Below are 56,529 nucleotides of genomic sequence, written 5' to 3' on the forward strand. Positions count from 1 at the left end.
GCACCCGCACCTGGGCCGGGCTGCCGCGGCACGGCGCAGCCGCGTACTGAGGCCGTCAGTCCCGCGGCAGCAGCGGGACCGGGGCACGGTCCAGGACGACGCCGAAGTGGTCCTGGTACGTCGTGAGGAGGGCCGGGGTGTCGTGGAGGACCTGCTTCGTGCGGCCTGCGGGGGTGGTGGTGATGAGGGTGCGGCCGGTGAGGGTGGTGCGGCCGTCCGGGGTGAGGCGGGTGCAGACCGGGCCGCGGGTGAAGTTGGACAGGGGGGAGGTGCAGTGCCACCAGGCGGCGGAGCGGAAGTGTGACAGGGGGCGGGGTCGGAGCTCCAGCCGGAACTGGACCTCGTCGTTCTGGAAGACGTCCAGGTCGCCCTCGGGGGCGTCGGCGAGGCGGAACACGCCGCCCGGGTCCTTCTGGTCGCCGCGGTCGTCGAAGGCCAGCGGGAAGTGGCTGTGGTCGCCGAAGCCGACGTCCGCCAGCCAGGCCGTGCCCTCGCAGGACTCCACGCGCAGTGCGAGGTGCCCGGCCGGAATCGTCGTACCGCCGCCGGCCGGGGTGACCTCGGCCGCGAGCAGGTCCACCCGGTAGCCCAGGGAGCGCAGCAACAGCGCGAAGGCGCCGTTGAGTTCGAAGCAGAAGCCGCCGCGCCGGGCGGTCACCAGCTTGTCGAACAGGGCCCCGGCGTCGAGGGACACGTCCTCGCCGAGGTGGATGGACAGGTTCTCGAACGGCACCGCCTGCAGGTGCCGCAGGTGCAGCTCGCGCAGGGCCTCGGCGGTGGGCCGCAGGGGCCGCTCGGCGCCGATCCGGGCCAGGTAGGCGGCCACGTGCTCGGGAGGCAGAAGTTCCGTCGTCTCGTCCATCCGCCCAGTCTTGCCGGTCCGGGCCAGGAACGGGCACCCCCGGTACGGGAAGATCGGGCACACCGCCCTGCCCGGCCGCACACCGCTCGCCGGGCGCCCGCCCGCATGCCGTCGCAGAATGAAGGAGGTCCGGGGGCCGGGTGGGGGTGAGGGGGAGTCCGTCACGCCCAGGAGGCAGGACATGTCCCGCAGCTACAGGAGAACCGGCGTGCTCGGCGCCTACATGGCCGCCGTGGCGGCCGTCGCCCTCGGCGTCCCCGCCCCCGCGTCCGCGGCCGCGGCGCCGGATGACTTCACCCTCTACGCGAAAGAGGCCCCGGCCGACGGCGACGGGCCCACCGGCTCGGGCAGCCCGACCGAATCCGGCAGCCCGACCGCCGAGCAGGAGGAGTACGAGCCCGGCGACGCCTTCACCTTCGCCTCCGACCTGTACCTCAGCAAGACGGGGTCCGTCGTCGGCCGCGACGGCGTGACCTGCACGGTCGTACGGACCGGGACCTCGTCCGACGACATGCTGTGCCTGGGCAACCTCGTCCTGAACGGCAACCCCGGCGACGGCCAGATCGCGGCCCAGGGCCTCGCGTCCTTCAGCACCTCGTCGGACCAGCCGCCGGCCCCCTTCGACATCGCCATCACCGGCGGCACCGGCGACTACGCCGACGCCCGCGGCTACATCCGCATCACCGACGAGGGCGACGGCTTCGAGCGCATGGAGTTCCACTTCAGCCCGTGACCACCGGGCAGGCTGTCAGGCGCCGTAGAGCGTCGGCCGCTCGGCCAAGGCGATACCTGCCCGCCCCGCATCAGGGGCGCTCCGGGCGCGGGCACTCGGGGTGCCAGAAGCCGATGGTCGGCGGGCCCTCTTGATGGGCGATCCACCCCCGCACCGCGAGCGCGTCGGGTGGGATCCAGCCTTCGCAGGAAGCGCAGCCGGGGCGGTTGTCGACGCACGTCACGTAGTCGTACCTGTCGTCGAGTGCAATGCGCTCAGGTTCCCGCGTAGCCATCGCCCACCGTCCCTCACGAAACCGTCTTCGTCATCGACAGCCAATGGTGGGCGGGTGCGGTGCGCGGTTCTAGGTGCTTTCCTGTTCGCGCAAGAACTCGTCTCGTATTCCTTCGAGCATGGCCCGCATGTCGTCACCGGAGAGTGCCGCGGAGGCGAAGCCATCGAACTTGCGGACGTACAAGGAAACATCCCTGGGGTCAGTCACGACGATTTCGGCGTGAACCGTTTCGACAGTGACGGTTCTGTCGTCACGGATGACGAATGCGTGATTGGCCACGTCCTGCTGCTGCCTCGACAAGGGGACGACGCGAAGGTCGATGTTGGGCAGCCGTGAAAGGGAGACGAGTCTGTCCACCTGTTCCGCCATCCGGGAGGTCGATACGATGCGCCACCGGAGTACGGGCTCGGTGATGACGAACCGAAGTTCCTTGGTCGAGTCGTAGAGGACCTGTTGGCGTTCTATCCGGGCAATGATGGTCTGCGTCAGCACATCCTCGCCGAGTTCGTGCCGAGAGAGAACCGCTCGAATGTATTCAGGCGTCTGCAGCAGGCCGGGGATCAAAGCCGGCTGGAAGAGTCGCAGCAGCGTCATGTGAGCCTCCAGTGCTCTCGTCTGCTGCTGCTGCGCCTTGTGCACTCCCATGCGGCGGACGAGACGCCAGGCGGTGGCCTCGGTTGCCGCTGCTCTGACGACTGCCAGGTACTCTTCCTTGACTTCGTCTGAGACGCCGATGGCTGTGAGGATGCGCTCCACATCTCCGACGGATGGAGCTGCCTTCGCCGTTTCGATCTTGCTCAGCTTGCTTGCGGACATGAGTGCACTGCGGGCGACGGTTTTGGCTTCTTTTCCGGATGCCTGCCGAAGCGCCCGCAGTGCGTATCCCAGCTGCCCCTTGTTCACTCCCCGTACTTCGCCCACCAATCGGAGAATGGTTCGGCATACCTCATGGCGGTGTCCCGGTACGCTCTGAATTCCCCCGCCCGCTCTTCGGGGAGAACGTCAACCCCAAGAAATTCCCCGTCGTGCGAATAGCTCATGACGGCCGGTGACGCCCCGTCCATCTGCCAGAAATCCGGAACCCCTTCCAAGGGGTTCGGCTGTTCGGTGGTGTCGAGAATGAAGAATTCCTCGCCGCCTGTGGCGTTCTTCCGGTAGCCCCAACCCAGCTCGAACCTCAGGTACGGAGTGAGGGGGCGGCAGAGGACGTGCACGCGATAGATGCGCTTGCCCTGGCTGGTGTGAGAGCGGAGTTCCGACACCCAGTCTTCGTTGTAGCCGGCCGGCTGAGGGGCCCCGGAGAGGAACGTCTCGTACGCCTCCACACTTCCCGACTTGCTGTAATCGTCCAGTGTCTCCAAGCGGAACGCTTCCCGCTGGAAGGTGTCGAACAGTTCCCCGAGGGTCTTAGGCACCACGAAGACCCTTCCGGATGAGATCGAAGATCAGTTGCTCCGGGATCTCGACCAGGGTTTCGTGGGCGGGAATGTCGAGTCCGTGATCCGCGGGGGTCTCGCCTTGGACCAGCAGCGTGCCCCGGTCGGTGGCGTAGATCGTGGGGCAGTCCTTGATGTCGCACGTGCTCACAAGCTTGGTGACCTTCACGGGGGTTCCCTCCCGGCCGGCTCCGTCGTGTCGTGGTTGATGCTCGCGACGAACTCGTGCGGTACGCAAGGGGTTCGAGTTTCCAAGACGGGAAGGCGGGCCGGAACGGCAGGAGCCCCCGGCGCCGGGCGCCGGGGGCTCCTGCAGGGGTGGGGGTTACACCAGACCCGGCCCCCGCACCGGGATGTGCGTGAACGTCGGCTCCGGGGCCGGGTTCTGGAAGAAGTCGTTGCCCTTGCTCCGCTCGCGGGGACTCTCGTAGCATCCGCGCATGATCAGACATCCGAGGGTTCTGGGGAACATCCGCGTATCGATCCTGAAGGACGACAGCAGTAGCCCCGAGTCGCAGCGGGCTGCTGTCGAGCACTGGACGATCGGGCCCACCATTGGCGGCCGCATGGTCGGTTGGGCAGAAGACCTGGACGTGACCGGAGCGATGCACCCGTTCAAGCGGCCCGGCCTCGGTCCCTGGTTTACCGAGAAGGCCGACGAGTGGGACGTGTTGGCTGTGGGGAAGATTGACCGGCTCAGCCGAAAGGCTGGCCATTTTGCGGAAGTCTTTGAGTGGTGCCAGAAACGTGGGAAGACCATCGTGTCCGTTACCGAAGGCATCGACATGAGCACCCCGATGGGAAAGATGTTCGCTCAAATCATCGCCGCCTTTGCCGAGGGAGAGTTGGATACGATTCGCGCCCGCGCTCTCTCGGGTTCAGCAGCCCGCAAGGCCAAGGGGGTTTGGATTGGCGGTGTGGAGCCGTATGGATATCGATTTGAGCGACAGGAGGGCGGAGGGAAGAAGCTCGTCCAAGACCCAACTCATGCCGACCTTTTTCTTGAAATTGTGGATCGCTTGAAGGGTGATTGGTCCTCTTACAAGATTGCGCTCGACCTCAACAAGCGTGGCGTTCCTACGTGGCGTGATCATCTCCGTCTCTTGAAGGGTGAAGAGCCAAGGGCGATCGCGTGGACGGCCAACGCTATTCGCTCCATCGTGATGAATCCAACAGTCGCAGGTATCTACACGCACAAGGGCGAAATCGTCGTAGACGATAATGGCGAGAGCGTCCGCATCGCCGAGAACCCTTTGATGGATTTCGCCGAGTGGTCTGAGTTCGCGGCTTCCCTTAAGCGCGACCGACCGGTTCGACGGGCTACTCCCTCGCGATCGATGCTCGGCGGTGTAGCTACTTGCCAGAGCTGCGGATCCCGAATGTCTTCCAATAAAAAGGTGAAGGCGAATGGTGCTGTGCATCATTACTACGGTTGCAACAATGTCAACACTGGAACTTGTCCGAGCCCCAATCGCATCCGGCGAGATGACCTCGACACTGCTGTGGGCTCGTTCATAAATGTGACCCTCGGGCCTTTGCCTGTAATGGAGAGGGTTGGGAATTCGATTAGTCAGGCCAAGGCAGAGCTTGCCGAGGCCGAGGCGATTCTTGACCGGCTGGAATCGGACTACCTTGCCGGGCGCCTGAAGTCGGAAGTCCAAATTGAACGGTACTGGGGGCAGCACGGGTTCCAGTCGGCCAAGGTCGAGCGACTGAGGGAAGAAATCAAGACCGCTGAAGATTCTCCGGCCTGGAAAACGACGGGGCGCACCTACTCGGAGGAGTGGGCCACGAAGGACGATGAGCAGAAGCGGGTATTCCTGCAACGGCACAGAATCACAGTGACCGTTGGAAGTACGGAGGACGGCTCTCGCCGTGTGCTCGTACGGGTGCCGGAAGTGACCGAGATCGCCGAGGAAACCGGCCTCCACGTCCCCGAGGGCTACGTATGGACTGCTCCCGAGGCTGAGTTCATTCTTCCGGCCCGGAAGGCCTACAAGCGAAGCTAGCAAGCGCTAGCCCCCCGGCCCCTGTTGCGTGTAAACGCTCCGGGGGCCTCTTCGTGCCCACTACTTGAGTCCGCCACCCTGGCGGGGATACAACTCGACTACCAACCAACCGTATGAGAGGGCACGTCGGCACCGTATGGCTAATCGCTCCGATGCCGCTAAGGCACGACACGGAACCTGGGTATTCGCCCTTGCCACGGCCGAGGCTCCCGGGGCCGACGTACTGAGAGCCCACAGGCTCACGCGCAAAGACGCGTGGCCCAACTTCACGCGCTTCCTTATCGCTGTGGGTACGCGCTGGGGAACCTGGGGAGAGGACGTGCGTCCGTCTCTCGACCGCATCCAGGAGGCGACCGGTGTCGACCGGTCGAAGGCGAGCCGATGGCTGCGCGCTGCCGTGAACCTCGGGTACCTCGCCGTGGCCCGCGAAGGATCCCGAGGAGTCGCCACGACCTACCGGATCGCCATCCCTGGCGAGACGACGGCGAAGGCCTCTCAGGGCCCTTCCGGCCCCTCCCGGGTGCCCAGGCCGGCGGAGGGCCCAGAAGTGCATCCTGCGGGCGCCCCGAGGCCGCCTAGTGAGCCCTTGCCGGATGAGGCTCGCCCGCTGAGTTGGGATGACATGTCCTGGGAGGCTCAGGCGGTGTTCCTATCGGCTCCGGCTGAACGACAGCAGCAATGGAAGCCGGAGTACGGATCCTTCGACGCGGCCGTTAAGGCGGCCGTGGCTAATAACCCATATCTCCCCGTGTAGCCCTCTGTCTTACAAGAGTGCGCCGATGAGATAGAGGGGCAGTGCCGCTGTATCAGAACAGCGGGATGCTGTCTCACAACCACACCTTCGCTGTCTTACATCCCCGGGCGTTCTGAGACGTAACTAGTAACTAAGAACTTACAGACCCCTACGGGGTCTGTTAGCTACTCGCAAGCTCGCAGCCATGCCCTGGCCGGTCGACAGACCGGGACAGTCAGTCTCCCTGACGGGGCCTGACTCAGCCAAGGCTTGAGTGAAGCTGCGGAGCAAGCGGAGCGAGATAGAACTCCTTCGGCTTGTGAGCATTCGGAGTCTTTCAACGGCCAAGGCGGAACGTGCTTACATTCCAGGCACCCCGGAAGGGTGCCCCCTGTCTTTACGGCTGCCCAGTCAAGGACAGCACACGCGGCCTCACGCAGGCCGCAGGGCGGGAAATCAAGAGCAAATACCTCGCCCGCGCTGTGCGTGTGCGCTAGCGGCCCCTTATGCAACCGGACCGCCACCCCTCTCCGAGGGGGAAGGGGGGTCTGAAACTTTCCGGGTGCCCTTCTCCGCACCCGCCGCCTTCCCTCTGCTGATGCGGCCGCGAATTAGCGGGAATTGGTGGGAGTGCGTGACGGCGCATGACTGTGCGTGTCCGGTTCCGCTGTTGTGGTGAAACCTGCGCTGTGACGGGTCTATATCCAGTGAAGAAACCCGCAAGGGAACTCCTTCAATGGTTCAGGGCCAGAGTTCGGTGCGGCTCCCGGAATTACTCCGCCGGGGGTCGCGCCCTTCTCGCTCCCCTTGGAGATGGAAATCATGATTGCGCACTTGAAGTGCTGGCACTGCGCCGAGGGGTTCACCCGTGAACTCGCGCCAGGAAGGCCCCCGCGGTACTGCCGCCCCTCCTGCCGTGAGGCGGCCCAGCGCGCACGCAAGAGGACTTACTACGAGCAGCGCGCCGAACAGCGAAGGAATGAAATGAACACTCAGACTGGCTGCGCCGCTTACGAGAGCGAGCGCCCGAAGGCATCCGACTTCAACCACTCGATGTCTGTGATCCATGAGGCCGAGCCCCTGCCGCCGGCCCTTGTCGAGCGAGCGGCTGAGTGTAGGGCCAAGGCTGAGGCCTGCACGGCCCCCCAGGCCCGTTCGGAGTGGATGTCTCACGCCGATGAGCTTTACGCATTCCTGGTCAAGCTCCTGTAACCCGCAACGCTGTTTGGCGTCGGCTGCCCGGTTCAACCGAGGCGGCTTTCTTTATGCCCAGTAACCACCAGGCCCTGACTAGGAGAAAAATTTGAAGCACGAACTCCGCAAGATGTTCGAGACTGCCGAGGCGGAGGGACGCGGCCTGAATGCTCGGGAGGTCGCGGCGGTTATTAATTCGGTTCCGGTGGAAGAGCGGATAGCGCGCACTGAGATTCTGGCCGCAGTTAACGGCCCCGACGGGGCGGACAGTGTTGAAACCCGCGACTCGATAGCCGAGACGCTGAAGTACATGGAGATGCGGGCCGCGGACGCCCGGGAGGACCGGGCGGGGCTCGACCGAGAAACTGAAGCGCGAGCGGCACTTGACAAGAATCCCGCTCTCCGAGCCATGGTCACGCCTGGGGGCAGTAAGGCTTTCCTTGGCGAGTCGGACGAGTGGCGGTCCATCCTGCCTTCCGGTAATGAGTTCCGCACTCTGGTGGCGGTGGGTAATCCTGCCAGCGGAGGTTACGCGGTTCCCGCTTCGGTTGCCGATCGCTGTGTTCAGTATCTTCGAGCGGCGAGCGTTTTCCTTCGCGTTGCGGGCGTCAACGTGCACCGCTTTGAAGGGGGATCTTTCTCTCTGCCTAATCTCACGGGTTCGACCACTCCGGGTGTTGTCGCCGAAGGCGCTGTCATCCCCGAAGGTGCTCCGAATTTCTCCAGTCTGACGTTTTCGCCGGTGAAGTACGCAGACCTTTACCGGGCGTCGAATGAGATCCTGGCGGATGCGGCCTTCGAGATGCGGGATCTGATTGCCGGTGTGATGATGCGGAACATCGCGAGCCAGGTGGACCGGGATGCCTTCCAGGGTGCAGGCGGCGCGGCGTCGCTTACTGGTCTGACGAAGGCCGGCATGGGTACGGCTGTGAATCTCGGGGCTGGTGCCACGCAGGTTTCCTGGGATCACATCATCGACAGCTATTCGGATATTGAAGCAGCGGGCGCTGTTCCTGCTGTGATTTGGGCGAGTCCTGATCAGGCGAAGAGCCTGCGGAAGGCCCGCGAGAACGGAACGAGTGGCGGCTATCTCGCCGGTCAGGTGACTGACCCGGTCGCGTCGCGTGGGCTCGGTCTCCCGATTCATGTTTCTGCGAATCTCCCTGCTCGCACCGTGATTGTGGCCGATCCGACTCGTATTCATATCGGCCTGCGGTCCGATGTGCGTGTTGCCGTTTCCGAGGACTACGCATTCGACCGCGATGTCACGGCATTTCGTGCGACCTACCGAGTAGCAGGGCTGGCCGTAGATTCTCCGGCCGCTGTCCATGTCATCAAGGCAGCTGCTAGCTAGGCGGCTAGTACAAGAATCCCCCCATAACCTTTCGGTTGTGGGGGAATTCTTGCATTCCTACTACAGGGGCGCGGCTAGGCGTTATAGAGCGTCGGGCGCTCAGCCACTTGTTCCGGGGTCAGCCCTTCGACGGTGAGGTTCCCCGTCCAGAGCTGGTCGCGGTTGGCGTACGTGGCATCGAACCGGACGCGCTTGCCGCCAGGCTCCAACTTCCAACCCTGCGAAGGGAATTGTGTGATGAGGTCGCTGCCGCACACGAACGCCCGGGTGGCCTGGGTAAGCACCCATTGGGCCAGCTCGGTTTCGCTGGCCGTGGGCCGCCCGCAGGTGCGGGCCATCTGCCACAGCCGCGGCCACTCAATACCGGGGGTGAGCGGGCCGACGATGCCCACGTCCCCGATCCGCCGCTCGTCCAGGTGGTGCACGGCGTAGCCGAAGACCACGCCGAACATCGCGAACACCGTGACTCTGCTTCGTCCGGCCAGACCGTCGTCAGATGCCATGGGCGGTACCTTTGCTCACGGTAGGACCCGGGCACATGCGACGTGTCCGGGTCCTCCTTCGTTCGAGGGGATCAGCAGCACGGCCCGTCACTGCAACACGTCGGCGCGTTGCAGTCGGCCGCGGTGCCCCACAGCCGGTCATCGACGTCGAACCCGTGAGCGGCCAGGCGGCCGGCCACGTCGACCATCAGACCGCGCGTGCGGACCTTCGAGTTGGGGGCGTGGTGGACGTAGTAGCCGAACTGGTCCTGGCACCACTGCGCGTACTCCTGGCTGTGCAGCATGAACGTGTGCCAGCCCGGGTCGACGGTGTCGCTGGGCGCCATGTCGGTGGCGCGGGTCGTCCCGACCACCCACAGGAACGCCAAGGCCTGGTCCATGACGCGGTTGGCCACGACCCTTTCCAGGCCGTATTCGTCCGCGCAGAACGCGGCCAGCCGCTCGAACAGCTCGGGACTGACGAGATCCTTCCCGTGCCGTACGGCGACGGGCCTTTCAACCATGGTCGTCATCGCGTGCTTCCTTCCGTACGTGCTGGGGGCTCAGGCCGCGGGCGGGGGCGGGAACTGGTCTCCGCCCGAGTCTCCGTCACCGGACTTCTCCCGAGGGTCGCCGTGCATGGGCACCTTCCTTCCGTGAACGGTGTTGCCTGCCCGCCCCTTCGGGGGCGGGTGGTCCCTTCGCCCGGACTTGAACCGGGGTCTGCCGCGCGGGGAGATGGCTGCCGCGAAGTCGGCGCGCGGCGCTCTTCCTGACTGAGCTACGAAGGGTCGCGGAACAGCTCTTCGAGAGCGGGCGCGATGGCTTGGAACATGTCGTGCTCAGGGTCGGTGACCTCCCAGGTGTGTCCGCCCTGGTGGTCGATGTACTGGCAGCAGCCGTCCCCGGCCTCGGACGCGGCTGGGCAGTCGCGCACCCACCTGAGAGACAGCTCGGGGCGGTCGTTTGCCCACCGGAGCCAGAGCGACACCCGCTGAGGCTTGCCGGGGTCGTAGACGCAGGCGTGATGCTCCCCGTCGTGCTGTTCCAGCGTGCACCGGTAGCGGCTGCTTCGCTGGAAGCTGTCCCCGATCATGAACCGCAGCAGGGCCCGGAAGGCGTCTTCGTCTCGTTCGATCGAGGCTCCGCAGACGTAGCGGCCCAGAGTCTGTTGGCGGCTCACGCCCGCCTCACCTTCGCCGGGTTGGCGTGCCACTCGCGTCCGCCGCTCTCGGGCCCCAGGAACGCGACCGGGACCGTCCTGCGGTCCCCCGGCGGGTCCGCGGGGTTTTCCCAAGCAGGGTCGATGTCTCGGAGGATGCCCAGGCGCCCGTACTCGTCCTGGCAGCGCGCCCCGATGTCCGCCCGGGTGACCATCAGGGACGCTCCGGGCGCGGGCACTCGGGGTGCCAGAAGCCGACGGAGGGCGGCCCCTCGCGGCGCGCGATCCACCCCCGCACGGCGAGCACGTCGGGCGAGATCCACCCCTCACAGGCAGCGCAGTTGGGCCGGTTATTGACGTTCGTTACGTAGTCGTACCTGTCGTCAGGCGCAATGCGCTGGGCTTCCCGCGTTGCCATCGCTCACCATCCCTCACGGACTGTCAACGGAATCGACAGCCATGATTCCGCGAGGGACGGGACGAACCGGCATTTATTGGCGTTGTCGGGTAAAGAGCGTCGACCAATCGGAGAGCGCTTGTCGGAGGTCGTCCCCGAACAGGGCGTACGCCTCGTATCGTGCAAAGTCCTCTCGGTACGCTTCCACGTCCCTGTGGTCGCGCAAGATGAGGGCGCCAGTGCCGGTTTCTACCGTGGCTAGCCGCCGGTCATAGACCGTGAAGGTATTCAGCGGACGCTCAGGAATATGCCCATCCAGCGGGATGACGCCTAGCTTTACGTTCGGAATGCGCGAGATCGAAGCCAGCCAGTCTAGCTGCATTGCCATTCCGAGAGGCGGAAGGAGTGGCCACCTGACCGCTTGTTCCGTGAGGAGGAACGTGAAGGACTTTGATGAGTCTCGCAGGATGCTTTGACGTTCGAGCTTCTTCGCCACAATTTTGGACTGATCTCCGGAGACGTCGGCGATACTGGCGCGGACGTACTCGGGAGTGGCCAACAAGCCTGTAATCATGGAGAGCAGGAAATAACGGAACTCCGTAGATGCTGCTTCGAGTCGAGCCAACTCGTTCTGCTTTTTGTCGAGCCCGCGTCGACGCGAGGACCAATGGTCTTGCCACTCCGTGTTTGCCGTACGGGTCAGTGCCAGCAGCGCATCTGCTGTAGGGCCACCCGCTTCGAGCGCAGCTAGGATCAACTCCACATCAACGATTGCGGGCGTAAGCTTCCCGCTCTCGATGTTGCTAATTTTTGTTTGAGACATGTTGCAGCGGCGGGCGAGCCAGGTTTGTGTCTTCCCGGCTCGCTTCCGCAACGTACGCATAGCTTCGGCTAGGTCTGATCTGGACTGGCCTAGCCGTTCAGGCTCAAGCGTCAAGGCCCTTCACGTACTCCTCGAAAGGCACCGATTCGCTGACTGCGATCCGCTGGTACTCGACGAACGGGGACACGTCGCCTTCGAAGATCTCACGGCTGATCTGCCGACCGTCCGCGTAGTAGTTCATCAGCACGACGTCGGCGCGGTCGAACAACCAGAAATCCTGAACCCCTCGCAAGGGGTTGTCTCGGCTGGTCACATCGAGAATACGGATCTCCTCGCCGGCCAGGGCGTGTGGTGCGTAGTACTGGGAGAACTCGAATCGCAAGTAGTCGGAGAGCGGGCGGGTCACGATGTGTACGCGGCCCTGTGAGCGCCCCTCGGCCACCTGCCGTGCGAGGCGGTCGGTGTAATCGTTCGAGACGCTTGCCGGATCGACACGGGCCCCGGCTTTGAATGCCGTGAACTCCTCCGCTTCTTGCGGCATGAGGTACTGGGGCAGCGTCTCAAGCCTCCAGGCTTCCTGCCGGAAGTCTTGGAATTTCGCCTGCCAGGCTTCACCATCCAAGAGCACGAACGGCCTCCCGCAGCACGCTTTCCGGGATCTCCACAAGCCCTTCCCCCTCCGGCGGTTGGAAGACGTCGGTAACGTCGCCCTGGACGACGAACGAGCCGCTGGCGGTGCGGTAGACGTTCGGGCAGTCGTCCTTGCCGCAGGTGCCGTTGCCGTTCCCGTTGCCGGTGAGTCGGGTCAGTTCCTCGCGCGCCATGCTGAAACCCCCTTGTCCTGGCCCCGGTTGGGGCCTCGGGAGACGACGGTACGAGTGCCCGTGCGGTCCGTCTATGCGGCATCGCCAATATTTGCGTTGTCGGGTAGACGATCTACGGCGGCCCCGCCGTGGCCCCGGAGCGGGCTCCTGCGTGCCGGGTGGGGGGCTGCGACGGAGAGAGCCCCCGACGCTGGGCGTCAGGGGCTCTCTGGGCTGTGGAGTGCTGGGGCTAGGCCATCCCGGGGCCGCGGACCGGGATGCTGGTGAACGTCGGCTGCTCGGGTTCACGCGAAGTGAAGAAGTCGTTGCCCTTGTCGTCCACGACGATGAACGCCGGGAAGTCCTCGACCTCGATCTTCCAGACGGCCTCCATGCCGAGCTCCTCGTACTCGACGACCTCGACCTTCTTGATGCAGTCCTGCGCGAGCCGGGCCGCCGGGCCGCCGATCGAGCCCAGGTAGAAGCCGCCGTGGCTGCCGCAGGCATCGGTGACCTGCTGCGAGCGGTTGCCCTTGGCCAGCATGACCTTCGAGCCGCCCGCCGCCTGGAACTGCTCGACGTACGAGTCCATGCGGCCGGCCGTGGTCGGGCCGAAGGAGCCGGACGCGTAGCCTTCGGGGGTCTTCGCCGGGCCGGCGTAGTAGACCGGGTGGTCCTTCAGGTACTGCGGCATGTCCTCGCCCGCGTCCAGCCGCTCCTTGATCTTGGCGTGCGCGATGTCGCGCGCCACGACCAGCGGGCCGGTCAGCGACAGGCGGGTCTTGACCGGGTGCCTGGTCAGCTCGGCGAGGATGTCGTCCATCGGCTGGTTCAGGTCGATCTTCACGACGTCCGAGGACGCGTCCAGATGCTCGTCGGTCGTCTCCGGCAGGAAGCGCGCCGGGTCCTTCTCCAGCTGCTCCAGGAAGACGCCCTCGGCGGTGATCTTCGCGACGGCCTGGCGGTCGGCCGAGCAGGAGACGGCGATGGCGACCGGCAGCGACGCACCGTGCCGCGGCAGCCGGACCACGCGCACGTCGTGGCAGAAGTACTTGCCGCCGAACTGCGCACCGATGCCGATCTTCTGCGTCAGCTCGAAGACCTTCTCCTCCAGCTCCGTGTCGCGGAAGCCGTGGCCCAGCGCCGAACCCTCGGTCGGCAGCTCGTCCAGGTAGTGCGCCGAGGCGTACTTCGCGGTCTTCAGCGCGTGCTCGGCGGAGGTGCCGCCGACGACGATCGCCAGGTGGTACGGCGGGCAGGCCGCGGTGCCCAGCGAGCGGATCTTCTCCTCCAGGAACTTCATCATCGAGCCCTCGTTGAGGACCGCCTTCGTCTCCTGGTAGAGGAAGGACTTGTTGGCCGAGCCGCCGCCCTTGGCCATGAAGAGGAACTTGTACGCGCCGCCGTCGGTCGCGTACAGCTCGATCTGCGCGGGCAGGTTCGAGCCGGTGTTCTTCTCCTCCCACATGGTCAGCGGTGCCATCTGCGAGTAGCGCAGGTTCAGCTTCGTGTACGCGTCGTAGATGCCGCGGGAGAGCGCCGCCTCGTCGCCGCCCTCGGTGAGGACGTTCTGGCCGCGCTTGCCCATGACGATCGCGGTGCCGGTGTCCTGGCACATCGGGAGCACGCCGGCCGCCGCGATGTTCGCGTTCTTCAGGAGGTCCAGGGCGACGAACTTGTCGTTCGAGGAGGCCTCGGGGTCGTCGATGATGCGGCGCAGCTGAGCGAGGTGGGCCGGGCGCAGGTAGTGCTGGATGTCGTGGATGGCCTCGGCGGCCAGCGCGCGCAGCGCCTCCGGCTCGACCTTGAGGAACGTACGGCCGTCGGCCTCGAACGTCGAGACGCCCTCGGAGGTCACCAGCCGGTACGGGGTGGTGTCCTCGCCCAGGGGCAGCAGGTCGGTGTACGCGAACTCCGGCATTTGGGTAGCCATTCCTCACTCGGCAGACAGCGCTGGCGACCATTTGGCAGCGCGGTACACCAGCGTAGGACCTCGCCCCGCGGTCCTGTCTGTGAGGTAAGGCTCAGTCGCCCCGAAACAGCACTATCGCGATCTATCGCGTCTCGCTATGCTGGCGTGCGTGGACCTCGACAAGCGACCCGCCCAGCCCGGCCAGGACACTGCCGGACCCGCACCGTCTGCCGCCGCGATCCGGGCCTCCGACGCCGACCGCGACCGCACCGCCCGCATCCTCGGGGACGCCCTCGCCGAGGGCCGGCTCACCGCGGACGAGCACGCCGAGCGCATCGACGCGCTGTTCACCGTCAAGACCGTGGGAGAGCTGGACCGGCTGGTACGGGACCTGCCCGCCGGGGTCCGGACGGCCCCGCACGCCGGCTCCGCCCTGCCCGACGGCGCCCGCCCGTACGCCGGCGAGCCCGACCACGTGGTCGCCGTGTGCAGCGGCACCACCCGCCGGGGCCGCTGGCGGCCCGCACCCCACACCCGGGCCGTGGCCGTCATGGGCGACGTCACCCTCGACCTCACCGAGGCCACGTTCGAACAGCAGCTCACCGAGATCAACGTGACCTGTCTGCTCGGCAATGTGGAAATCCTCGTCCCGGAAAACATCACGCTCCGCGGATTCGGCAACGGCTTCCTCGCCAATTTCGAAGTCCACGCGGACGGGTCCGAACACACCGATCCGCAGGCTCCCGTCGTGATCGTCCGCGGGTTTTCCGTGCTCGGCAATATCGAGGCCCGCAAGAAGTCCGGGAAGCGGCTGGTCGACCTGGCGGCCCGCATGCGGAAGCAGGGTTGAGCCCGCCACCACGGGGGAATGGGGGGCGCCGGACCAGTCGGCAACAGGACGTCCGGGGGCGGAATTCGGTCTAACTTTCCCGAAGCGGAACACAGTGCATAGGCCTGCGAGGAGCGGGTAGAGACAGTCGCATCGTCTCTCGCTCGCGAATACGTCGTCAGGAGTAGACCGTGCAGCAACCGCCGCATCAGTCCCTGCAGGCCGCCGTCCAGTGCGTTCCGAGTATCCCGAACCCACGGCAGCCGGTCAGGGAAGAGGACGGCCCGTGGCATGCGGAGGCGGTGTGCCGCCGGGACGAGGCGGGGCTGTTCTTCGCCCCCTCCAAGGAGCCGACGGCCGCCCGGCTGTCGCGCGAGGAGGCCGCCAAGCGCGTGTGCGCCCGCTGTCCGGTGATGGTCGCCTGCCGCGAGCACGCCCTGCTCCAGCCCGAGCCGTACGGCGTGTGGGGCGGCCTCACGGCCGCCGAGCGCCGGGTCGTGCTCGCCCGGCGCCGCCGCCGCGCCGCCGAGCTGCGGTCCGGGCAGACCGCGGGTCCGGTCGCGGCCGCCGGCTGAGCCGCGGCCCCCGGGCTCGTACCCGGTCGGGGTCCGTACGACGCGAAGGGCGCTCCCGCCGCACAACGGGAGCGCCCTTCGCGTACTGCGGACCGGCCGCCCGGAGACGGGCAGCCGGTCCCGGGAACGGCGGCCTACTGCGCGCGGTCGAAGTCGATGGCGCTGTAGGCGCGCAGCTTCGACAGGCGGTGGGTCGAGTCGATCTTACGGATCGTGCCCGACTTCGAGCGCATGACCAGCGAGGACGTGGTCGCGGTCTCGGAGCGGTAGTGCACGCCGCGCAGCAGCTCGCCGTCGGTGATGCCGGTCGCGACGAAGAAGACGTTCTCGCCGGAGACCAGGTCGTTGGTGTGCAGGACGCGGTCCAGGTCGTGGCCGGCGTCCAGCGCCTTCTGGCGCTCCGCCTCGTCCTTGGGCCACAGCTTGCCCTGGATCGTGCCGCCCAGGCACTTTATGGCGCACGCCGAGATGATGCCCTCGGGGGTGCCGCCGATGCCGAGCAGGAGGTCGACGCCGGTGCCCTCGCGGGCGGCCATGATCGAGCCGGCCACGTCGCCGTCCGAGATGAACTTGATCCGGGCGCCCGTCTCGCGGATCTCCTTGACGATGCCCTCGTGGCGGGGCCGGTCCAGGATGACCACGGTGACGTCCTCGGCGGCCATGCCCTTCGCCTTGGCCACGCGGCGGATGTTCACCGAGACCGGGGCGTTGATGTCGACGAAGTCGGCGGCCTCGGGGCCGGTGACCAGCTTGTCCATGTAGAACACCGCGGACGGGTCGAACATGGTGCCGCGGTCGGCGGCGGCCAGCACGGCGATCGCGTTCGGCATGCCCTTGGCGTTCAGGGTGGTGCCGTCGATCGGGTCGACCGCGATGTCCACCTCGGCGCCGGTGCCGTCGCCGACCCGCTCGCCGTTGAACAGCATCGGGGCCTCGTCCTTCTCGCCCTCGCCGATGACGACGACGCCGTTCATCGAGACGGTGGAGACGAGGGTGCGCATCGCGCGCACGGCCGCGCCGTCGGCGCCGATCTTGTCACCGCGCCCGACCCAGCGGCCGGCGGCCATGGCGGCGGCCTCCGTGACGCGGACGAGCTCCAGGGCGAGGTTGCGGTCGGGGGCCTCGGGAGACACCTCGAGCTGAGGCGGCAGGCTGTGCTCGGTCATCGGAGCGCACCTTTCTGTACGACGACGGCACGACACGGCCGTAAAAAGGAGGGTGCCGGAACTCTATCGGTAGGTCGACATATTGAGCAGGGCGGGTCACGTATGAGCGGCGCACGGACGCCCGTACGGTGGCGCACGACACATTGGACGCCCTTTTCGCGCGCCGGGCGACCCTGCCGGTGATCGCCGTGGCCGATAGGGGACGATGGGTCCCGTGGCAGGTATGAAAGGCAAGCAGACGGTCCGGGACATGGTGCGGTCACTGGCGGTGATCGGCGTCCTCGTCGCGCTCATTTACGTGTTCATCCCGCACGACGAGAAGGCGGACCCCACCAGGGTCGTCGACTACCGCGTCGAGCTCATCACGGCGCGCCGGGCGGCCCCGTACCCGGTGGCGGCACCGGTGGGCCTGCCGAAGGAGTGGCGCGCCACGTCGGTCACGTACGAGCGCCGCAACGCGAACTCCTGGCACCTGGGCTACCTCAACCCGGCCGACCAGTACGTCGCCGTCGAGCAGTCCACCGACGCCAGCGTGGACACGTGGGTCCGCAAGGTGACCCGCGACGCCGCGGAGACGCAGGCGACGCAGCAGGCCGGCGAGCTGACCTGGACCCGCTGGGAGGGTACGAAGTACCGCGCGCTGGTCCGCAAGGAGCAGGGCGTGACCACGGTGGTCACGGGCACCGGCTCCTACGCGGAGCTGGGCGAGATGGCGGCGGCGCTGGAGATGAAGCGCGGCTGAGGCCGCCGGGCCCGGCCGCGGCGGCCGGGCGTACGGACATGCGAAAGAGGCCGGTCCCGGGAATCCGGGGCCGGCCTCCTGTCGCTTGCGGGGCCTGCGGCCGGGCGGCTCTGCCGCCCGGCGGTCCTGCGGTCGGGTGATCAGACCGTGGTGACGACGGCGTCGTAGTCCAGGCGCGGGGAGCGGGGGAACGGGGCGTCCTCGCCGGGCTTGCCGATGTTGACGACCATCAGCGGGGTGTGGTCGTCGTCCAGGAACTCCTTCTGCACGCCGGCGAAGTCCAGGCCGGTCATCGGGCCGGCGGCCAGGCCGGCGGCGCGGATGCCGACGATGAAGTACGCGGCCTGGAGGGAGGCGTTCACCAGCGCGGAGCCCTCGCGGACCGAGCGCTCGCCGAAGAACACGTCCTTGGCCTGCGGGAAGTGCGGGAACAGCTCCGGGAGCTCCTCGTGGAACTCGTTGTCCGCGGAGAGGATCGCGACCAGCGGGGCGGCGGCGGTCTTGGCCTGGTTGCCCTCGGCCATGTGGGAGACGAGGCGCTCACGGGCCTCGGCGGAGCGGACCAGGGTGATGCGCAGCGGGGTCTGGTTGAAGGCGGTGGGGCCGAACTTCACCAGGTCGTAGATCGCCTGAACCTGCTCGTCGGTCACCGGCTCGTCCGAGAAGGTGTTGGCGGTGCGGGCCTCGCGGAAGAGGAGGTCCTGAGCGGCGGTGTCGAGAACGAGGGACATGGCGGGGCCTTTCATCGGTGCCGATCGAGTTGACCGTGCTGGTCGAAGCGACGTCTACGACCTTAGGACGAGATAGATGAAATTTCAACTAATCTGGTCCGGAGGTGCTGCGCATCACAGTCGTTGACTGCTCAACGATCCCCTCAACCTGCGCAGTCAGGCACCTATTCCCTCCGGGGGCGGCGGCCCCCTCCGCGGGCGGGCCCCGGGCGGCTACTCCTCGTCCGCAGCCGCCCCCTCGCCGGCCGCGTCACGGCCGGCGAGCGCCGAGTCGAGGCGGGCGCGGGCACCCTCCAGCCAGTGGCGGCAGACCTTGGCCAGCTCCTCGCCGCGTTCCCACAGGGCGAGGGACTCCTCCAGGCTCGTGCCGCCCGCCTCCAGACGGCGCACGACCTCGATCAGCTCGTCCCGTGCCTGCTCGTAGCCCAGCGCCGAAGCGTCCGTCCCGGCCATCAGATCCACCCTCGGTGTGTAGTCCAGCGAAAACATTGCGCGTATGTGAAACCTGCCTCGGCACGTGTCCGGGCGGGGGGCCGCCGACGTCCGGCCCGGGTCAGGACCCGGCCCCGGCGGGGTCGGACGGTCCGGCGGGCTCGGCCGGATCCGCCGGCTCCGGCACCTCCGTCACCGCGACCGTGAACTCGCCCGCCGCGACGCGGGCCCGCAGGGCGTCCCCGGGGGCGACCTCCGACGGCGCGCGGACCACGTGGCCGTCCGGGCGCTGGAGGACCGCGTAGCCGCGTTCCAGGGTGGCGGCGGGGGAGAGGGCCACCACGCGGGCCCGGGTGTGGGACAGCTCCGAGTCGGCCCGGTCCAGCAGGTGGCCCAGAGTCCGCCGGCTGCGCGCCAGGAGCGCCTCCACCTGCTCCTCCCGGTCCTCGACCATCCGCTGCGGGTGCACGAAGACCGGCCGGCCCAGCGCGTGCGCCAGCCCGCGCTCCTCCCGGTCCAGCAGCCCGCGCACCGACCGCAGCGCCCGGTCGCGCAGCAGCCGGACCCGGTCCAGCTCCTCGCCGACGTCCGGGACCACCTTCTTGGCCGCGTCCGTCGGGGTGGACGCCCGCAGGTCGGCGACCAGGTCCAGCAGCGGGGTGTCCGGCTCGTGCCCGATCGCCGACACCACCGGGGTCCGGGCCGCGGCGACCGCCCGTACGACCTCCTCGTCCGAGAACGGCAGCAGGTCCTCCACGCTGCCGCCGCCGCGGGCCACGACGATCACGTCCACCTCGTCGAGGGCGTCCAGCTCCTGCACCGCGCGGATCACCTGCGGAACCGCGTGCACGCCCTGGACGGCCACGTTCCGCACCTCGAAGCGGACCGCCGGCCAGCGGCGCCGGGCGTTCTCCAGCACGTCGCGCTCGGCCGCGGAGGCGCGGCCGCAGACCAGGCCGACGAGCTGCGGCAGGAACGGCAGCGGCTTCTTGCGGTCCAGCGCGAACAGGCCCTCCGCGGCCAGGCTCCGCTTCAGCTTCTCCAGCCGGGCCAGCAGCTCGCCGATGCCGACGGGCCGTATCTCCGTCGCCCGCAGCGACAGCTGGCCGCGGGGGGCGTACCACTCGGGTTTGGCCAGGACGACCACCCGCGCGCCCTCCGACACGGCGTCGGCGACCTCGTCGAACACCTGGCGGTAGCAGGTCACGCTCAGCGAGATGTCGTGCGAGGGGTCGCGCAGCGTCAGGAACACCACACCGGCGCCGGGACGGCGGTTCAGCTGGGTGATCTGCCCCTCCACCCACACCTGGCCGAGGCGGTCGATCCAGCCGCCGATGAGGCGGGACACCTGGCCCACCGGCAGCGGCGCCTCGGCCGACGTATTCAGACCCATGCGAGCCAGGCTAACGGGCGGGGCTGACAGCGACTCAGCAGCCGGCCGCGCTCAAAGACCGGGGCTCCGCCCCGGACCCCGCGCCTCAAACGCCGGCGAGGCTGGAATCGCCCGGCAGCATCCGGCGTCAGGCAGGGGCCCGGCGGCGGCGCTGCAGCGCCAGGACCAGCAGGCCCAGGAGCAGCCACACCGCCCCCACCACCCGCGCCGAAGGCGCCGCCCCCGCGATGATCGCGAGCGAAACCCCCGCCCCGAGCACCGGCACCGCCACGTGCCGCCAGAACACCGGCCGCCCCGCCCGCCGCCGCACGACGAACCACCCCACCACCGCCGTATGCAGCAGCACGAACGCCGTCAGCGCCCCGATGTCCACCACGGACACCAGCCGCTCCAGCCCGTCCGCCCGCCGTGCCGCCCACACCGCCGCCACCAGCGTCACCGCGGCCGCCACCAGCAGCGCCCCCCGCGGCGTGCCGCCCGACGTCCGCGCCAGGACCCGCGGCAACCGCCCCTCCCGCGCCATCGCGAACAGCAGCCGGCCGGCCGCCGCCTGCCCCGCCAGCGCCGCGAACGCCGCCCCCACCGCCTTGGACACCGCGATCAGGTCGTGCAGCCAGCCGCCCACCGACGCGTCCACCGCGTCGTAGAAGGAGGACCCCTGCCGGGCCGGATCCGCCGCCAGCTCCGCCGCCGGGACCGGCATCAGCAGCGCCGCCAGATACGTCTGCACGACGAACAGCAGCCCCGTCAGCCCCAGGCAGAACAGCACCGCCCGGGCCACCCGCGCACTCCCCCCGGTCACCTCCTCCGCGAACGAGGCGATCGCGTCGAACCCCAGGTACGACAGCACCGCCACCGACACCGCCCCGACCACCGCCGCCGGGGAGAACCCCGCCGACCCGTCCCCGGTCAGCGGCGACAGCCAGCCGCGCTGCGCACCGTCCTGCACCAGCACCGTCACCGCCGCCCCCACGAACACCAGCAGCACCGCCAGCTCCAGCGCCAGCACCGCGAAGCCGACCCGGGCGGCCGCCCGTACCCCCCACAGGTTGAGCGCCGTGGTCACCACCACCGCAAGTGCCGTCCACACCCACCGCGACACCTCCGGCACCAGCGCGTTCAGCGCGATCCCGGAGAACAGGTACGCCACCGCCGGGATCAGCAGGTAGTCGAGCATCGCCATCCACCCGGCGATCATCCCGGCCCCCTCGCCCAGCCCCTTGCGGGCGTACGCGAACACCGAGCCGGCCTGCGGGGCCACCTGCACCATCTGCGCGTAGCTGAAGGCCGTCAGCGCCATCGCCGCCGTGGCGCACAGGTAGACGAGGGCGACCGCGCCGTGCGACCGCGCGTCGAGCGTGCCGAAGATCCCGACCGGGGCCATCGGCGCGATGAACAGGAGCCCGTACACGACCAGGTCGCGGAAGCCGAGGTTCCGCGACAGCCGGCCGGACTTTGGCCCGGTCGTGGCCGTATCGGCCGCCATGCCGCCCCCTCCGGTCGCGGGTACGTCTTTTCGACCCCAGTCTGCGGGCCGGACGGGATCTCCGGCGGTCCGGAGACGGCCGTACGATGGACGCCATGACTGCTCCCGCTTCCCGCCGTGTCCTCCTCGCCGCCCCCCGCGGCTACTGCGCGGGTGTGGACCGCGCCGTGATCGCCGTAGAGAAGGCCCTAGAGCAGTACGGTGCACCGGTCTACGTCCGGCACGAGATCGTGCACAACAAGTACGTCGTCCAGACGCTGGAGAAGAAGGGCGCGATCTTCGTCGAGCAGACGACGGAGGTCCCCCCGGGCTCCATCGTGATGTTCTCCGCGCACGGCGTGGCCCCCGTCGTCCACGAGGAGGCCGCCCGCGGCCGGCTCGCGACCATCGACGCGACCTGCCCCCTGGTCACCAAGGTGCACAAGGAGGCCATCCGCTACGCCAACGAGGACTTCGACATCCTCCTCATCGGCCACGAGGGCCACGAGGAGGTCATCGGCACCTCCGGCGAGGCCCCCGACCACATCACGATCGTCGACGGCCCGCACGACGTGGACAAGGTCACCGTCCGCGACGAGTCGAAGGTCGTCTGGCTCTCCCAGACCACGCTCTCCGTCGACGAGACGATGGAGACGGTCGACGCGCTGAAGACCAAGTTCCCGCTGCTGGTCTCGCCGCCGAGCGACGACATCTGCTACGCCACCTCCAACCGCCAGGCCGCCGTCAAGGCCATGGGCGCCGACGCCGACCTGGTCATCGTCGTCGGCTCCAAGAACTCCTCGAACTCCATCCGCCTGGTCGAGGTCGCCCTCGACGCCGGCGCACGCGCCGCGTACCTCGTGGACTTCGCCAGCGAGATCGACGAGGCGTGGCTGGAGGGTGTCACCACGGTCGGCCTGACCTCGGGCGCCTCGGTGCCGGAGGTGCTGGTCGAAGAGGTGCTGGAGTGGCTGGCCGCCCGCGGCTACGCCGACGTGGAGATCGTCAAGACCGCCGAGGAGTCCATCACCTTCTCGCTGCCCAAGGAGCTCCGCCGCGACCTGCGCGCCGAGGCGGCCGCCCTGGTCGAGGGGAAGTAGCGCCCCACCCCCCTCCGGGGACCCCGCTCCCGGACCGGCGGCTTTACGGTTTCGAAGGGCCGAGAGCCGGTCGTTTTCGTACGGTGTGTCCATGCAGATCTTCGGCGTGGACATCGGCGGCTCCGGCATCAAGGGCGCGCCCGTGGACCTGGACCGCGGCGACCTGGCGCAGGAGCGCCACAAGGTGCTGACCCCGCATCCGGCCACCCCCGACGGGGTGGCCGGCTGCGTGGCAGAGGTCGTCCGGCACTTCGACTGGCAGGGCCCGGTGGGCGTCACGTTCCCCGGGGTGGTCACGGACGGCACGACGCGCAGCGCGGCGAACGTGGACGACGGCTGGATCGGCCTGGACGCGCGGGCGCTGCTCACGGACCGGCTGGGCGGCCTGCCGGTGACCGTGCTGAACGACGCCGACGCGGCCGGCGTCGCGGAGATGGCGTACGGGGCGGGGCGCGGCCGAGGCGGCACCGTCATCGTGCTGACGCTGGGCACGGGCATCGGCAGCGCCGTCTTCACCGACGGCCGGCTGGTGCCGAACACCGAGCTGGGCCATCTGGAGCTGCGCGGCCACGACGCGGAGACCAAGGCCTCGGTGAAGGCGAAGGAGGACGGCGACCTCAGCTGGGAGCACTGGGCCAAGCGGGTGCAGCGCTACCTGGCGCACGTGGAGATGCTGTTCTCGCCGGACCTGTTCATCCTCGGCGGCGGCGTCAGCCGCAAGGCCGACCGCTTCGTCCCCCTCCTCCACGGCATCCGCGCCGAGATCGTCCCCGCCCGGCTCCAGAACAACGCCGGGATCGTGGGCGCGGCGATGGCGGCGCGGGGGGAGTGACGGAACCGGCCGCGCCGCGGGCCCGGGTTTCCGCTCCGGGCCCGGGTTTCCGCTCCGGTCCCGGTCCCGGCTCCGGGCCCGGCTCGGCCCGGCTGCTACGCCGGGCGGCGGGCCGGAGCGCGGCGGGGCATGCGGCGGCGGCCGATGAGCACGGCCTTGCGGACGATGACGATCAGGGACGCGATCAGCGTCCCTCCGTACAGCCAGCCGGCGTGCAGCGACAGTGCGGTCACCACGCCCATCAGCTGGCCGCCGAACCCGCCCGAGCCCCCGGCGATCGGCCAGACGCCGGCCGCGAAGGCGATCGGCACCGACACCGGAGCCGTGATCAGGTCCGCGGGCCGCACCCACAGCGCCGTCGCGGCGGCCACCGGCAGGAACAGCACCCCGTACCCGACGAGCGAGCCGTCGAACAGCAGCCACACCAGCCCGGCCGCCAGCACCATCGCCACGCACGAGAACAGCCCGCCGCCCAGCCCGGTCAGCCGCGGCGCGGGCAGCCGGCGCAGCAACGGCGCCGGGCGGCCGCCCGGCCTCGGCCGCGGCCGGGCGACCCGGGTGCCGCGGGCGGCCGCCTGGGCGGGCAGCGCCGGCCGCCCGGGCTGCCGGCGTCTCGGAGGGTGATGCGGCGAACGCGTCCTGTATTGCTCCACCCGACCAAAGTAGGTCGCGCACCCCCTCCGGCCGCCGCCGGACACGCGTGTCGCCGTACTTGGCCGAGAGTGGCCGTCCTGCGCCCGGCGGGGGCCGCGGGCGGGGCCCCGTAAACTGTGGGATGGCCTGACCTCGGGCCGCCCCACCTCCAGCTCACGGGAAGTCGCCAACGTGTCGCTCACGATCGGAATCGTCGGCCTGCCGAATGTCGGCAAGTCGACCCTGTTCAACGCCCTGACCAAGAACGACGTGCTGGCGGCCAACTACCCGTTCGCCACCATCGAGCCGAACGTCGGCGTCGTCGGCGTGCCCGACGCGCGCCTGGCGGTCCTCGCCGGCATCTTCGGCTCGCAGAAGATCCTCCCGGCGACGGTCGACTTCGTGGACATCGCCGGCATCGTCCGCGGCGCCTCCGAGGGCGAGGGCCTGGGCAACAAGTTCCTCGCGAACATCCGCGAGTCGGACGCGATCTGCCAGGTCATCCGCGCGTTCAAGGACGAGAACGTCGTCCACGTCGACGGCAAGGTCTCGCCGAAGGACGACATCGAGACGATCAACACCGAGCTGATCCTCGCCGACCTCCAGTCCGTCGAGAAGGCCATCCCGCGCCTGACGAAGGAGTCCCGCCTCCAGAAGGACAAGGTGGCGGTCCTCGCCGCCGTCGAGGCCGCGCAGAAGATCCTGGAGGGCGGCGAGACGCTGTTCTCGAAGGGCATCACCAAGGGCACCGAGCAGGGCGACCTCCTGCACGAGCTGCACCTGCTGACCACGAAGCCGTTCCTGTACGTCTTCAACGTCGACGAGGACGAGCTGACGGACGACGCGTTCAAGGCCGAGCAGTCGGCGCTGGTCGCCCCCGCCGAGGCGATCTTCCTGAACGCCAAGCTGGAGGCCGACCTGGCCGAGCTGGACGACGAGGAAGCGCTGGAGCTCCTCCAGTCGGTCGGCCAGGAGGAGCCCGGCCTGGCCACCCTCGGCCGCGTCGGCTTCGACACCCTGGGCCTGCAGACCTACCTGACGGCCGGCCCGAAGGAAACCCGCGCCTGGACCATCAAGAAGGGCGCCACCGCCCCCGAGGCCGCCGGCGTCATCCACACCGACTTCCAGCGCGGCTTCATCAAGGCCGAGGTCATCTCCTTCGCCGACCTCGTCGAATGCGGCTCCGTCACCGAAGCCCGCGCCAAGGGCAAGGCCCGCATGGAAGGCAAGGACTACGTCATGCAGGACGGCGACGTGGTGGAGTTCCGCTTCAACGTGTGATCCGCCCGCACGCACCCCCGACGGGGCCGGCTCCTCCCGGAGCCGGCCCCTTCGGCGTCAGGTGCGGGTGTCGTACACCGTGGAGCGGTGGCCGATGTGGACGACCCGGACCACCAGCTCCCCGTTGTCGATCGTGTAGACGACGCGGCAGTCGCCGACCCGGCCGCCCTGCTTGTCAGGGGCGAGAGTGGTACGTTATCCGGTACCACTTGAGGAGAGGGGTCAGGTCATGTCGATAACTGCGAGTGAAGCCCGCAAGGAACTCTTTCCGCTGATCAAGAAGGTCAACGAGAACCACGAGGCCATTGAGATCGTCTCCAAGCACGGCAACGCCGTGCTCGTCTCGGCCGAGGACTACGCGGCGCTGCGTGAGGGCTCGTACCTGCTGCGCTCCCCGGCGAACGCCCGTCGCTTGCTCAAGGCGTACGAGAACGCCCTGGCGAACATCAACGTGTCGGAGCGCGAGTTGATCGATCCTGACTCGGCGGACGCGGGTGCTGCGTGAGGCTCGTCTTCGAGGATCAGGGCTGGGAGGACTGCACGTCCTGGCTCAAGAACGACCGCAAGATGCTCGCCCGGATCAACAGACTCATCGAGGACGTCAGGCGTGACCCCTTCACGGGTGTCGGCAAGCCCGAGCCGCTGAAGTATCACCTTCCCGGCGTGTGGTCGCGGCGGATCGACGATGAACACCGCCTCGTCTACCTGGTGACCGACAAGGAGGTCGTCATCCTCGCGGCCCGGTACCACTACTGACCGCTCGCGCAGCGCGGGTGGGCGCGCCGGCTCGCACCCGAGAAGGCGTCGGGCGCCGGTCAGGGGTGGGTGGGTGGGGTGAGGGTGGTGAGGTCCAGGGTGAGGGGGAAGGGGACCGGGCGGGTGAGGGTGTCGCGGAAGATGCCGGCGGGGGCGTAGGCGCCGGTCGGCTCGTCGAGTTCGTAGCCGTGGACGACGGGGGAGCCGTCCTCGTCCTCGATGCACCAGTAGTGCGGGATGCCGGCCTCCGCGTACTTGTTTGCCCCCGGAGCTTGACCGTGCGGTCCCGGTGGGCGGACTCGGGGAGGCGACCTCGATGACCAGCGCAACGTCCTCGGGCGCGTACCAGGTGCGGTCCGCCGATTAGGGAGCGGTGGTCAGGAGCAGGTCCGGCTCCGGGCGGTTGCGTGCATCGAGCCTTATGGTCATCTCGCGCTCGACCTCGAAGCCGTCGGGGGCCTGGGCCATGAGGGCGACCGTGAGGCTGGTGACGAGGCGGCCGTGCCACGACCGTCGGGGCGACGTCATGAAGACGAGGGATCCGTCGATGAGCTCGGTGTGGCGGGGCGCCTCGGGGAGGCGGTCCAGGTCCTCCGCGAACCAGCCCTCCGCGCGTGGCGGGCGCATCCAGTCGGGCAGTGCGGTCATGGGGAAACCCTAGCGATTCCAGGGCCCCCCGCGGCCCCCTCGGAACGGCGCCGGCGGCGACCGGCATACTTCGTCGTGACTGATCGTGGAGGGGTGTGGGTGTGAAGCTGGCCGAGGCGTTGGTGCTGCGGGGGGAGGCCGCGCGGCGGGTCGAGCAGTTGCGGGCCCGGGTCGCGGGGAGCGCGCGGTACCAGGAGGGCGAGGAGCCGGCCGAGGACGCGGCGGGGCTGCTGGACGAGGCCGGGGAGGCGCTCGACGAGCTGGAGTCGCTCATCCGGCGGATCAACCGGACCAACGCGGCCGCCGTGCTCGCGAGCGGCGCGACCCTGACGGACGCGCTGGCCCGCCGGGACGTGCTGCGGCTGCGGCACGCGCTGGTCACCGACGCGGCCGATGCCGCCGCCGGGCGCGGCCAGCACGGCGGGCGGCAGCTGCGGTCCGAGCTGCGGATGCTCGCCGCGCTCCCGGTCGGGGAGCTGCGGGCGCAGGCCGACCGCATCGCCCGCGACATCCGCGAGACCGACCTGCTCATCCAGCGCTCCAACTGGGAAGTGGACCTGCTGGACTGACGTACGGGTGTCAAGGGTGTGGAGAGTCGGTAGGCGCCGCGGAGGCGTGCACGAGCCGTGACCGGCGGTCAATCCGGTCCGCGGTGCGCAGGGAGCAGCGCTGGGGTTCGAGTCCCCGTTTCACAACGCAGCTCAGCACGGCGCACAGGTGACGGTGCACGACGCACAGTTCATCACCGCGTGCAGATCCGCAGCGCCGAGGGCGGGAACGGGGACCTCTCCACCACCGGGCCTGGGAGATCCGGGCGGTGCGGGCCGGGACCGGCCGGGTGCTGGTGCCGCGGGACGGGCCGGCGACGGGACCGGGGGGCCGGCGGTGCTGGTGTTCACCGTGCCGTGAGCGGGTGCCGGCGGCCGCTCCGGCCGGGTTCCGGCCGGTCCCGAGTGAGACGCCGGTCATGTTCGAGGGCGGATTGCAACCCTTTGGGGGCAGATCGCATCAGGTAGGGCGGGGATGCCCAGCCGATCTGTCCCGTGGGGGCAGGCATGACCGTTCGGAGCGAGTTCCGTGCACCAGTACCCGCAGCGACCGCGGCCCGATGACCAGCCGTACCCGAACCCGTACCGGGACCAGGCGCCCGGGCCCGGGCACGAGCCGCAGCAGCAGTGGTACGGGCAGCAGCCGCACCCGGACGCACCGCCGCAGCCGCAGCAGGGCCGGCCGTACGGATACCCGTACCAGCAGCCCCAGCAGCCGCAGCCGCAGCCGTACGGGCAGCCCCAGCAGCCGCAGCCCTACGGGCAGCCCCAGCAGTCCCAGCCGTACGGGCGGCCCCAGCAGCCGCAGCCGTACCAGCAGCCGGCGTACGGCACCCAGCCCCCGCCGCCCCCGTACGCCGAGCAGCCCCCGTCCGCCTCGCACGTCGGCGGGAGCACGGCCGGCGGGAGCACGGGCGGCGGTGACGAGCCGCCCGCGCCGCCCCGCCGGTCCCGGCGCCGCGCCTGGATCGGGGCCGTGACCGCGGTGGCCGTGCTTGCGGGCGGTCTCGGCTTCGCCGGGTGGAAGCTCGACTGGTTCAACGACAACGGCGAGCCCGTCACCTTCGGCCAGACGCCCACCGCGGCGGGCAAGCAGGGCGGGGACGGCGCGAAGGACAAGAAGGAGGACGGGTCCTCCGGGGTCTCGCTGCCCACCGGTCCGGCCGCCGACTTCACCCGCACCAGCCGCCTCGACGACGGCACCTCCATAGCCAAGACCCGGCTCACCGGCGCGAAGTCCGGCTTCACAGGCGACGTGTGGGTCTGGGTCCCCAAGGAGTACAACGACCCGAAGTACGCGAAGAGCGCCTTCCCGGTGCTGATCTCGCTGCCCGGCGGCAACGGCTACCCGACGAACTACTGGGCGGACCGCAGCCTCGGCCTGCAGAAGGCCGTCACCCAGGGGGTCAAGGACGGCACCAGCCTCCCCTTCATCCTGATCATGCCGGTGCTCAACCCGGACGAGCGGAACTACTACGACGGCTCCGACATCCCCGGCCAGCCCAGGATGGGCACCTGGATGGCCGAGGACATCCCCGCCTTCACCAAGGCCAACTTCCGCACCTTCACCTCGCGTGACGGCTGGGCCTTCATGGGCAACTCCTCCGGCGCCTTCGTCGGCCTGAAGATGGTCATGCAGCACCCCGACCGCTTCAAGGCCGTCATCGCGAGCGGCGGCGAGACGGCCCCCGACTCCCCGCTGTGGCGCGGCGACAAGAAGCTGATGGACGCGAACGACCCGGGCAAGCTCGCCGAGAAGCTCAGCCGCGGCACCGGCCCCGAGGTGTACGTCAACTTCCAGATCGGCACCAAGGAGGGCAGCCAGGACCTGGCCCGCCTGAAGAAGTTCGAGAAGGACTACGGCAAGGGCCCGGTGAAGATCACCACCCGGGTGATCCAGAACGGCGACCACAACGGCTGGGACTACGTCCGGGGCATGCAGGAAGGCTCCCTGGAGTGGATCAGCAAGGTCATGGCCAAGCCCGTCCCGGACGCCGGGTGACCGCCGTGCACCAGCCCCCGTACCAGCAGAACCAGGAGCGCCGCCGGCCCGAGCCGCCCCGGCGGCGGCGGCTCGGCCGCCTGCTGCTGATCGGCGGCGCCCTCTTCTGCGCGCTGCTCGTCACCGGCGGCGCGGCCGCGTGGAAGTTCGGCCTGCTGTCGGACAACGGGAAGCCGATCTCCTTCGGCCGCCCCGGCGACCGGCCGGACCCGCTGCCCGGCCGCCCCGGCGTCAGCATGCCCAAGGGCCCGTCCGCCGACTTCGTACGCGCCTCCCGGCTCTCCGACGGCACCGAGATCGGCCGCACCACCCTGGTCGGCGCGAAGTCCGGCTTCACCGGCGACGTGTGGGTGTGGGTGCCCAAGGAGTACAAGGACCCGCGGTACGCGCGCAGCGCCTTCCCGGTGCTGATCTCGCTCCCCGGCGGCCGCGGCTACCCGAAGAACTACTGGATGGGCACCGGCCTCGGCCTCCAGAAGGCCGTCACCGACGGCGTCCGCAACGGCAGCAGCCTGCCCTTCATCCTCGTCATGCCGGTCCTGAACCCGGACAAGAAGTTCTACTACGACGGCTCGGACATCCCCGGGCAGCCCCGGATGGGCACCTGGATGGCCGAAGACGTGCCGGATTTCGTGAAGGCGAACTTCCGCACCTTCGAGTCCCGCGACGGCTGGGCCTTCATGGGCTCCTCCTCCGGCGGCTTCGTCGCCCTCAAGCAGGTCATGAAGCACCCCGAGCGGTTCAAGGCGGTCATCGCCTCCGGGCCGGAGACCGCACCGGACTCCCCGTTGTGGCACGGCCACCGTGCGGCGAAGGACGCCAACAACCCCGAGCTGCTCGCCCGCCGGCTGATCGAGACGAAGGGCCCCGACGTGTACGTGGCCTTCCAGATCGGCACCCGCGAGACCGGCCGCGACAAGCTGGAGCGCTTCATCCGCCGGTACGGCCACGGCCCCGTGCACACCCGCCTCCAGGTGATCGAGGATGGCGAGCACAACGGCAAGTCGTACGTCCGCGGCATGCGGGAGGGCTCCTTGGAGTGGATCAGCCGGGTGCTGCTGGCCCCGACCCCCGACCCGGTGGCGGCGACCGGCCACGACGCCGGTCCCGACGTCTGATGGCGGCCTGGCTCAAGGGCCTGGTCGCCGCTGCCACCGGCACCGCCACCCTGTTCGCGGTGGCGGTGGCCCGGTACGACGGGACGGCGCCGCTCCCGTTCCCCACCGTCGGCGTGCTCATGGCCGACGGGCAGCACTGGTGCACGGCCAGCGTCGTCGACAGCCCGCGGGGCAACGTGGTCGCGACCGCCGCGCACTGCGTGAGCCCGGCCGGCGAGGACGGCGAGCCGGGCGAACTCGCCCACGACGGGCTGGCCATCGGCAAGCTGTCCTTCGTGCCCGGCTTCTCCGGCGAGGGCGGCGGCAACCGCCCGCTGGGCACCTGGAAGGTCCGCTCGGTGCACGTGGACGACCGCTGGCGGCTGCACGGCGACGACACCGCCGACTTCGCCTTCCTCACCGTCGAGCCCGACGCGGACGGCCGCAGCGTCCAGGACGCCGTCGGCCACGGCGCGGCACCCGCGCCCGACTGGGACTCCGCGGTCGAGCGCGACGTGACCGTGGTCGGCTACCCGGAGGAGGACCACAACCCGGAGAACCGCCCGGTGTCCTGCACCACGCAGACCACCGAGGACGAGGACGAGGAGGGCATGCTCTACATCAACTGCGCCGGCTTCTGGACCGGCACCAGCGGCAGCCCCTGGGTGGCCGACCGCGGTGCGCAGGGCGATCCCGGCCGTCTGATCGCCGTCCTCAGCGGCGGCGACACCGACGAGGACTCCACCGCGGCCCGCTTCGACGGCCGCGCGAAGGCGCTGTACGAGCAGGCGGCCGAGGGGTAGCGCCGGCGGGGCCGCCGGCGGGGCGGTCAGCCCCGGCGCTCGGTGCTGACGATCACGCAGACGCCCGCCACCACGATCGCGCCGCCGACGAGAATCGGCCAGGTCAGGGCCTCGCCGAGGACCAGCGCACCGAGGAAGACGGCCACGACGGGGTTCACGTACGCGTACGTGGAGACCAGCGACAGCGGGGCCGACTGGAGCAGCCAGGCGTACGCCGTGAAGGCCAGCAGCGAGCCGAACACCACCAGACCGGCCAGCGCCACCCACGAACGGGCCGAGAAGTCGCCCGGGTCCAGCCCCGTGTGCTCGCCCCGGACCAGCCCCGCCAGCACGGCCGCGAACCCGCCGAACACCATCTCGTACGCGCTCGCCGTGAACGGGTTGGCCGGCATCGGCAGCTTGCCCGCCGAGAACGAGCCCAGCGACCACAGCAGGGCCGCGACCAGGATCAGCACCACGCCCGACAGGCGCACGTCGCCGCTGAGCCCCGGCAGGGTCAGCACCGCCAGCCCGGCCATGCCGATCACCACCCCGCCGAGGGTGGGCAGCGGCGGCCGGTCCCCGGCCGCGGTCCGCAGCAGCACCACCCACATGGGCACCGCCGCCACCAGCAGCGCGGCCAGCCCCGAGGGCACCGACTGCTCGGCGACCACCACCAGGCCGTTGCCGCCGAGGATCAGCAGCAGTCCCACCAGGGCCGCCGAGCCCAGCTGCGCCCGGGTCACCTTCAGCGCCGCCGGGCCCTGCCGCCAGGCCACCAGCCCGGCGAGCAGCAGTCCGGCGGTGATGAAGCGGGCCCCCGCGGAGAGGAACGGCGGCATGGTCTCGACGACGATCCGGATGCCGAGGTACGTCGAACCCCAGACCACGTAGACGATCCCGAGGGCCGCCCAGACCGCTCCGGTGACCCGGCGGGCGGGGGCGGCCGGTGCGGCGTCCCCGCCCGCGGGGGTCGGTTGGCCCGTTTCCGCAGGATTTGATATGCGCATGACGTTGCATCCTAGGGATCGGGTGGCCTCCGGGCCAGAATCCTGCCCGGGATCGGGCAGGATTCGCAGGAATGGGCGGGTCGCACTGCTCCGGCCCGGCTTCCCTGGCGTTTCCTCCGGCTTCTTTCGGCCCCTGTCCCGGCCTCTGTCCCGGCCTCTGTCCCGGCCTCTGTTCCGGCCTCTGTTCCGGCCTCTGTTCCGGCCCTGTCCCGGCCTCTGTCTCAGCCCTTCAGGAGCCCGTTCAATTCCCCGTACGGGAGGGCGCCCTCGACGGAGGTGTACGTGCCGGCGCCCAGCAGCTCCCGGGTGGCCCGGGCGGCGACCGCGTACGCGGCGGCGGCGACCTCCGAGCCCAGGCTGATCCGGGCCGCCCCCGCGGCGGCCAGCTCGGCCACGGCCGGGGCGCCGGGGCCGACCAGCAGGTTCAGCGGGGCGTCGATGCCCTTGGCTAGCTCGGCCACGGTCTCCGGGTCGGTGACGCCCGGTACGAAGATCCCGGTGGCCCCGGCCGCCAGGTAGCGCTCGGCCCGCGCCAGGGTCTCGGCCAGCCGGGCCGGGCCGGGCTCGCCGAGCCCGAACAGGTAGGTGTCCGTGCGGGCGTTGATGTAGAGCGGCACCCCGCTCGCGTCGGCGGCGGCCCGGGCCGCCGCGATCCGGTCGGCCAGCTCGGCCGGGTCCCGGTCGGCGTCCTCGATGTTGATGCCGACCGCGCCCGCGGCGATCACCTGGGCCACGGTCTCCCCGACGGCGTCGGCGTCCGCCCCGTGCCCGCCCTCGATGTCCGCGGTCACGGGCACGCCCACGGCGGCGGCCACCCGGGCCACCAGCTCGACGGCCCGGTCCCGGGCGATCGCGTCGCCGTCGGGTGCGCCCAGGCTCCAGGCCACCCCGGCGCTGGTGGTGGCCACGGCCGGCGCACCGGCGGCCTCGACCACCCGTGCGCTGGCCACGTCCCAGGCGTTGGCGAGGGCCAGCGGGCGGCCGGGGACGTGCAAGGAGCGGAAGGTGTCGGCGAGTTCGGCCCGGTTGCGCTGCTGCGGGTGCTCAGTGGTCATGGGGGCAGTCCATCATCCGGCGGCCGGATCCGCTCGCGAAAATCCGACACGTAGGGGCCGGGCGCGGGGCGGTCGGGCCGGGGTGCGGGGCCGTCTGCGCGCTCCCGTGCGCCGAGGCCGTACTTCGCGGAGTCGACGCGGTTTTGCGGGCCGGGCGGCCGGTGGCGGGATCTTGTGCCGGGCGGGGTGGGTGCGGCAGGTGCCCAGTTCATGGCGGCTGTGTGGCGTCTACAGGCTTCCGCCGGGCGCTGCCGGGGCGTTTGTGGCTGCCGTGTGGCGTGCCTGTGAAGCGTTCCTCGTCCTCTTGTGGGATCTCGGTGAGGTGGGTCAACCTTTCGGTGGCGGACGGGAGTTGGCGTTCACGCTCTTGTCATGTCCACGTCTGCCTCACCCCCCGCAACGCACCACCTATGAGGAGGACCCCTCACATGACCGTGATGCGTCCATCACGCCGGAAGATCGCCGGCATCAGCGCGACCGCCGTCGTCGCGCTCGTGCTCGGCGCCGCCTCCGCCCTGCCGGCCTCGGCCGCCCCCGGCGCCGCAGCCGAAGGCGTCATCGAGAACGCCGGCGCTCCGGGATCCATAGCCGGCAGCTACATCGTGACCCTGGACGGGGCCACCGCCGACTCCGCCGCCGGCCGGGCCATCGCCCGCGAGTACGGCGCGACGATCCGCCGGACGTACAAGAAGGCGCTCAACGGCTACTCGGTGCAGCTCTCCGAGGCCCAGGCGCGCAAGCTGGCCGCCGACCCGGCCGTCAAGTCGGTCGTGCAGAACCGCAAGTTCACGATCGACGCGACCCAGCCCAACCCGCCGTCCTGGGGTCTGGACCGGATCGACCAGAAGGCGCTGCCGCTCAACTCCAGCTACACCTACCCGGACAAGGCCGGCGAGGGCGTCACCGCGTACGTCATCGACACCGGCGTGCGGATCAGCCACTCGGACTTCGGCGGCCGGGCCTCGAACGGCTACGACGCGATCGACAACGACAACACCGCGCAGGACGGCCACGGCCACGGCACGCACGTCGCCGGCACGGTCGCCGGCGGCGCCTACGGCGTGGCCAAGAAGGCGAAGATCGTCGGCGTCCGTGTCCTCGACAACTCCGGCTCCGGCACCACCGAGCAGGTCGTCGCGGGCATCGACTGGGTCACCCAGAACGCGGTGAAGCCGGCCGTCGCCAACATGTCGCTCGGCGGCGGCGCCGACTCCGCGCTGGACACCGCCGTGCGCAACTCGATCGCGAGCGGCATCACGTACGCGGTGGCGGCGGGCAACGAGTCCACCAACGCCAGCACCAAGTCCCCGGCCCGCGTGACCGAGGCCATCACGGTCGGCGCCACCACGAGCAGCGACGCCAAGGCGAGCTACTCGAACTACGGCACCGTGCTGGACCTGTTCGCCCCCGGTTCCTCCATCACCTCCGGCTGGAACAGCAGCGACTCGGCGACCAACACCATCTCCGGCACCTCGATGGCCTCCCCGCACGTCGCGGGCGCGGCGGCCGTCTACCTGTCGCAGAACCCGGCCAGCACCCCGGCCCAGGTGAGCACCGCCCTGGTGAACGCGGCCACGCCGAACGTGGTCGGCAGCCCCGGCACCGGCTCCCCGAACCGCCTCCTGTTCGTCGGCGGCGGCACCACCGTCCCGCCGGGTCCGCGGTTCGAGAACACCGGTGACTACGCGATCAACGACAACTCCACGGTCGAGTCCCCGGTCACCGTCAGCGGGGTCCCTGGCAACGCCCCGGCCACGCTGAGCGTCGCGGTCGACATCAAGCACACGTACATCGGCGACCTGAAGGTGGACCTGGTCGCGCCGGACGGCTCCGTCTACACCCTGCACAACCGGGCCGGCGGCAGCGCGGACAACATCCTCCAGACCTACTCGGTCAACGCCTCCTCGGAGGTCGCGAACGGGACCTGGAAGCTCCGCGTGAACGACAACGCGAACATCGACACGGGCAAGATCGACTCGTGGGCGCTGCAGTTCTGATCCCTGCGGCGCGCGTGCGTACGGTCTGACTGTTCGACTGCTGCCCAAGGGGCGGCCGCCACCGGCGGCCGCCCCTTCCGCCGTCCGCCGCCCGGGTGACGGCGATCATCACTTCGGGTGAAACTCTGGCCTTTGCTTGCGGTCTTCAACCACGGGTTGCCACGCTGTCGCCGTCTGTCAACCTGATGGGAGTGCCAGTGACTTTCGGTGAGCAGCCGGCGTATCTGCGCGTCGCCGGGGACCTGCGGCGGAAGATCGTCGACGGGTCCCTGCCCCCGCATACCCGGCTGCCCTCGCAGGCCCGGATCCGGGAGGAGTACGGGGTCTCCGACACGGTCGCCCTGGAGGCCCGCAAGGTCCTCATGGCGGAGGGTCTGGTCGAGGGCCGCTCCGGCTCCGGCACGTACGTACGGGAGCAGCCGGTGCCGCGCCGGGTGGTCCGCTCCGGGTACCGCACCGGCGGGGTCTCCACCCCCTTCCGCCAGGAGCAGGCGGAGGGCGGCGCCCGCGGCACCTGGGAGTCCCGCAGCGAACAGACCACGGCCGGCGCCGAAGTGGCCGAGCGGCTCGGCATCAAGGCGGGCGACAAGGTCATGTGCACGCGGTACGTGTTCCGGGACGCGGGCGAGGCGATGATGCTCTCGACCTCCTGGGAGCCGCTCGCCGTCACCGGCCGCACCCCGGTCATGCTCCCCGAGGAGGGCCCGCTCGGCGGCTGCGGAGTGGTGGACCGGATGGCCGCCATCGACGTGGTCGTGGACAACGTGGCCGAGGAGGTCGGCGCCCGGCCCGGCCTGGCCGAGGAGATCCTCACCCTGGGCGGCGTACCCGGCCACGTGGTCCTGGTCATCAGCCGCACCTACTACGCCTCCGGCCGGGCCGTGGAGACCGCCGACGTGGTCGTCCCGGCCGACCGCTACCGGGTCTCGTACCACCTGCCGGTCCGGTAGACCGCTCCGGCGGACCGGACCGACGCCCGCGCCCATCCTGCCGGGGGCGCATCCACGCCCTCCTGAGCGGCCTCCGGAGCCCCGTCGCGGGCCGTCCGGGGGCCGTTCCGTTTCTCGCGCGCGGGCGGCTCCGGCGGTTCCGCCGCCGTTCAGGAGCCCTTCACTCCCACCGGGGCGCCGGCGTGCGCCGCGGCGGGGGCACGCGCGGCGCCCTCGTACGCATGGCCGAATGCGTACGCCGTGACGTATCTCTTCGTGAAAACCCGTATCCGCTCCGTGAAGGTCGGGCGTAAGCTCGGGCATATGCGTTATGCGGTTTCCTGGGCGAGCACGTCAGCGGAGGGTGAAGCGCGATGAACGACAGCGGTGCCGAGCTCCCGTGGCTGGTCATACGACAGGACGACAACGGCAACCGCTACCGGGTGGGCAGGTACCCCAGCCGGGCCGAGGCCGAGAAGGTGGCCGCGAGCCTGGAGGACCACGGGCACCGGCAGCTCTACTGGGTCGAGCGGATCGGACAGACCGCCACGGCGAACTGAGGCACCCCCAGCGGGGTGCCATAGGCTCCGTCCATGACTGTACGAGTGGTCGTGGGCGGAGCCGTCTGTCGTGAGGGGCGCCTGCTGGCCGCACGCCGCAGCGCCCCGCCGGAGCTCGCCGGACGCTGGGAGCTCCCCGGCGGCAAGGCCGAGCCCGGCGAGACCGGGCCCGAAGCGCTGGTCCGCGAGCTGCGCGAGGAGCTCGGCGTCGAGACCGAGGCGTTGGAGCGGATCCCGGGGGAGTGGCCCCTGAAGCCCGGCCTGGTCCTGCACGTGTGGACCGCCCGGCTGCTCTCCGGCGAACCGCAGCCGCTCGAGGACCACGACGAGCTGCGCTGGCTGGGCCCGGACGAGCTGGACGCCGTCGACTGGCTCGACCAGGACCGGCCGGCCGTCGCCGAGGCGGGGCGGCGGCTGCGCACGGCGGGCACGGCACGGGGCTGAGCAGTCCGACGGCCGCGGGTCCGCCGGGCCGCTTCGGCCGTCGCCGGCCGCTGCGGCGTCGCCCGCACCGCAGCCGGCAGCGGCACCGTGCCCCGCGGCGCTTCCGTGCGCCGCGCTCGGGCGGGCGCACGGATCTGCCCGTGTACGCCGTGCGGGGCGCGGGGGCCGGGGGTGTACGCCGTTCGTGCCACAGTGCGCCGGTGGGTGGGGGCCGGGGCGGTACGACGCCCCGGATATCGGGTATGTCGCTATTAATCCCCATCTCATTCCCCTGACGAACCGGACTGGGGGCCGCCTGCTGGCCCGGGAAGTGATCGGCGTGATCGATTCCGAATCCGACTGCGCCGACAGCGCCGAATGGGCTTTCCCCGCCGAGCCCGGCGCCGTACGCACGGCCCGCCACGCCGTGCGCGGCGCCCTCCGCTCGTGGGGCCTCGACGCGGTCGTCGACGTCACCGTACTGCTGGTCAGCGAGCTGGTCACCAACTCGCTGCGCTACGCATCCGGTCCCATCGGAGTCCGCCTGGTACGGCAGAATTCGGCCACGGACCACACGGAACACGGGCCGGCCCTCCTCGTGGAGGTTTCCGATCCGCTTCCGGATCCGCCCCGCGAACGGGTCGCCGCACCCGATGACGAGGGCGGCCGGGGCCTGCACCTCGTGGCCGTCTCGGCCCAGCGCTGGGGAACCCGGCACGGGAAGACGGGCAAGACGGTGTGGTTCGAGTTGGCCCTGCCTGGTGAGTAACAGTGTGAAGAGCCCGCGATCACCGGACCGGCGGCGCCCGCGGCGGGGCGTCCGGAGTCCGGAGCATCACGGGCGGAAAACGAACGAGACCTTGCTGTGATCGTGAACGCCGTGCCGTCCGTGGCCGTGGTGCTGAATACTTCGTCCATGGCCGGTCCGGTTGCGGTGAGCTGGAGGGGACGGTCGCGTGAGCGAAATACCTGCGCAGGCACAGCACGTCGGGGTGCCCGAAGCGCCGTGGCGCGAAGCCGTGTGGCAGAGCAGCCCGCCTGGCTCGATCTATGACCACATAAAAGTCGCGTCCTTCTCGATCGGCCCCGACGGGCTCGTCGACCAGTGGAGCCGGCGTGCCGAGGAACTCTTCGGCCTGGCCGCCTCCCAGGTGGTCGGCAGAGACCCGGTCGACGCCTTCATGCCCGCGGAACTCCGCCCCGGCGGCCGCCGCCGGATCACAGAGATCCTCGACGGCAAGGAATGGACCGGTCTGGTTCCGTTCCGCATCCCCTCCCAGTCCGGTTCCGCGCCCGGCCCGGACGCGGTGGCCGAGATCTACGTCATGCCCACCGAAACCGAGCTCGGCGAGCGGGCCGCCCTCTGCGTCGTCGTCGACGTACAGGCGCTCCGGCGGATCGAATCCGATCTCGCCGCCTCGCAGGCGATATTCGGACAATCACCTTTCGGATTTCTCCTTTTCGGCACCGACCTGACCGTGCAGCGCGCCAACCGCCGCTTCGCCACCGTCTTCGGCGGCGCCGCCGAGGACCACCGGGGCCGCACCGTCCACGACTACCTGCCCCGCCGCGAGGCCGACCGGATGGCCGCCGCCCTCCAGCGGGTCCTCGACACCGGCGAAGCCGTCACCGACCTCCAGATCAGCGGCGCCGCCCCCGGCAGCCGCGACCACCGCCACTGGTCCATCAACCTCTACCGCGTGCACGGCGCCTCCGGCCGGCCCGTCGGCGTCGCCGGCCTCGGCACCGACGTCACCCGCCGCCACCTCGCCGCCCGCGAAGCCGCCGGCGTCCGCCGCAACCTGGCCCTCCTCAACGAGGCCGGCGCCCGTATCGGCAGCTCCCTCGACCTGGAGACCACCGCCCGCGAACTCCTCGACGTCACCGTCCCCGGCTTCTGCGACCTCGCCGCCGTCGACCTCTACCACGGGCTGCTGCTCCCCGACGACGACCGGCCGGTGCGCACCGGCGGCGCCCCCGCCCGGTCCGCCGCGGCCGCCGGCGGACTGCGGATGCCGTCCGCGAAACTCCGCCGCGTCGCCTTCGCCAGTGCCGTCTCCGACGCCCCATTGTCCGGACCCGGCAGCGTCGGCCCGGTCGCCGTCGGCGACACCCACCGCTACCCCGCCACCTCGCCCGCCGCGCTCGCCCTGCGCACCGCCCGGCCCCGGCTGGTCCTCGGCGGCGGACCCGACGACCTCGTCCAGTCCACCCTCGTCGTCCCGATGGTCGCCCACGACAGCGTCGTCGGCCTCGCCCAGTTCTCCCGTACGAAGGGCAGCGAGCCGTTCGGGGAGCGGGACCGGGCCGTCGCCGTGGAACTCGCCGCCCGGGCCGCCGTGTCCATCGACAACGCCCGGCTCTACCGGCGCGAACACGAACGCGCCCTGATCCTCCAGCGCAGCCTGCTGCCCCCCGGCGACCCCGAGGCCGCCGGCCTCGACATCGCCTGCCGCTACCTGCCCGGAAATGCGGCCACCGAGGTCGGCGGCGACTGGTTCGACGTCATCGAACTGCCCGGCCACCGCACCGCCCTCGTCGTCGGCGACGTCATGGGCCGCGGCCTGCGGGCCGCCGTCGCCATGGGAGAACTGCGCACCGCCGTCCGCACCCTCGCCCTGCTCGACCTGGAACCCGCCGAGGTGCTCGCCGCCCTCGACGAGGTCGCCCGCGGCCTCGGCGCCCCCGGCGGCCAGCACTCCCGGGCCCGCGACCGCGAGGCCGACCTGTCCGAGGTGTACCTCGCCACCTGCGTGTACGCCGTCTACGACCCCGTCACCCGGCGCTGCACCATCGCCAACGCCGGCCACATGCCGCCGGTGCTCGTCGAACCCGGCGGCGAGGGTCCGCTGCTGCTGGAGGTACCGCCCGGCATGCCGCTGGGCGTCGGCGGCGAACCGTTCGAAGAGGTCGAGGTCCAGCTCCCCGAAGGCGCCCTGCTCGCCCTCTACACCGACGGACTGGTCGAATCCCGCGACCACACCCTCGACGAAGGGCTGCGCGGCCTGCGCGAGGCCCTCACCGATCCGGTCCGGCCGCTGGAGGACGTCTGCGACCACGTCCTCGGCAGCCTGGAGACCCGGCACGGCGAGGACGACATCGCCCTGCTCATGGCCCGCGTCCAAGGGCTGTCCGCCGACGCCGTCGGCGACTGGCAGCTGCCCCGCGAGGCCCGCTCGGTGGGCCGGGCCCGCGAACTCGCGCGCGGCAAACTCGTCTCCTGGGGCCTGGAAGCCCTCGTCGACACCACCGAACTGCTCGTCAGCGAACTCGTCACCAACGCCCTGCGGTACGGCGAGGGCGAGATCCGGCTGCGCCTGCTGCTGGACCGCACCCTGGTCTGCGAGGTCTGGGACGCCGGCCTGGTCCAGCCGCGCCGCCGCAGAGCCCGCGACACCGACGAAGGCGGCCGCGGCCTCCAGCTCGTCGGCCTGCTCTCCGCCGGCTGGGGCTCCCGGCGGACCCCGCGCGGCAAGACCGTCTGGTTCGAACTGCCCCTGCCCGGCGCCGAACCCCTCGCCGAGCTGTCCGCCGAGCAGCTGCTCAGCATGTACGGGTGACCCGGCGCGCCCCGACCCCGCGGCCGGACCGGCCGGGCGCGGGGCCGTGGCGCGTACGGACCGCTCCGGTACGGGCGCCCGCGGCTCCGCAGGGTTCAGGCCGCGCGGCCCGACTTCAGCGCGGCCAGCCGGGCCTCGACCTCCGCGGAGCGGCCCAGGTCGTCCAGGGCCTCGAACTGGGCGTCGAGCGAGGAGGCCGCCAGCTCCTCCCGGCCCAGCGCCCGGGCCTCCTCCCGCCGGACCTTGTCCTCGAACCGGCCCAGCTCGCTGGTCGGGTCCATGACGTCGATGCTCTTCACCGCGTCCAGCATCGTGTTCTGCGCCTCGGCGGTCTTCGCGCGGGCGACCAGCTCGTCCCGCTTGGCCTGCAGCTCGGTCAGCTTCTCCTTCATCGCCGCCAGGCCCGACTTCAGCCGCTCCACCACCTCGGTCTGACCGGCGATAACCGGCTCGGCCGCCGACGCCTCCTGCTCCGCCCGGACCTGGCGGCCCAGCGCGACCTTGGCCAGGTTGTCGAACGTGTCGGCCTCCGCGGTCCGCCCCGCCCCGCGCAGCTCGTCGCCCTTCCGGCTGGCCGCGAGGGCCTTGCCGCCCCACTCGGCGGCCGCGTCCACGTCCTCGCGGTGGTCCTGCTCCAGCATCCGCAGGTTCCCGATCGTGGTGGCGACGGCCTGCTCCGCCTCGGAGATGTTGTTCGCGTAGTCGCGGATCAGCTGGTCCAGCATCTTCTGCGGGTCCTCGGCCTGGTCCAGCAGGGCGTTGATGTTGGCCTTCGCGAGCTGGGCGACGCGGCCGAGGATGGTCTGCTTGCTCATGGGACGTACTCCTGGAAGGTCGTCGTGGGTGCCGGGGGCGGGGGCGGGGGCGGGGACGGGGACCGGTCAGAACCTGCCGCCACCGCCCATCCGGCCGCGGGTGCCGCCGCCCCCGAAGGAGCCCGGGCCGAGGCCGCCGCCCCCGCCGAAACCGCCTCCGCTCCCGCCTCCGGATCCGCCCCCGCCGCCGAAGCCGCCGTACGAGCCGCCGCCGCGGCCCGCGCCCAGCAGCTCGCCGAGGATGATCCCGCCGAGCACCGCGCCGCCCATCCCGCCGCGCTGCCCGCCGCCTCCGCCGTACGGGTTCCGGTAGCCCTGGACGTCCTGCTCGGCCAGCTGCCGGGCCTGCTGCGCCAGCGCGTCCGCCTGCTGGGCCTCCGCCAGCGCGCCCGGCGGGTCCGTGGCCGCCAGCGCCGCCGACCGGGCCAGCCTCCGTTCCGCTTCCGCCAGCCGGGTGCGGGCCGTGCTGCCGACCGCGCCGCGGCTCGTCGTGACGAAGTCCGCCGCCGCCCCGATCGTGCTGCGCGCCGCCAGCTGCGCCTGGTCGAGCAGGGCCGCCGCCCGGACCCGGCCCGACTCCCGCTCCCGGGCCCCGGCCAGCGCCGCGTCCAGGGCCGCATCGGCTTCCTCGACCCGGCGCAGCGCGTCGAGCGGGTCGTACCGGCCGGCCTGCACCTCGGCCCGCACGTCCGCGAGCACCGAGCGGGCCCGGCCGATCCGGCCGCGCAGGTCCGCCGTGGGCACGCCCTCAGCGGTGCCCGACAGCAGGCCCTCGGCGTCCGCCAGGTCGGTGTCCGTCTCCGTCAGCGCGCCGTCCAGCTTGCCCGCCGCCTCCGCCAGCTCCCGGGCCCGCCGGTCCACCGCGCTCACCAGGATCGCCGCCTGGTCCACCGCGCCCTCGGCCGCCCGTACGTGCACGGCGGCCCGGGAGGCGTCCCCGGCGGCCAGCGCGGCGCGGGCCTCGCCGAGGCTGGTGGTTGCGAACAGCAGCCGGTCCTTGGCCTGTTCGACGTTGCCGGCCACCGGGGCGGCGGCCGAATCCGCATACCGGCCGGCCAGCGCGATCAGTACGGCCTCCGCGGTGCCGGTCCGGCCGGTCAGGTCGCGGAACCGTTCCTCCACGGCGGTCAGGGCCTGCGGGGCGTTCTGCTCCAGCGCGCGCAGCCGGTCGAAGTCCTCGGACTGGGCGTCCAGCCGCCGGTTGGCCTCCGTGCAGCGGGCCACGATCTCGTCGAGCAGCCGGCGACGGGTCGGGTCGTCCTCCGGGTACGCGTCGTCGAGCTGCTGACGGAGCCGGAAGGCGTGCGTCAGCTCGTCCTTGGCGTGCGCCAGGGCCTCGGCGAACGGGCGGGCCGCCGTCTCACCGAACTGGGCCGTGGCAAAACCGAGTTCCTCGGTGCTGGTGCGGACGGCGTCGTCCGTGCCGACCAGCAGGGACCGGGCCCTCGCGTCCAGCTCCGGCAGCGGGACCTGGCCGGGCGGGGCGGCCGGGGTGCCCCAGCCGGGCGGGGCGGGCGTGGTCCCGCCCTCCTTGCGGCGGCGGCTGCGTCGGTACGCGTACACGCCGAGGGCGCCGGCGGCGCCGACCGCGACGACGGGGAGGACGTAGTCGCCGGCGCCGCCCGTCTCGTCGTCCCCGCCGGGGTCCGCCGCGCCGGGGGTGACCGACGGGACCGGGACCGGGCGGCCGGCCAGCACCGCGTCGTAGCCGGCGGCCGCGCCGACGGCGGCGCCGGCCCAGTCGTTCGCGCGCAGTGCCGGCTCGATGGCGCTGCGGGCGACCTCGGCGAGCTGGGCCTCGGTGAGGCCGGCGGTGCGGCCGGCCGAGTACGCGTACTGGCGGGCGCCGGTGGCGACGGCGAGGAGGATGTCGTCGTCGCCCAGGCCGTTGCGGGTGGCGGTGGCGTCGGCCCAGCCCTGTGCGGTGCGGCTGCCGAAGTCGTCGACGTACGCGACGTAGAGCTGGATGCGGCGGTCGGCGTACAGGCGGTCCAGGGCGGCCGTGACGGCGTGCTTCCGGCCGGCCAGGGCGTTGACGCGGTCGGTGATCTGGCCGTCCCTGGAGAGCGTTACGGGGTCTTCGGCGGGGGCGGCCGCCGTGTGGGGCGGGGCGGCTGTTGCCGGGGTGCCGCTCAGGGCCAGCAGGGCTGCGGCGGGGGCCAGGGCGGCCCGCGCGGCCGTCCTGACGCGGCGGCTTGTGGGCGGCGTCACATTTGGGAGGGTATGGGGGGTCGGGCGGGGACGCGACCGGAGTGTGTGCGGGTGGGTGGGGGCGGGCGGGGGCCCTGCGGGGCTGGTCCCCCACCCGCCCTTTCGCCGTTTCCCGGGGCTGCGCCCCGGACCCGCTTCGGGGGCTCCGCCCCCGGACCCCCGCGCCTCAAACGCCGGCGGGGCTGGAGTTGCCCCCGCGCCTCAGACTCCCCCAGCCCCAGGGGGCTGGGAGGTGCCCCCTGGCGAGGCTGGGATTGGCGGGGCTCAGCCGTCCCGCCGCCTCCCGATCTTGTTGCCCAGCCAGACCAGGGGGTCGTACTTGCGGTCCGCTGCGCGTTCCTTCAGGGGGATGAGGGCGTTGTCCGTGATGTGGATGCCCTCCGGGCAGACTTCCGTGCAGCACTTGGTGATGTTGCAGTAGCCGAGGCCGTGGTCGTCCTGGGCGGTGCGCTTGCGGTCGAGGCCTTCGGAGGCGGCGGCGTCCAGGGGGTGCATGTCGAGTTCGGCGATGCGCATCAGGAAGCGGGGGCCTGCGAAGGAGGGCTTGTTGTCCTCGTGGTCGCGGACCACGTGGCACGTGTCCTGGCACAGGAAGCACTCGATGCACTTGCGGAACTCCTGCGAGCGGTCCACGTCGATCTGCTGCATCCGGTACTCGCCCGCGGCCACGCCGGGCGGCGGCACGAACGCCGGGATCGAGCGGGCCTTCTCGTAGTTGAAGCCCACGTCCGTGACCAGGTCGCGGACCACCGGGAAGGCCCGCAGCGGGGTCACCGTGATGGTGTCCGTGCGGTCGAAGACCGACATCCGGGTCATGCACATCAGCCGGGGCCGGCCGTTGATCTCCGCGCTGCACGAACCGCACTTGCCCGCCTTGCAGTTCCAGCGGACGGCCAGGTCCGGGGCCTGGGTGGCCTGGAGCCGGTGGATGATGTCGAGGACCACCTCCCCGTCGTGCACCTCGACCGTGAAGTCCCGCAGCTCCCCGCCCTCCGGGTCGCCCCGCCACACCCGGAAGCTCGCGTCGTAGCTCGTCACGCCTACAGCTCCTCTTCGGAGAGGTACTTGACCAGCTCTTCCTTCTCGAACAGCGCGAGCAGGTCGGGACGGATGGGATCGGTGGCGCAGCGGACCAGCGCGATGCGGTCGGCCGCCGGATCGGCGGGCGCCGGTACGACGGGCCGGCACAGCAGGTTCACCGGGCGCCAGGCCCGGTCCATGCCCGGGCAGTCCTCGCGGGTGTGGCCGCCGCGGCTCTCCGTACGCTCCAGGGCCGCCTTCGCCACGCACTCGCTGACCAGCAGCATGTTCCGCAGGTCCAGCGCCAGGTGCCAGCCCGGGTTGAACTGCCGGTGCCCCTCGACCCCGGCCCGGGCCGCCCGGGTCCGCAGCACCGCCAGCCGCTCCAGAGCCTCGCGCATCTCCGCGTCCCGCCGGATGATCCCCACCAGGTCGTTCATCGTCTGCTGGAGCTCCTGGTGGAGCGTGTACGGGTTCTCGGCGCCCTCGTCCGCGTGGAACGGGGCCAGCGCCTCCTGCGCCGCCGCGTCGATCTCCCGCTGCGCCACCCCCGGCCGGTCCGCCGCGGCCGCCGCGTGCTCCGCCGCGTGCAGACCCGCCCGCCGGCCGAACACCAGCAGGTCGGACAGCGAGTTGCCGCCCAGCCGGTTCGAGCCGTGCATGCCGCCGGCGACCTCGCCCGCGGCGAACAGGCCCGGCACCCCGACCGCGGCCGCCGTCTCCGAGTCCACCGCCACCCCGCCCATCACGTAGTGGCAGGTCGGCCCGACCTCCATCGGCTCGGCCGTGATGTCCACGTCCGCCAGCTCCTTGAACTGGTGGTACATCGACGGCAGCCGGCGCCGGATCGTCTCCGCCGGCATCCGCGTGGACACGTCCAGGAACACCCCGCCGTGCGGGGAACCCCGGCCCGCCTTCACCTCCGCGTTGATCGCCCGGGCCACCTCGTCGCGCGGCAGCAGCTCGGGCGGCCGCCGGTTGTGGTCCGGGTCCTCGTACCAGCGGTCGCCCTCCTCCTCCGACTCCGCGTACTTCTCCTTGAAGACGTCGGGCACGTAGTCGAACATGAACCGCTTGCCCTCGGAGTTGCGCAGCACCCCGCCGTCGCCGCGCACCGACTCCGTGACGAGGATCCCCTTCACCGACGGCGGCCAGACCATGCCCGTCGGGTGGAACTGCACGAACTCCATGTTCAGCAGCGGCGCCCCGGCCAGCAGCGCCAGCGCGTGCCCGTCACCCGTGTACTCCCACGAGTTGGACGTCGTCTTGAACGACTTCCCGATCCCGCCGGTGGCCAGCACCACCGCGGGCGCCTCCAGGACGAAGAACCGGCCCGACTCCCGCTCGTAGCAGAACGTCCCCGCCACCCGGTCACCGTCCTTCAACACCCGGGTGACCGTGCACTCCTGGAAGACCTTCAGCCCCGACTCGTGGTCTCCGGTCTCCTTGAAGTCCTGCTGCTGCAACTGGACGATCTTCTGCTGGAGAGTGCGGATCAGCTCCAGCCCGGTCCGGTCGCCCACGTGCGCCAGCCGCGGGTACTCGTGGCCGCCGAAGTTCCGCTGCGAGATCCGCCCGTCGGCGGTCCGGTCGAACAGCGCGCCCCAGGTCTCCAGCTCCCAGACCCGGTCCGGCGCCTCCTGGGCGTGCAGCTCGGCCATCCGCCACTGGTTGAGGAACTTCCCGCCGCGCATCGTGTCGCGGAAGTGCACCTGCCAGTTGTCGTGCCCGTTGACGTTGCCCATGGACGCGGCGATGCCGCCCTCGGCCATCACCGTGTGCGCCTTGCCGAACAGCGACTTGCAGATCACCGCCGTCCGCGCGCCCCGCTCCCGGGCCTCGATCGCGGCCCGCAGCCCGGCCCCGCCGGCCCCGACCACGATCACGTCCCACTGCTGCCTGTCGACTTGCGTCATGAAGGAAGGCACCTTTCTCAGGTCCTGTGTGTCAGGTCCCACGGGGGCTCAGAAGAGGCGCGGGTCGTCGAAGGCCCCGGTCGCCAGCAGGTACACGTACAGGTCGCACAAGGCCACGCTGATCAGGGACGACCAGGCCAGCAGCGTGTGGCGGGCGTTCAGCTTCCCGGCCAGCCCCCACAGCCGGTACCGCACCGGGTGCTTGGAGAAGTGCCGCAGCCGGCCGCCGATGATGTGCCGGCACGAATGGCACGACAGCGTGTACGCCCAGATCAGCACGATGTTCACGAGGAACAGCAGGGTGCCCAGGCCCATGTGCCCCCACGCGTACTGCGCATCGCGGAAGGTCAGCACCGTGTCGTACGTGAGGATGCCCGCGACCGGGAGCGCCGCGTAGAAGAAGTACCGGTGCATGTTCTGGAAGACCAGCGGGAAGCGGGACTCGCCGGTGTAGCCGGAGTGCGGCTCGGCAACCGCGCAGGCGGGCGGCGAGGCCCAGAAGCCCCGGTAGTACGCCTTGCGGTAGTAGTAGCAGGTCAGCCGGAAGCCCAGCGGGAACACCAGGATCAGCAGCGCCGGGGACAGGCCCCACCAGCTGCCGAACAGATCCCAGTTGGGGCCGTTGCGCATCGGGACGCAGTTCTCGGCCAGACAGGGCGAGTAGAAGGGCGACACGTAGGGCGCCGCGTAGTAGTCCGCGTTCGCGAAGGCCCGCCAGGTCGAGTACGCGATGAAGGCGAGCAGCCCGGCCGCGGTGCCGGCGGGGGCCAGCCACCACCGGTCGGTACGCAGGTGCCGGGCCGCGATCGCGGCCCGGGACGGGTGGTGCACGCCGGACAGCCGGACGGGTGGTTCGGTGCCTGTGGCCAAAGGTGACTCCGGGGGAGTGGGTCAGGAGTGGCCCAGGAGACCCGGCCCGCGTCCGGCGCTGCGGCCGGCGGGCCGGGTCTGATGGGTGGTGGGGTGGACCCGCGGGCGGACCCGCGGGAGCGGACGGCCCGCCGGAGCGCCGGCAGGCCCCCGGCCGCGGCTGCGGTCAGGGCGCCCGGCGGTCTCGGGCGCCCAGGCCCTCGTCGTCGGTGTCCGTCCAGAGCGAGCCGTCGTACGGGGTGTCCGGGATGGTGACCATCCCCGAACGGTCCGGCGGAGCACCGCCGGGCCGCCGCTGCGCCTGCTCCTTGCGTTCGAGCTGCTCGACCTTGCGGGTCAGCTCGTCGAGGTTGCGGCGTACGGCGTTCAAATCGTCTTGCAGGGACATGACTTGCCCTCACTTCCGCAGGTTGCGGTGGCAACGCTCATGTGCGCCTGCGAGTGTCGCGCCTCCCGTCCCCCGTTGTGAAGGGACGTGCAGCGATTCCGGGCGCGCAGGCGCAACCTGTGCGCCCCCTCCCGGCTCCATTCTCGTCCCTCGGCCGGGGGAACGCCCGGGCCGGCCGCGCCGGGCCGGTTGGTCCGCACGGGTGGGCTTCGCGGCGTGGCGCGGACCGGGTCCGGAGGGCGTGCCGGGGCGTCGATTTCAGTGGAGCCCGTCACCAGTGTGATCAGCTCCAAATACCCCCATCCGTGATCAAGCACGGCCCGTCCCGGAGGTGGACTCCCATGTCGCAGCGACGGCGCAGCTCCCAGGCGCTCCTGACAGCAGCCGTGGCCGGGGGCCTGCTCACGCTGCCCCTCCTCGCGGGCTGCGGCACACCCGACGCCGCGACCGGGCCGGCCGCCGCGCCGCCCGACATCCGCGCCTCCGCCCGCGACCAGGTCGCCGACGGCGGGGTCGTCCGCTGGGCCGTGGACGCCCTCCCGGCCACCTTCAACACCTTCCAGGCCGACGCCGACCCCACCACCACCCGGATCGCCGGAGCGGTGCTCCCCGCCCTGTTCACCCTCGACGCCCGCGGGCGGGCCGTCGCCAACCCCGACTACCTGGAGAAGGCCGAGGTCATCGAGACCGAGCCGCAGCAGGTCGTCCTGTACAAGCTCAACCAGCAGGCGGTCTGGAGCGACGGCCGGGAGATCGGCGCCCCCGACTTCGTCGCCCAGTGGCGCGCCCTCAACGGCAAGGACTCGGCCTTCTGGACCGCCCGCAACGCCGGCTACGAACGCATCGAGAAGATCGAGCGCGGGGCCAACGACCTGGAGGTCAAGGTCACCTTCGGCAGGCCGTACGCCGACTGGCAGTCCCTCTTCACCCCGCTCTACCCCAAGCAGGTCACCGGCAGCCCCGAAGCCTTCAACGAAGGCGCCCGCGGCGCCCTCAAGGTCACCGCCGGGCCCTTCAACCTCGGCGCCATCGACAAGAAGACCGGCACCGCCGCGCTCTCCCGCAACCCCCGCTGGTGGGGCACTCCCGCCAAACTGGACACCCTCGTCCTGACCGCCGTGGCCCGCGCCGACCGCCCCGCCGCGCTGGCCGCGGGCAAGCTGGATCTGGCCGAAATCGACCGGTCCGGCGCCGAGCGGATCGCCCTCGCGGCCCGCGACGGCCGCCGCACCGGCAGCTCCGGCCCCCTGCGCCACGGCCCCGGCGCCGCCACCACCTCCGCCCAGGCCCTGCTGTCCTGGGCCATCGCCCACGGCTCGCCGGGCGAGCGGGCCGAGGCGGAGCAGGCCCGGCGGGTCCGCGCCGCCGCCGCGGTCCGCACGTACGCCGCCGAGCAGGACGGGCTGCGCGGCTACACCGTCCGCAAGTCCCTGGAGCCCGCGTACACCCAGCTCGCCCTCAACGGGGCGGCCGGACCGCTCGGCGACGAGCGGGTGCGGCGGGCCATCGCCCGCGCCCTGGACCGGCAGGACCTCGCCGAAGTGGTCCTCAAGCCGCTGGGGCTGCCCGCCAGGCCGGTCGGCAGCCATCTCGCCCTGGCCGGCCAGAAGGTGTACGCCGACAACAGCGGCGCGCTCGGCGGCCGCGACACCGAGGCGGCCCGGGCGCTGCTCGCTGACGCCGGCTGGCGGCTCGGCGGCCCGCTGACCACCGCCCCCGAGGAGGCCGCGGCGGGTGGCGAGGCCACCGCGGACGACGGGAAGACCCCGGCCGCCGGCCGCGGCGGCGCCCAGGCCGCGCGTGGCTCCGACGGCACCGGAAACGACGGTCTCTACATCGTGGGCCAGGAGGACGACGGCAAGAACGGCCGGGCCGACCGCTCCGGCGAGCTGCCGGAGGGCGGGTACGCGGCCCCCGGCCCGGACGGCGAGATCGTCGACGCGGACACCGCGGGCCGGCGGGCCGGCGGACCGGCCGTGATGGCTCCGGCGCCGCTCGCCGAAGGCCAGGGGGCGGCGCTGCTCGCCCAGGCCGAGGCGGTGACCCGGCCCGCCGGCCGTGACGACGGCAAGAAGCGGGCCGACGAGGGCGACGAGGCCGCCGGGGAGCGGGCCGCCGGGCCGCGGGGCACCGGGGCCCCCGAGCCGGCCCGGCAGGCCCGGACGTCCGGATCGCTGCTCGCCAAGGACGGGAAGGCGCTCTCGCTGCGCTTCGTGCTGCCGGCCGGGCCGGGGTCGGAGGCGCTGCGGACGGTCGGGGAGCGGATCGCGGAGACCCTGAAGAAGATCGGGATCGGGACGCGGCTGACGAAGGTGGCCGACGAGTCCTTCTTCAAGGACCACATCGCGTCCGGGCAGTACGACCTGGCGCTGTACTCCTGGCCGGCATCAGCCTTCCCGGCCACCGACGCCCGGCCGATCTTCGCGAAGCCGGAGCCGGCGGCGGACGGGTCGCTGCTCGTCGAACAGAACTACACGCGGGTCGGCACCGACCACATCGACCAGTTGTTCGACCAGGCGATCGGGGAGCTGGACGAGGAGGCGGCGCGGGAGCTGATGCGGAAGGCGGATGCGCGGATCTGGGCGGCGGCCGGGTCGATCCCGCTGTACCAGCGGCCGGAGCTGGTGGCCGTGCGGCCGGCCCTGGCCAATGCGGGTGCCTTCGGTCTCGCGACCCCGCGCTACCAGGACATCGGCTGGCGCAAGCCGGCCGCCGCCACGGGGACGCGCTAGCCCAAAAGCCCCGGGGCTCCGCCCCGGACCCCGCGCCTCAAACGCCGGCGCGGCTGGATTTTTCCCCGCAGCGGGGAAGCCGAAGTCCGGCCGGGGAAGAACAAGCCCCGCCGGCGAGTGAGGCGCGGGGCCCTGGGCGGAGCCCCGGGAGGGCAAGCTCAGAAGTGGCTCAAGTCGCTTGCCCGGGCGGGACCCCGCCCGGCAAGGTCGGTCCCACCATTGACCCGGTAGCCAGGAACGACCACCCCGTGAACACAGGCCCCACCCCGCCTGAACCCCCGTACAAGAACCTTCGTACGGCCTCTTGACAGACCCCCCGGCGAGCGGTTCCCGCCAGCACGCGTACGATGGGGTAAGGCCGTGGCAGGTTTTCCGCCCGGCGGGCTCGCGTGCCGGACCGTACGCGACGCCAATCCACGATCCGGGAGAAGCGCCGAAGTATGCCCACGCGCCACGATATTCGTAACGTCGCCATTGTCGCCCACGTCGACCACGGCAAGACGACCATCGTCGACGCCATGCTCAAGCAGGCCGGTGCCTTCGCCGCCCACCAGCAGCTCGACGACCGCATGATGGACTCGAACGACCTGGAGCGTGAGAAGGGCATCACGATCCTCGCCAAGAACACGGCGGTGAAGTACCACCCCAAGGACGGCGGGGCGCCCATCACGATCAACATCATCGACACCCCCGGCCACGCCGACTTCGGTGGCGAGGTCGAGCGCGGTCTGTCGATGGTGGACGCCGTCGTCCTGCTCGTGGACGCGTCCGAGGGTCCGCTGCCGCAGACCCGCTTCGTGCTCCGCAAGGCGCTCCAGCAGCGGAAGCCCGTCATCCTCTGCATCAACAAGACGGACCGCCCGGACTCCCGGATCGACGAGGTCGTCAACGAGACGTACGACCTCTTCCTCGACCTGGACGCCGACGAGGACCAGATCGAGTTCCCGATCGTCTACGCCTGCGGCCGCGACGGCATCGCCTCGCTGACCAAGCCGGAGGACGGCACGGTCCCGGCCGACAGCGAGAACCTGGAGCCGTTCTTCTCCGCGATCCTGGAGCACGTCCCGGCTCCGGTGTACGACGAGGAGGCCCCCCTCCAGGCCCACGTCACCAACCTCGACGCCGACAACTTCCTCGGCCGCATCGCGCTGCTCCGCGTCGAGCAGGGCGAGCTGCGCAAGGGCCAGACCGTCGCGTGGATCAAGCGTGACGGCAGCATCTCGAACGTCCGCATCACCGAGCTGATGATGACCGAGGCGCTCACCCGCAAGCCGGCCGAGGTGGCGGGCCCCGGCGACATCTGCGCCGTCGCCGGCATCCCGGACATCATGATCGGTGAGACCCTCGCCGACCCGGAGAACCCGATCGCGCTGCCGCTCATCACTGTGGACGAGCCGGCCATCTCCATGGTCATCGGCACCAACACCTCCCCGCTGGTCGGCCGCGGCGGCTCCGGCAAGGGCGCCGACGCCAAGGCCGCGGTCAAGGACCGCAAGGTCACCGCCCGCCAGGTCAAGGACCGCCTCGACCGCGAGCTCATCGGCAACGTCTCCCTCCGCGTGCTCGACACCGAGCGCCCGGACGCCTGGGAGGTCCAGGGCCGTGGTGAGCTGGCGCTCGCCATCCTGGTCGAGCAGATGCGCCGCGAGGGCTTCGAGCTGACCATCGGCAAGCCCCAGGTCGTCACCAAGGAGGTCGACGGCAAGACCCACGAGCCCGTCGAGCGCATGACGATCGACGTGCCCGAGGAGCACATGGGTGCCGTCACCCAGCTCATGGGCGTCCGCAAGGGCCGCATGGACAACATGTCGAACCACGGCTCCGGCTGGGTCCGCATGGAGTTCGTCGTCCCGTCCCGCGGCCTCATCGGCTTCCGTACGGAGTTCCTGACCCAGACCCGCGGCACCGGCATCGGCCACTCCATCCACGAGGGCCACGAGCCGTGGTTCGGCCCGCTGCAGACCCGCAACAACGGCTCCCTGGTCGCCGACCGCGCCGGTGCGGTCACCGCGTTCGCGATGACCAACCTGCAGGAGCGCGGCGTGCTGTTCACCGACCCCGGCACCGAGGTGTACGAGGGCATGATCGTCGGCGAGAACTCGCGCTCCGACGACATGGACGTGAACATCACCAAGGAGAAGAAGCTCACCAACATGCGCTCCGCCTCCGCCGACTCCTTCGAGGCGATCGTCCCGCCGCGCAAGCTCTCCCTGGAGCAGTCCCTGGAGTTCTGCCGCGACGACGAGTGCGTCGAGGTCACCCCGGAGGCCGTGCGCATCCGCAAGGTCGTCCTGGACCAGAAGGAGCGTTCGCGCACCGCTTCGCGCGCCAAGCGCTAGGCGTTAGGCTCCTCACTGTTTCAACTGCCCGCCCCCGCACGGAGTCCGTGCGGGGGCGGGCTGTTTACGTCTGTCAAACGGATTATTGCGTTCAGGTGTCCGCTGGTGTCCGACTATCGGCCGTCACGCTCCGGAACGTGCGCTAACCGTCCGTTTCGGGTGTGTCTGTCTGTGCTCCATATGTCCGGATTTCGGTTTTCGGCCATGGGTTGATGTTGTGAAAACGAGACCACTTAAGTGTGGTTTACGGTCTGCGGGTCCCTGAGGATGGCTCCATCGAGCTCGGGTCAATGGGTCATGCGCTGTGGGGAGCGCCGACTCACGAGCACACTCGGGACACCGTTCCAACTCGCCGTCAGGGGTGTCGGCGAACGAGCGGGGTCCCTCATGTCGAACAGTGGACTCATGAGGAGGAAACCCATGCGTGGTGCCAAGAGCGCCAAGTGGGTCGCGGGCGCGATCGTCGTCGCCCTGGCTGCAACCGCTTGTGGTGGGGGCAAGGACTCGGACGACAAGGCCAAGGGCGGCGCTGTCGACCCGAACGGCATCTTCTCGGTCGAGACGGGTGAGCCGGAGAAGCTCCTGCACCCGGCCGACACGATGGAGTCGAACGGCTCGATCGTGATGAGCGGGCTCTTCTCGCAGCTGGTCGACTACACCGAAGACGGCAAGCTGACCATGGTCAACGCCGAGTCGGTCGACACCAAGGACAGCAAGCTCTGGACCGTCAAGCTCAAGAAGGGCTGGACGTTCCACGACGGCACCCCGGTGACCGCCGAGTCCTACGTCAAGGCGTGGAACTGGGCCGCCACCATCACGAACAACCAGGGCAACGCCTCCTGGTTCTCGGACATCAAGGGCTTCGACAAGGTCCACCCGGAGAAGGAGGGCGCCAAGCCCACCTCCGACAAGCTGGACGGCCTGAAGGTCCTCGACGAGAGCACCTTCACCATCGAGCTGACCTCGGCGATCCCGTACTTCGCGTACAAGCTCGGCTACGAGGTCTTCTCCCCGCTGCCGGAGTCGTTCTACGCGAACCCGAAGGCCGCCGGTGAGAAGCCGGTCGGCAACGGCCCCTACAAGTTCGACTCGTGGGAGCACAAGAAGCAGATCAAGATCGTCCGTTACGACGGCTACAAGGGCGACAACAAGGCCAAGAACGGTGGTGTGATCTTCAAGAACTACACCACCCTCGAGACCGCCTACGAGGACCTGAAGTCGGGCAACCTCGACGTCCTGCGCCAGCTGGCCCCGAAGGACCTGCCGGTCTACCGCCAGGACCTCGGCGACCGTGCCGTGGACCAGGCGTACTCCGCCGTCCAGACCCTTGCGATCGCGTACTACGCGCCGCAGTGGAAGGACAAGAAGGTCGACCCGAAGGTCATCCAGGGTCTGTCCATGGCGATCGACCGTGACACGATCACCAAGACCGTCCTCCAGGGCACCCGTGAGCCGGCCACCGGCTGGGTCGCCAAGGGCGTCCTCGGCTACCAGCCGAACGCGGCCGACATCACCAAGTTCGACCCGGCCAAGGCCAAGGACCTGATCAAGCAGGGTGGCGGCGTCCCCGGTGGCGCCATCTCCATCCAGTTCAACTCCGACGGCGGCCACAAGGAATGGGTCGAGGCTGTCTGCAACAGCATCACCCAGAACACCGGCGTCAAGTGCGTCGGCGACGCCAAGCCCGACTTCCAGGCCGACCTCCAGGCCCGCAAGTCGAAGCAGGTCAAGTCGATCTACCGCTCCGGTTGGGTCCTCGACTACCCGGTGAACGCGAACTTCCTCCGCGACCTGTTCCAGACCGGCGCCTCGGGCAACCAGGGCGGCTTCTCGAACAAGGACCTGGACGCCGCCATCACCAAGGCGGACACCGCGGCCACCCTCGACGAGTCGGTGAAGGCGTACCAGGAGATCGAGAAGAGCCTGGTCAACTACATGCCCTCCATCCCGCTCTGGTACTACAAGGTCAACGCGGGCTACTCCGAGAAGGTCTCCGGCGTCAAGTACGCGCAGGACGGCGACCCGATCCTCGAGACCGTCGAGGTCAAGAAGTAACTCACTGACGTAGTCCGCAGTACGGATGTGGGCTGACGGGGAGTCAGCCCGCATCCGGCCTATACGCAGTGAACGGGGGGCCCTTCCTCGGTGTGCCGTGCCGGAAACCGGCATGCGCACCGGGAAGGGCCTGTCCTGGCTGCTGCCGCATTCTCAATCGGAGGCACGATGGGGCGCTATGTCGCACGACGACTGCTCCAGATGATCCCGGTCTTCTTCGGGACAACCCTGCTCATCTTCCTGATGGTGTATTCCCTGCCCGGTGACCCCGTGGCGGGCCTGTTCGGGGACAAGGGCACCGACCCGGCCACTCTTGCCAGACTCCGGCACGAGTACGGGCTCGACCAGCCGATCCTCGAGCAGTACATCCGGTACATGGGTGACATCCTGCTCAAGTTCGACTTCGGCACGCAGATCCGAAGCGGACGCGAGATCACCGAGGTCATCGGGGACGCGTTCCCGGTCACCCTGCGTCTGGCCCTGCTGGCGTTCCTGATCGAGCTGGTGCTCGGTCTGGGCCTCGGCGTGGTCGCCGGCCTCAACGCGGGCCGTCTCGCCGACAACCTGGTCCTGATCTTCACGCTGCTGATCATCTCGGTCCCGGTCTTCGTCCTCGGCTTCATCGTCCGTATGGTCTTCTCCGACCAGCTCGGATGGATCGCGCCGAACGTGAGCAACGAGGAGCTCTGGAGCGAGCTGCTCGCGCCGGCCATCGTGTTGGGTGCGCTGTCCCTCGCATACGTGGCCCGCCTCACCCGTACCTCCATGGCTGAGAACCTGCGCGCCGACTACGTGCGCACCGCGGTGGCCAAGGGCCTCCCGAAGAGCCGTGTCTACGGCGTCCACCTCATGCGCAACTCGATGATCCCCGTGGTGACCTTCCTCGGTACGGACATCGGTGCGCTCATGGGCGGCGCGGTCGTCACCGAAGGCCTCTTCAACGTCAAGGGTGTCGGTGGACTGATCTACGACTCCATCGTCCGCCGTGAGGGCATGACCGTGGTCGGTGTCGTCACCGTCCTGGTCCTCGTCTACCTCGTGGCCAGCCTGCTCGTCGACCTCCTTTACGCGGTCCTGGACCCGAGGATCCGGTATGCCTGACATCACCAAGACCGCCACCGCGCCCGCCGAGGAGACGGCCACCGCCGTCGCCGCGGCCGCGCCGCAGAAGGCCGAGAAGGCCCGCAGCCTCTGGGGCGATGCCTGGGCCGACCTGCGCCGCAACCCGTACTTCCTCGTGTCGTCGGTGCTGATCTTCTTCCTGCTGCTGATCGCCGTCTTCCCGAGCCTGTTCACCAGCGCCTCGCCCACCAGGGGCGACCTGGTCAAGCACTTCCTGACCAAGCCGGAGCTGGGCTCCATAGGCTCGCCCGAGTGGTTCGGCTACGACGGCCAGGGCCGCAGCGTCTACGCCCGCCTGATCTACGGCACCCGCGCCTCGATCACGGTCGGCATCGCCGTCA

At 70.5% G+C, this 56,529-nt stretch carries 52 protein-coding genes, 1 tRNA gene and 2 pseudogenes (1 of these 55 only partly in view); 26 read left to right on the forward strand and 29 right to left on the reverse strand.

The genetic code is table 11. From position 1 onward, the window contains the following. Positions 1 to 55 precede the first annotated feature (55 nt). Positions 56 to 862: an arylamine N-acetyltransferase family protein gene (locus tag LG634_RS18685; RefSeq protein WP_226735009.1), complete on the reverse strand. Its 807-nt coding sequence runs from the start codon at positions 860 to 862 to the stop codon at positions 56 to 58. Between the two features lie 181 nt (positions 863 to 1,043). On the opposite strand from LG634_RS18685, the gene LG634_RS18690 reads away from it, so the two are divergent. Beyond that, positions 1,044 to 1,595 (forward strand): allene oxide cyclase barrel-like domain-containing protein, encoded by a 552-nt coding sequence (locus LG634_RS18690; protein WP_226735010.1) that lies wholly within the window; start codon positions 1,044 to 1,046, stop codon positions 1,593 to 1,595. Between the two features lie 70 nt (positions 1,596 to 1,665). Here the strand turns inward: LG634_RS18690 and LG634_RS18695 are convergent, their stop codons facing one another. From LG634_RS18695 to LG634_RS18710, 4 genes are all read right to left on the reverse strand, one after another. Next, positions 1,666 to 1,869 (reverse strand): hypothetical protein, encoded by a 204-nt coding sequence (locus LG634_RS18695; protein ID WP_226735011.1) that lies wholly within the window; start codon positions 1,867 to 1,869, stop codon positions 1,666 to 1,668. Between the two features lie 69 nt (positions 1,870 to 1,938). Next, complete coding sequence (locus LG634_RS18700) at positions 1,939 to 2,793, reverse strand: helix-turn-helix domain-containing protein (protein ID WP_264203303.1); 855 nt, start codon at positions 2,791 to 2,793, stop codon at positions 1,939 to 1,941. Next, positions 2,769 to 3,287 carry a DUF6879 family protein gene (locus LG634_RS18705; RefSeq protein ID WP_226735012.1) on the reverse strand — a complete coding sequence of 173 codons (519 nt, stop codon included), beginning with the start codon at positions 3,285 to 3,287 and terminating at the stop codon, positions 2,769 to 2,771. Before LG634_RS18705 ends, LG634_RS18700 begins: the two co-directional genes overlap by 25 nt. Beyond that, complete coding sequence (locus LG634_RS18710; RefSeq protein WP_226735013.1) at positions 3,277 to 3,474, reverse strand: hypothetical protein; 198 nt, start codon at positions 3,472 to 3,474, stop codon at positions 3,277 to 3,279. The genes LG634_RS18705 and LG634_RS18710 overlap by 11 nt, the downstream gene beginning before the upstream one ends. Positions 3,475 to 3,745: 271 nt before the next feature. Here LG634_RS18710 and LG634_RS18715 point away from each other — a divergent pair, with 271 nt between their 5' ends. Together LG634_RS18715 and LG634_RS18720 are read left to right on the forward strand one after the other, a co-directional pair. Then, entirely contained in the window at positions 3,746 to 5,314 is a 1,569-nt protein-coding gene (locus LG634_RS18715; protein WP_226735014.1) for a recombinase family protein, read from the forward strand. Between the two features lie 2,036 nt (positions 5,315 to 7,350). Beyond that, on the forward strand, positions 7,351 to 8,595 hold the full coding sequence (locus tag LG634_RS18720; protein WP_226735015.1) for a phage major capsid protein: 1,245 nt from the start codon (positions 7,351 to 7,353) through the stop codon (positions 8,593 to 8,595). Between the two features lie 74 nt (positions 8,596 to 8,669). Here LG634_RS18720 and LG634_RS18725 read toward each other — a convergent pair whose 3' ends face one another. The 8 genes from LG634_RS18725 to LG634_RS18760 form a co-directional block, all read right to left on the reverse strand. Continuing rightward, entirely contained in the window at positions 8,670 to 9,098 is a 429-nt protein-coding gene (locus tag LG634_RS18725; protein ID WP_226735016.1) for a hypothetical protein, read from the reverse strand. A gap of 71 nt (positions 9,099 to 9,169) precedes the next feature. Beyond that, on the reverse strand, positions 9,170 to 9,610 hold the full coding sequence (locus LG634_RS18730) for a UCP032817 domain-containing protein (RefSeq protein ID WP_226735017.1): 441 nt from the start codon (positions 9,608 to 9,610) through the stop codon (positions 9,170 to 9,172). 160 nt (positions 9,611 to 9,770) lie between these two features. After that, positions 9,771 to 9,868, reverse strand: a tRNA-Arg gene (locus LG634_RS18735). Continuing rightward, on the reverse strand, positions 9,859 to 10,260 hold the full coding sequence (locus LG634_RS18740; protein WP_226735018.1) for a hypothetical protein: 402 nt from the start codon (positions 10,258 to 10,260) through the stop codon (positions 9,859 to 9,861). The genes LG634_RS18735 and LG634_RS18740 overlap by 10 nt, the downstream gene beginning before the upstream one ends. A gap of 470 nt (positions 10,261 to 10,730) precedes the next feature. Continuing rightward, on the reverse strand, positions 10,731 to 11,573 hold the full coding sequence (locus LG634_RS18745) for a helix-turn-helix domain-containing protein (protein WP_226735019.1): 843 nt from the start codon (positions 11,571 to 11,573) through the stop codon (positions 10,731 to 10,733). Then, positions 11,563 to 12,087 carry a DUF6879 family protein gene (locus LG634_RS18750; RefSeq protein ID WP_226735020.1) on the reverse strand — a complete coding sequence of 175 codons (525 nt, stop codon included), beginning with the start codon at positions 12,085 to 12,087 and terminating at the stop codon, positions 11,563 to 11,565. Before LG634_RS18750 ends, LG634_RS18745 begins: the two co-directional genes overlap by 11 nt. Further along, positions 12,071 to 12,283 carry a hypothetical protein gene (locus LG634_RS18755; protein ID WP_226735021.1) on the reverse strand — a complete coding sequence of 71 codons (213 nt, stop codon included), beginning with the start codon at positions 12,281 to 12,283 and terminating at the stop codon, positions 12,071 to 12,073. Before LG634_RS18755 ends, LG634_RS18750 begins: the two co-directional genes overlap by 17 nt. Before the next feature lie 229 nt (positions 12,284 to 12,512). Next, positions 12,513 to 14,183, reverse strand: coding sequence for a fumarate hydratase (locus LG634_RS18760; protein WP_226735022.1), 1,671 nt, complete (start codon positions 14,181 to 14,183; stop codon positions 12,513 to 12,515). A 160-nt stretch (positions 14,184 to 14,343) separates the two neighbouring features. Here LG634_RS18760 and LG634_RS18765 point away from each other — a divergent pair, with 160 nt between their 5' ends. Together LG634_RS18765 and LG634_RS18770 are read left to right on the forward strand one after the other, a co-directional pair. After that, positions 14,344 to 15,024: a DUF1707 SHOCT-like domain-containing protein gene (locus tag LG634_RS18765; RefSeq protein ID WP_226735023.1), complete on the forward strand. Its 681-nt coding sequence runs from the start codon at positions 14,344 to 14,346 to the stop codon at positions 15,022 to 15,024. Positions 15,025 to 15,194: 170 nt separating this feature from the next. Further along, complete coding sequence (locus LG634_RS18770) at positions 15,195 to 15,578, forward strand: WhiB family transcriptional regulator (RefSeq protein ID WP_226735024.1); 384 nt, start codon at positions 15,195 to 15,197, stop codon at positions 15,576 to 15,578. A gap of 134 nt (positions 15,579 to 15,712) precedes the next feature. Here LG634_RS18770 and glpX read toward each other — a convergent pair whose 3' ends face one another. After that, positions 15,713 to 16,744, reverse strand: coding sequence for a class II fructose-bisphosphatase (gene glpX, locus LG634_RS18775; RefSeq protein WP_226735025.1), 1,032 nt, complete (start codon positions 16,742 to 16,744; stop codon positions 15,713 to 15,715). Positions 16,745 to 16,967: 223 nt separating this feature from the next. Between glpX and LG634_RS18780 the strand changes: the two genes are divergently transcribed. After that, complete coding sequence (locus LG634_RS18780; RefSeq protein WP_226735096.1) at positions 16,968 to 17,486, forward strand: DUF4245 domain-containing protein; 519 nt, start codon at positions 16,968 to 16,970, stop codon at positions 17,484 to 17,486. Between the two features lie 140 nt (positions 17,487 to 17,626). On the opposite strand, the gene LG634_RS18785 is transcribed toward LG634_RS18780, so the two are convergent. From LG634_RS18785 to LG634_RS18800, 4 genes are all read right to left on the reverse strand, one after another. After that, entirely contained in the window at positions 17,627 to 18,217 is a 591-nt protein-coding gene (locus LG634_RS18785) for a malonic semialdehyde reductase (protein WP_226735026.1), read from the reverse strand. A 213-nt stretch (positions 18,218 to 18,430) separates the two neighbouring features. Then, positions 18,431 to 18,670 carry an exodeoxyribonuclease VII small subunit gene (locus LG634_RS18790; RefSeq protein WP_226735027.1) on the reverse strand — a complete coding sequence of 80 codons (240 nt, stop codon included), beginning with the start codon at positions 18,668 to 18,670 and terminating at the stop codon, positions 18,431 to 18,433. 100 nt (positions 18,671 to 18,770) lie between these two features. Continuing rightward, the gene (gene xseA, locus LG634_RS18795; protein WP_226735028.1) at positions 18,771 to 20,042 is read right to left on the reverse strand and encodes an exodeoxyribonuclease VII large subunit; all 1,272 of its coding nucleotides are present in this window, start codon (positions 20,040 to 20,042) and stop codon (positions 18,771 to 18,773) included. Positions 20,043 to 20,169: 127 nt separating this feature from the next. Then, positions 20,170 to 21,528: an APC family permease gene (locus LG634_RS18800; RefSeq protein WP_226735029.1), complete on the reverse strand. Its 1,359-nt coding sequence runs from the start codon at positions 21,526 to 21,528 to the stop codon at positions 20,170 to 20,172. An 86-nt stretch (positions 21,529 to 21,614) separates the two neighbouring features. On the opposite strand from LG634_RS18800, the gene LG634_RS18805 reads away from it, so the two are divergent. Both LG634_RS18805 and ppgK read left to right on the forward strand, forming a co-directional pair. Beyond that, positions 21,615 to 22,607: a 4-hydroxy-3-methylbut-2-enyl diphosphate reductase gene (locus LG634_RS18805; RefSeq protein WP_226735030.1), complete on the forward strand. Its 993-nt coding sequence runs from the start codon at positions 21,615 to 21,617 to the stop codon at positions 22,605 to 22,607. Between the two features lie 91 nt (positions 22,608 to 22,698). Next, positions 22,699 to 23,439 (forward strand): polyphosphate--glucose phosphotransferase, encoded by a 741-nt coding sequence (gene ppgK / locus LG634_RS18810; RefSeq protein ID WP_226735031.1) that lies wholly within the window; start codon positions 22,699 to 22,701, stop codon positions 23,437 to 23,439. Positions 23,440 to 23,534: 95 nt separating this feature from the next. Here ppgK and LG634_RS18815 read toward each other — a convergent pair whose 3' ends face one another. Further along, positions 23,535 to 24,092, reverse strand: coding sequence for a DUF6542 domain-containing protein (locus LG634_RS18815; RefSeq protein WP_226735032.1), 558 nt, complete (start codon positions 24,090 to 24,092; stop codon positions 23,535 to 23,537). Positions 24,093 to 24,264: 172 nt separating this feature from the next. On the opposite strand from LG634_RS18815, the gene ychF reads away from it, so the two are divergent. Beyond that, the gene (gene ychF / locus LG634_RS18820) at positions 24,265 to 25,353 is read left to right on the forward strand and encodes a redox-regulated ATPase YchF (RefSeq protein ID WP_226735033.1); all 1,089 of its coding nucleotides are present in this window, start codon (positions 24,265 to 24,267) and stop codon (positions 25,351 to 25,353) included. 57 nt (positions 25,354 to 25,410) lie between these two features. Here the strand turns inward: ychF and LG634_RS18825 are convergent. Next, a pseudogene (locus LG634_RS18825) lies at positions 25,411 to 25,518 on the reverse strand (type II toxin-antitoxin system RelE family toxin); the annotation flags it as partial. Between the two features lie 64 nt (positions 25,519 to 25,582). Here LG634_RS18825 and LG634_RS18830 point away from each other — a divergent pair. Then, a complete protein-coding gene (locus LG634_RS18830) occupies positions 25,583 to 25,858 on the forward strand; it encodes a type II toxin-antitoxin system Phd/YefM family antitoxin (RefSeq protein ID WP_226735034.1) in 276 nt (91 codons plus the stop codon). Continuing rightward, complete coding sequence (locus LG634_RS18835) at positions 25,855 to 26,109, forward strand: Txe/YoeB family addiction module toxin (protein ID WP_226735035.1); 255 nt, start codon at positions 25,855 to 25,857, stop codon at positions 26,107 to 26,109. Before LG634_RS18830 ends, LG634_RS18835 begins: the two co-directional genes overlap by 4 nt. A 59-nt stretch (positions 26,110 to 26,168) precedes the next feature. Here LG634_RS18835 and LG634_RS18840 read toward each other — a convergent pair. After that, positions 26,169 to 26,757 (reverse strand): annotated as a pseudogene (locus LG634_RS18840) (Uma2 family endonuclease). Positions 26,758 to 26,858: 101 nt separating this feature from the next. Here LG634_RS18840 and LG634_RS18845 point away from each other — a divergent pair. From LG634_RS18845 to LG634_RS18860, 4 genes are all read left to right on the forward strand, one after another. Then, positions 26,859 to 27,326 (forward strand): DIP1984 family protein, encoded by a 468-nt coding sequence (locus LG634_RS18845; RefSeq protein ID WP_226735097.1) that lies wholly within the window; start codon positions 26,859 to 26,861, stop codon positions 27,324 to 27,326. A 508-nt stretch (positions 27,327 to 27,834) separates the two neighbouring features. Continuing rightward, on the forward strand, positions 27,835 to 29,307 hold the full coding sequence (locus LG634_RS18850) for an alpha/beta hydrolase-fold protein (RefSeq protein WP_308072567.1): 1,473 nt from the start codon (positions 27,835 to 27,837) through the stop codon (positions 29,305 to 29,307). Between the two features lie 5 nt (positions 29,308 to 29,312). Further along, positions 29,313 to 30,425 (forward strand): alpha/beta hydrolase, encoded by a 1,113-nt coding sequence (locus LG634_RS18855; protein ID WP_226735036.1) that lies wholly within the window; start codon positions 29,313 to 29,315, stop codon positions 30,423 to 30,425. Beyond that, complete coding sequence (locus LG634_RS18860) at positions 30,425 to 31,207, forward strand: trypsin-like serine peptidase (protein WP_226735037.1); 783 nt, start codon at positions 30,425 to 30,427, stop codon at positions 31,205 to 31,207. The genes LG634_RS18855 and LG634_RS18860 overlap by 1 nt, the downstream gene beginning before the upstream one ends. A 26-nt stretch (positions 31,208 to 31,233) precedes the next feature. On the opposite strand, the gene LG634_RS18865 is transcribed toward LG634_RS18860, so the two are convergent. Then, positions 31,234 to 32,196 (reverse strand): EamA family transporter, encoded by a 963-nt coding sequence (locus LG634_RS18865; protein WP_226735038.1) that lies wholly within the window; start codon positions 32,194 to 32,196, stop codon positions 31,234 to 31,236. 221 nt (positions 32,197 to 32,417) lie between these two features. After that, a complete protein-coding gene (locus tag LG634_RS18870) occupies positions 32,418 to 33,251 on the reverse strand; it encodes an isocitrate lyase/PEP mutase family protein (protein WP_226735039.1) in 834 nt (277 codons plus the stop codon). Between the two features lie 428 nt (positions 33,252 to 33,679). Between LG634_RS18870 and LG634_RS18875 the strand changes: the two genes are divergently transcribed. The 6 genes from LG634_RS18875 to LG634_RS18900 all read left to right on the forward strand — a co-directional run bounded on the left by LG634_RS18875 (position 33,680) and on the right by LG634_RS18900 (position 40,720). Continuing rightward, positions 33,680 to 35,248, forward strand: coding sequence for a S8 family peptidase (locus LG634_RS18875; protein ID WP_226735040.1), 1,569 nt, complete (start codon positions 33,680 to 33,682; stop codon positions 35,246 to 35,248). A 197-nt stretch (positions 35,249 to 35,445) separates the two neighbouring features. Continuing rightward, positions 35,446 to 36,198 carry a GntR family transcriptional regulator gene (locus tag LG634_RS18880; RefSeq protein WP_226735041.1) on the forward strand — a complete coding sequence of 251 codons (753 nt, stop codon included), beginning with the start codon at positions 35,446 to 35,448 and terminating at the stop codon, positions 36,196 to 36,198. 353 nt (positions 36,199 to 36,551) lie between these two features. Continuing rightward, complete coding sequence (locus tag LG634_RS18885; RefSeq protein ID WP_226735042.1) at positions 36,552 to 36,737, forward strand: SPOR domain-containing protein; 186 nt, start codon at positions 36,552 to 36,554, stop codon at positions 36,735 to 36,737. Positions 36,738 to 36,770: 33 nt separating this feature from the next. Beyond that, complete coding sequence (locus LG634_RS18890) at positions 36,771 to 37,181, forward strand: (deoxy)nucleoside triphosphate pyrophosphohydrolase (protein WP_226735043.1); 411 nt, start codon at positions 36,771 to 36,773, stop codon at positions 37,179 to 37,181. A gap of 310 nt (positions 37,182 to 37,491) precedes the next feature. Next, on the forward strand, positions 37,492 to 37,929 hold the full coding sequence (locus LG634_RS18895; RefSeq protein WP_226735044.1) for an ATP-binding protein: 438 nt from the start codon (positions 37,492 to 37,494) through the stop codon (positions 37,927 to 37,929). A gap of 187 nt (positions 37,930 to 38,116) precedes the next feature. Beyond that, a complete protein-coding gene (locus LG634_RS18900) occupies positions 38,117 to 40,720 on the forward strand; it encodes a SpoIIE family protein phosphatase (RefSeq protein ID WP_372482453.1) in 2,604 nt (867 codons plus the stop codon). Positions 40,721 to 40,815: 95 nt separating this feature from the next. Here the strand turns inward: LG634_RS18900 and LG634_RS18905 are convergent, their stop codons facing one another. From LG634_RS18905 to LG634_RS18930, 6 genes are all read right to left on the reverse strand, one after another. After that, entirely contained in the window at positions 40,816 to 41,535 is a 720-nt protein-coding gene (locus LG634_RS18905) for a PspA/IM30 family protein (protein ID WP_226735045.1), read from the reverse strand. 66 nt (positions 41,536 to 41,601) lie between these two features. Beyond that, positions 41,602 to 43,746 (reverse strand): TPM domain-containing protein, encoded by a 2,145-nt coding sequence (locus LG634_RS18910; protein WP_372482454.1) that lies wholly within the window; start codon positions 43,744 to 43,746, stop codon positions 41,602 to 41,604. A gap of 264 nt (positions 43,747 to 44,010) precedes the next feature. Next, entirely contained in the window at positions 44,011 to 44,784 is a 774-nt protein-coding gene (locus tag LG634_RS18915; protein WP_226735046.1) for a succinate dehydrogenase/fumarate reductase iron-sulfur subunit, read from the reverse strand. A 2-nt stretch (positions 44,785 to 44,786) separates the two neighbouring features. Next, positions 44,787 to 46,682 (reverse strand): fumarate reductase/succinate dehydrogenase flavoprotein subunit, encoded by a 1,896-nt coding sequence (locus tag LG634_RS18920; protein ID WP_226735047.1) that lies wholly within the window; start codon positions 46,680 to 46,682, stop codon positions 44,787 to 44,789. Positions 46,683 to 46,730: 48 nt separating this feature from the next. Then, a complete protein-coding gene (gene sdhC, locus LG634_RS18925; protein WP_226735048.1) occupies positions 46,731 to 47,552 on the reverse strand; it encodes a succinate dehydrogenase subunit SdhC in 822 nt (273 codons plus the stop codon). A 166-nt stretch (positions 47,553 to 47,718) separates the two neighbouring features. Next, the gene (locus LG634_RS18930; RefSeq protein WP_226735049.1) at positions 47,719 to 47,940 is read right to left on the reverse strand and encodes an Rv0250c family protein; all 222 of its coding nucleotides are present in this window, start codon (positions 47,938 to 47,940) and stop codon (positions 47,719 to 47,721) included. A gap of 341 nt (positions 47,941 to 48,281) precedes the next feature. On the opposite strand from LG634_RS18930, the gene LG634_RS18935 reads away from it, so the two are divergent. The 5 genes from LG634_RS18935 to LG634_RS18955 all read left to right on the forward strand — a co-directional run. Next, a complete protein-coding gene (locus tag LG634_RS18935) occupies positions 48,282 to 50,672 on the forward strand; it encodes an ABC transporter family substrate-binding protein (protein WP_226735050.1) in 2,391 nt (796 codons plus the stop codon). A 440-nt stretch (positions 50,673 to 51,112) separates the two neighbouring features. Next, a complete protein-coding gene (gene typA / locus LG634_RS18940; protein WP_226735051.1) occupies positions 51,113 to 53,011 on the forward strand; it encodes a translational GTPase TypA in 1,899 nt (632 codons plus the stop codon). Between the two features lie 420 nt (positions 53,012 to 53,431). Then, positions 53,432 to 55,066: a peptide ABC transporter substrate-binding protein gene (locus LG634_RS18945; protein WP_226735052.1), complete on the forward strand. Its 1,635-nt coding sequence runs from the start codon at positions 53,432 to 53,434 to the stop codon at positions 55,064 to 55,066. Between the two features lie 168 nt (positions 55,067 to 55,234). Next, positions 55,235 to 56,167, forward strand: coding sequence for an ABC transporter permease (locus tag LG634_RS18950; RefSeq protein WP_226735053.1), 933 nt, complete (start codon positions 55,235 to 55,237; stop codon positions 56,165 to 56,167). Next, a protein-coding gene (locus tag LG634_RS18955) for an ABC transporter permease (RefSeq protein WP_226735054.1) crosses the window boundary here: on the forward strand, positions 56,160 to 56,529 show its start. Its footprint extends 578 nt past the window's final position; only the first 370 of its 948 coding nucleotides appear in the window; it begins with the start codon at positions 56,160 to 56,162; its stop codon lies off the right edge, out of view. Before LG634_RS18950 ends, LG634_RS18955 begins: the two co-directional genes overlap by 8 nt.

This window comes from Streptomyces bambusae (assembly GCF_020532645.1).
Lineage (GTDB): Bacteria > Actinomycetota > Actinomycetes > Streptomycetales > Streptomycetaceae > Streptomyces > Streptomyces bambusae.

Excerpts from the sequence above, each read along its gene's own strand:
- LG634_RS18935 (WP_226735050.1), top strand. The coding sequence starts at position 48,282 with ATGTCGCAGCGACGGCGCAGCTCCCAGGCGCTCCTGACAGCAGCCGTG.
- LG634_RS18760 (WP_226735022.1), bottom strand. The coding sequence starts at position 14,183 with ATGCCGGAGTTCGCGTACACCGACCTGCTGCCCCTGGGCGAGGACACC.
- LG634_RS18875 (WP_226735040.1), top strand. The coding sequence starts at position 33,680 with ATGACCGTGATGCGTCCATCACGCCGGAAGATCGCCGGCATCAGCGCG.
- LG634_RS18780 (WP_226735096.1), top strand. The coding sequence starts at position 16,968 with ATGAAAGGCAAGCAGACGGTCCGGGACATGGTGCGGTCACTGGCGGTG.
- LG634_RS18800 (WP_226735029.1), bottom strand. The coding sequence starts at position 21,528 with ATGGCGGCCGATACGGCCACGACCGGGCCAAAGTCCGGCCGGCTGTCG.
- LG634_RS18950 (WP_226735053.1), top strand. The coding sequence starts at position 55,235 with ATGGGGCGCTATGTCGCACGACGACTGCTCCAGATGATCCCGGTCTTC.
- LG634_RS18870 (WP_226735039.1), bottom strand. The coding sequence starts at position 33,251 with ATGACCACTGAGCACCCGCAGCAGCGCAACCGGGCCGAACTCGCCGAC.
- LG634_RS18945 (WP_226735052.1), top strand. The coding sequence starts at position 53,432 with ATGCGTGGTGCCAAGAGCGCCAAGTGGGTCGCGGGCGCGATCGTCGTC.
- LG634_RS18755 (WP_226735021.1), bottom strand. The coding sequence starts at position 12,283 with ATGGCGCGCGAGGAACTGACCCGACTCACCGGCAACGGGAACGGCAAC.
- LG634_RS18890 (WP_226735043.1), top strand. The coding sequence starts at position 36,771 with ATGACTGTACGAGTGGTCGTGGGCGGAGCCGTCTGTCGTGAGGGGCGC.
- xseA (WP_226735028.1), bottom strand. The coding sequence starts at position 20,042 with ATGGGTCTGAATACGTCGGCCGAGGCGCCGCTGCCGGTGGGCCAGGTG.
- LG634_RS18905 (WP_226735045.1), bottom strand. The coding sequence starts at position 41,535 with ATGAGCAAGCAGACCATCCTCGGCCGCGTCGCCCAGCTCGCGAAGGCC.
- LG634_RS18860 (WP_226735037.1), top strand. The coding sequence starts at position 30,425 with ATGGCGGCCTGGCTCAAGGGCCTGGTCGCCGCTGCCACCGGCACCGCC.
- LG634_RS18790 (WP_226735027.1), bottom strand. The coding sequence starts at position 18,670 with ATGGCCGGGACGGACGCTTCGGCGCTGGGCTACGAGCAGGCACGGGAC.
- LG634_RS18695 (WP_226735011.1), bottom strand. The coding sequence starts at position 1,869 with ATGGCTACGCGGGAACCTGAGCGCATTGCACTCGACGACAGGTACGAC.
- ppgK (WP_226735031.1), top strand. The coding sequence starts at position 22,699 with ATGCAGATCTTCGGCGTGGACATCGGCGGCTCCGGCATCAAGGGCGCG.
- LG634_RS18685 (WP_226735009.1), bottom strand. The coding sequence starts at position 862 with ATGGACGAGACGACGGAACTTCTGCCTCCCGAGCACGTGGCCGCCTAC.
- LG634_RS18920 (WP_226735047.1), bottom strand. The coding sequence starts at position 46,682 with ATGACGCAAGTCGACAGGCAGCAGTGGGACGTGATCGTGGTCGGGGCC.
- LG634_RS18785 (WP_226735026.1), bottom strand. The coding sequence starts at position 18,217 with ATGTCCCTCGTTCTCGACACCGCCGCTCAGGACCTCCTCTTCCGCGAG.
- LG634_RS18865 (WP_226735038.1), bottom strand. The coding sequence starts at position 32,196 with ATGCGCATATCAAATCCTGCGGAAACGGGCCAACCGACCCCCGCGGGC.
- LG634_RS18690 (WP_226735010.1), top strand. The coding sequence starts at position 1,044 with ATGTCCCGCAGCTACAGGAGAACCGGCGTGCTCGGCGCCTACATGGCC.
- LG634_RS18885 (WP_226735042.1), top strand. The coding sequence starts at position 36,552 with ATGAACGACAGCGGTGCCGAGCTCCCGTGGCTGGTCATACGACAGGAC.
- glpX (WP_226735025.1), bottom strand. The coding sequence starts at position 16,744 with ATGACCGAGCACAGCCTGCCGCCTCAGCTCGAGGTGTCTCCCGAGGCC.
- LG634_RS18730 (WP_226735017.1), bottom strand. The coding sequence starts at position 9,610 with ATGACGACCATGGTTGAAAGGCCCGTCGCCGTACGGCACGGGAAGGAT.
- typA (WP_226735051.1), top strand. The coding sequence starts at position 51,113 with ATGCCCACGCGCCACGATATTCGTAACGTCGCCATTGTCGCCCACGTC.
- LG634_RS18805 (WP_226735030.1), top strand. The coding sequence starts at position 21,615 with ATGGACGCCATGACTGCTCCCGCTTCCCGCCGTGTCCTCCTCGCCGCC.
- LG634_RS18725 (WP_226735016.1), bottom strand. The coding sequence starts at position 9,098 with ATGGCATCTGACGACGGTCTGGCCGGACGAAGCAGAGTCACGGTGTTC.
- LG634_RS18830 (WP_226735034.1), top strand. The coding sequence starts at position 25,583 with ATGTCGATAACTGCGAGTGAAGCCCGCAAGGAACTCTTTCCGCTGATC.
- LG634_RS18715 (WP_226735014.1), top strand. The coding sequence starts at position 3,746 with ATGATCAGACATCCGAGGGTTCTGGGGAACATCCGCGTATCGATCCTG.
- LG634_RS18930 (WP_226735049.1), bottom strand. The coding sequence starts at position 47,940 with ATGTCCCTGCAAGACGATTTGAACGCCGTACGCCGCAACCTCGACGAG.